Raw genomic sequence first — 57671 nt, forward strand, 5'->3', positions numbered from 1 at the left:
CGATCATACTAGGCTTTTAAATGTTTATTATAAATTATAGTGTTTACTTTGAGGTAGTATAATTTTTTGTTCATAAGTTATATAGGTTTTATTATTTTTTTGATAATGCAATTATGGAAAAGTTACCAAAAATAAAGTCACCAGAAGATTACACTCCTTCAGAAGATGAAGAATATATGAGCGTAAAACAACTGGAATACTTCAGCTTAAAGTTACAATCAATACTCGCTGAGTTGGAGAAACAAGAACTAGAAGAGAATAGTATTGATACATACTATTCTGATGGAGATAGTGGAAACGAGGAATTAATCAAGCGTCGAAAAGATAGAAAAGAAAAAATTAAGGAGGCGTTAGAAAAAATAAAATTAGGCACTTATGGTTACTGCGATGGAACAGGAGAAGAAATAGGAGTCGAAAGACTTAAAGCTAATCCGCTTGCTATATATTGTATTGAAGAGCAAGAGAGAGTAGAAAAAGAAAAGAACGTGTACAACATTAACGATTAATTTACACATAAGTGGTGAGCCATTGGACTTCAAGAGGAGCAAGAGGCGCTAAAGTATGTTATGCTATAAAGAAAGTGGAAAATTGGACATTCTCAACTCGACTCCTGCAGATTAAAAATTAAGTTGAATTAAAAATTGGGCTTGACGCAGTTTTTTCCCACAGTTTAAGAAATTAAAAATTTAACAATTAGAATTATAATTACAGACCACAGCAAAAAATAGACTTTTCCATTTGATTTATTTTTAATTTGGATGTTTTCTAATTTTTTATCAGCTATTAGGTTCAATTTTTCTATAAGGCTAAATATTCCTTGGATTGTTTTTATGGGATAAGAACTTCTAATTTTTTCCCTATACCCTATTTTATTTTCATGTTGACTGCTTATCCACGCTTCAACTACTTTCCACATATTGATTTCTGGGTAGATCTTTCTACATGTCCCTTCTAGTAAAATCATAGTTTTCTGCAGCAATAACAATTGTGTTTGAACTTTCATATCAAAATCACCCGTTATTTTTAATAGCTGAGCAAGTAAACTAGCAAATGAAATTTTCTGTATAGGCTGCCCAATAATGGGTTCACCTATTGCCCTGCAAGCTGTGACAAAATTTCTATGCTGTGATGAAACGTAACCAGCTTTAAAGTGCATTTTTGCAACGTGATCATAATCCCGATTTAAAAAGCCTTTGAGTATCTCTATAACGTAATAGCATGTCTCACGATCTATTCTACCCATGATTCCACAATCCAGGGCAATAATATTGTTATTACTATCAACCATTAGATTTCCAGGATGCATATCAGCATGAAAAAAACAATCCCTGTATACTTGATTGCAAAATGATTCTATAAGATTGATAGCTATTTGCTTGCGATTATTCAGTTTTTCAACTTCGTATATTGGCGTTGCTTCTATCCATTCTAATGTTAAAACCTTTTTCGAAATTCTATTCCAATCTACTTCAGGTACGTAAAAACCTCTGTCATTTTTTGTGTTTTCCTTTAGTTCTGAAGAGTGAGCAGCTTCAAAACGTAGATCTAACTCTAATCGGCAAATTTCAGCAAAAGTTTTGACTAATTCAATCGGCTTCAGCCTTTTTGATTGTTCGCTAAATTTTTCTGCAATTTCCGCAAGCCAAGAAAGCATCTTTATATCCCTTGAGAATGTTTTCTCAATATTTGGCCTTAAAACCTTCACAGCAACTTCTTTACCCTCAGTTGTAACCGCTCTATGCACCTGAGAAATCGATGCTGCTGCAATTGGCTTTTCAGAAAAGCTTGAAAAAATGTCGCTCAATTTACAATTAAACTCACTTTCTATAGTTTTAACTGCTATTTTATGTGAAAACGATGGCAATCTATCACATATCAATAATAAGTTATTTGTTATATCCTCATTTAAAACATCAGTACGTGATGAGATAGACTGCCCAAACTTAATGAACACCGGACCTAATTTTTCAAGAGCACGCTTTAGTTTATGGCCTTGTATCTTATTTATTGATTTCTTTGATGGTGGAAGTAAATAAGGTAATATATTGTAACGCGTCAGCACTGTAGTTATGTGCAGAAGACGCAAAATATTTTGAATCATTTCGCTGCGTAACTGCTAAAGATTTCATTTAGGGTTTTATTCTTCATAATCTCACCAGGCTTACCTTGGCAGTAGACAGTATTATTTATACAAATTATGTAATCTGAGCATGGTAGAGCAGAGTTAAGATCATGAGAAGTCATAAGAATCGACACTAATCGGTTTTTTGCTATTTTGCTTATAATATCATAGAACTTAGCCCGTGCGTTAATATCCATTGCACTAACTGGTTCATCTAGAATGATCAGGTCAGGCTCTGCAATTAAACAACGTGCAAGCAGTAGTAGTTGTGTTTGCCCTGCAGAAATTTCTAACACTTGATTCTTCAAAATGTTACCGATACCAACCAACTCTATCGCTTCTGTAATAATGGATTGATTTTTCTTTGGTCTTTTCAAGGAACTATTTAAAAGGAAATATTCAACTGTTATTGGCATCAAATTACTAACACTAAAATTTTGCGGCATATAGCCAATTTTTATGTTGTCAGCAAATACGATACTACCAGTACAGCTTTTATTTATGCCAGCAATTGCTTTCACTAAAGAGGTTTTACCTCCACCATTTGGACCAAGTATTGTAATTACGTCTCCTCTTTCCATGAACATATTGATATTGTCAAGGATTCTTTTACCATCATATGTGAGAGCAAGATTTTCTATTTTTAGAACATGATTATTGACATTATTTAACTTATTGACAAAATTTAACTTCTTCTCAACGTTTATATGAGACATTTACTGACTTTTTTTCTATTACTTTCATTTACACTATACTATAATATTGCTTTTTCATCCAATTTAAAAGTTGTAGCTACAATCAAACCTATCCACTCACTTGTGGCTTCTGTTACAGAAGGGATTTTAGAACCGGAATTGCTTGGCTATGCAACATCTGCGCATAATTATATATTAAAGCCATCTGATGCGAGTAATTTGGAATCAAGTGATGTCATATTTTACACTGACGATAACTTAGAGACGTTTGTTCAAACTTTCGCTAAAAATAATAAAGAACTAGTGCAATTGTCAAAGGCAATCAACCTACTTCCTGCTCGGCCACATTCATTTTCTAGAAAAATCACTAATATTCAAGATGAAAAAGACCTACACATTTGGCTGAGTCCCGAAAATGCAAAGAGCATGATACTTTTTATAAGTGCAACATTGTCTAACATAGATAAAGAAAATTCTCATCGATACAACTCTAATGCAACAAAAGCTATAAAAAAAATAGACCAAGAAGTAAAAGAAATCATGAAAGAACTGAATGATTTTAAAAATCAAAAATACATCGTCACTCATGATGCTTATCAATATTTTGAAAAATATTTTGGTTTAAATCACCCAAGCGCCATTCTTTCTATAGAAGAGGATTCTTACATAGGTATGAAGAGTTTAATGAAGCTAAAAAAGATAATGAAGGAAGAAAACGTTAAATGTATATTTGCTCATTCACAGGAAGATAGCATAAAGCCTAATGCCCTTTCTAATAACGCAAAAATGGTAGTTCTTGATCCTATTGGATCAGACATAGAGCCTGGAAAAGATGCATATCTAGCTATAATCAATAGCATTGCACAAAATTTTAAGTCTTGTTTTGTTGAGTAATAAGCTCCCTTTTAGCTTACCGTTTTATTGTTCTGCAATTTAAATTACCATTTGTCCTTTACATATTATGCAGGTTTAGAATTATGCTTTATTCTTACGTTTATGTCTTGGCCCAATGCAATCAATAAGTTAAGCAAGTATTCTAAGGAGAACCCTTCGACTCTTGATCTATTGATTTGAGATACTTTAGGCTGATCAATCTTTAGAGCGTTTGCTGCTTTTTTCTGTGTTGTGTACTGCTTACTTATTAATTGTGCAATGATCTTTATTAATTTCAGTTTTGTATCTTTTACATCCCCCAACTCTACTATTATAGGATAACTTAATTGTAAATTTTGCATAATAATAAAATTCCTTATAAAAAAATTACTTTAGTTTTTCTTCTTTAAATAACACATGCCTTCTGACTACTGGGTCATACTTCCTAAACTCCAGTTTTCTGGTGAGCTTTTTTGGATTACGCTTTTTTACATAAAAATAGCCAGTTGATTTTTCTTCACCAGTTTTTGTTGTCTTGATTGCAGTGCTGACTAACTTAACAAGCAAAGAAGCATTTTTTTTCGTCATACTTATAATGATATAATAAATTCTATGCGAGTTTATTACGCAAAACACTAAAAGTCAACCGAATAATGCAGATCGTAAAATTCTTGACAATCAACAGTGCATTAAGTAGCATAAAGTTAACTTCAGAATAAAAAGCAAACGGTAAATAAGTGGCAAATAGTGGCAAAAGGTTATTGTTGATAGAAAATTCCACCTGTTCTAATGAGGTAAGAGTTGCCTTGTCAGTTAATAATAAGGTTGTAGAATTTGAACAAGAATTCAAGGAAAAAAAACAATTAAGAGGTAATATATATGTTGCTTATATAAAGCGTATAGAGCCTTCTTTGCAAGCCGTATTTATTGAATATGGAAAAAATAAGCAAGGTTTTTTGTCTTTTTCTGAGATATCTCTAGATTACTTCAATATTCCAGAAAAAGAAAAGGAAACTATCTTTGAGAGCTACTCAAATGACGATTGTACAGAAGAAGCCCCAGCAAATATTTCTTCAGATTCTGCAGCTAGTAAGAATGTCAACGAGTCAGGTAGTGGTTTTGTAAGAGAGGTACCTTTATATAAAAAATACAAATTACAAGATGTTATTTCAGTAAATCAAAAAATATTGGTTCAGCTAACTAAAGAGGAACGAGGCAATAAAGGAGCTTCATTTACAACATACATAACTTTAGTGGGTAGATACTGTGTTTTCATGCCAAATTCCATGAGCAAAGGTGGAGTGTCCCGCAGAATTGAAGATGCTAATGTCAGAAAGCAGTTAAAGGATATACTAAATTTAATAAACCTGCCAAAAAGATCAGGTTTAATAGTAAGAACTGTTGGTTCAGGAAAAAGTAAGAAAGAAATTGAGCAGGATTACGATTACTTATCCTCATTATGGCAGAACATTCAGAAAAATGCCTTCTCTGTAAACGCTCCATCATTAATTTACAACGAAGCAGATGTAATTATGAGATCTGTTCGTGATTTTTGTAGCGATGGTATAGAAGTTATAGTGTCTGGAAAGGAAGCTTTTGAAGCAGTTAGGCAATATGCTAACAATGCACTAAAAGGTAGTAAATTGCGCTATAGATTGTATAGAGGTTATGTTCCGATCTTTACTTACTATGGAATTGAAGATCAAATTTCTGAGTTATATAGCAATAGAGTAGAATTGCCATCTGGTGGGTCTTTGATAATAACTTTAACTGAGGCGTTTGTTTCAATAGACGTAAATTCAGGAAAGATGACAGGAGAAGATAGCATAGAAGAAACAGCTTATAGAACCAACATGGAAGCAGTACCTGAAATATCAAGACAGGTGAATCTTAGGGGCCTATCAGGATTAATAGTAGTCGATTTTATTGATATGTTGAAATATCAGTATTGCAGAGCTGTTGAGTCTGCTATAAGGCAAGCGTTTAAAGATGATAAAGCTAAGGTTCAATTTAGCTACATAAATGACTTTGGTTTAATGGTATTTTCAAGACAAAGAATCAAACCAAACATACAAGAAATTAATACTACAGAGTGTTTACACTGCAAAGGTACTGGAAGAGTAAAATCAAACGAAGTAATTGTTGCATCGATACTAAGGGACTTACAACATATTGCTAATAAGAATCGAAATAAGTCTTTTGATTTAGTAGCGCACAGTGCAGTTATAGCGCATATTTTTAATAATAAACGGAATACAGTTTCTACAATCGAAAAAGAGTTTAATATTACATTGAACGTCAGTATTGATAACAGTTTAGATGTAAATACATTTGTTTTAAAACAAGGAGATGATGTTAATTTAAACGATTATAAGCCATTACAGAACTCTGGATACCAAATTGGGGATAGCAGCAATGAAGAAGCTGATAATTCAAATAAACTACGAGGCAATTTTTGGCTGACTAAGTGGCTTTCGCGCCTTTTAAGTTCTAATAACTAATTAGAACTCCTAAATTGGGCTTGTAATTAATAAGTCCTATACTTATATATTCTTATATCAGATAATATTTACAATGGGGTACTCATTATGGGAAGAGCAATAGGTATAGATCTCGGAACAACAAATTCTTGTGTTGCAATAATGCAGGGCAAAGACACAAAGGTAATAGAGAATAAAGAAGGAGCAAGAACTACTCCATCTATAGTTGCATTTACTTCATCAGGAGAAAAATTGATTGGTGCTCCAGCAAAAAGGCAAGCAACCACCAATGCAAGTAATACCTTTTTTGCTACTAAGAGATTAATAGGCCGTCAATACGGTGATTCTGAAATGAAAAATCTAAACGTGCCGTATAAAGTGTTTGCAGCAAAAAATGGTGATGCATGGGTTAAAACCACTGATAATAAAGAATACTCTCCTAGCCAAATTGGTGCATTTATACTACAAAACATGAAAGAAGCAGCAGAAGCTTATCTTGGAGAGGAAGTAAAAGATGCTGTGATAACAGTGCCAGCATACTTCAACGACTCTCAACGTCAAGCAACAAAAGATGCAGGAAAAATCGCCGGATTAAATGTACTCAGAATAGTAAATGAACCGACTGCCGCAGCGCTTGCTTATGGTCTTGATAAGAAACATGGGCACACAATAGTGGTGTATGACCTTGGTGGTGGTACATTTGATGTCTCAATACTTGAAATAGGTGAAGGGGTTTTTGAAGTAAAGGCTACAAATGGTGACACTCATCTTGGAGGTGAAGACTTTGATAACGCAATAGTGAGTTATTTACTAGATGAATTCAAGAAAAGTAATGGCATTGATTTGAAAAATGATCCAATGGCTATGCAAAGAATCAAAGAAGCTGCTGAAAAAGCGAAAATTGAATTATCAAGTGCAATGGAAACGGAAATAAATCTACCGTTTATTACAGCTGATGCAAGTGGTCCAAAACACTTAAATATGAAATTAACGAGAGCAAAACTTGAAAGCTTAGTGAATGATTTAATCGAAAGAACTATGGCTCCTTGTAAAAAAGCTCTTGAGGATGCTGGTTTGTCTGCTAGTCAAATTGGCGAAGTGGTTCTCGTTGGTGGCATGACTCGTATGCCAAAAGTCATAGAGAAAGTTAAAGAATTCTTTGGCAAAGATCCACATAGAGGAGTGAATCCTGATGAAGTTGTAGCAATTGGAGCTGCAATACAGGCGGGAATCATTCAAGGTGATGTAAGAGATGTGTTACTACTTGATGTGACTCCACTTTCTCTTGGTATTGAAACTCTAGGAGGAGTGTTTACTCCACTTATTGAGCGTAATACTACTATTCCCACTAAAAAATCTCAAGTGTTTTCAACTGCAGAAGATAACCAAACAGCTGTTACAATTAAGGTGCATCAGGGTGAAAGAAAACTGGCAGTTGATAACAAGCTACTTGGTCAGTTTAGTTTGGAAGGGATACCTCCTGCTCCTCGTGGAGTTCCTCAGATCGAAGTAACATTTGACATAGATGCAAATGGAATAGCACACGTTTCTGCAAAAGATAAAGCTACTGGAAAAGAGCAAAAAATACGCATTCAATCTTCAGGTGGTCTATCTGATGATGAAATAAATCGCATGGTAAAAGAAGCTGAAGAAAAAGCACAAGAAGATGAAAAGCGTAAGAAATTTATTGAAGTGAAGAATCAGGCGGATAGTTTAGTTCATTCTACAGAAAAGTCTCTGACAGAGTATGGTGATAAAGTGTCATCTGAAGATAAATCTGCTATTGGAAATGCATTGAATGAGCTAAAAGAAGCGAGTAAATCTGATAACATTGATGACGCTGATTCAATCCAGCAGAAAGTTACCAACCTTTCTCAAATCTCTATGAAGCTTGGGGAAGCTATGTATAATGCCTCACAACAAAATAGTGCTGGAAATGGCTTTTCATCAGAAGGGAATCCAAATGATAAAGAAGAAAAAGTAGTAGATTCTGATTATCAAGACATAGATAATAAAGAAGAGAATAAGTAATTGTGATCACTTTTCCTGTCATCCGAGTAGCTGACACTGGGATGACAAGGGAGCGTATTGTTGCTTAAAGAAACCATTATGGACATTATTAAGGCAATAGAAGAAAAGATACGCGATTCGATAGATGTAATTGATATCAACATTATCGATGAATCAGCAAAGCATGCTGATCATTATTTTGCTTCATCTTCAACACTACCTTCACATATCAAGCTAATATTAATATCTGACAGCTTTATCGGAATGAACACTCTCAAAAGGCATAAATTGATCTATGAATTATTAAAGAGTAAGATAGAGCTAATACATGCAATTTCTCTTCACTTGTATACGCAAAATGAGTACAATTTAAAAAATAAAGAATAAAAATGTGAAGGAAGAGTCTTTATTAGTTAAAGCAGGAAGAAAATTTAATGACTATAAAGGTTCTATGAACCCGCCAGTTTATCATTCTTCTACCATATTATTTCCTACTTACAAAGACTACTTAAATGCTGCAAATGGAGAAAGTATATACGATGTAATCAACGATGGTGTTGCAAGAGATTACAGCTATAGTAATGTTGGTACTCCCACTGTTCATTATCTTTCAAATGCGCTTGCTGAAGTTGAGGGTAGGGGACAAGCATTAATCTATCCTTCCGGATTGTTTGCACTTACTTTTGCTATTTTGACTTTCACTAAAGCGGGTTCGCATGTCTTGATACAAGATAATAGTTATTACCGACTTAAGAGATTTGCCGAAAATGAGCTACCAAAAAGAGGAATAGAAGTAACTTTTTATGATCCAACACAGGATATAACTGATTTAATTCAGAGTAATACTTCATTGATAATGATTGAGACTCCTGGTTCTGTAACGTTTGAGATTTCGAATATAGAGCATATAGTAAAAGTTGCTAAAGAACGTGGAATCGTAACCGTTTGCGACAATTCATGGGCCACTCCTTTGTTATTTAAGCCGCTTGATTATGGAATTGATGTTGCACTATATGCAGTGACAAAGTATCTAGCCGGTCACTCAGATTTAGTTATGGGAGCTATTATTGCTGAAGGTGAAATTTTTAAATTGCTTTATGAGAGCTATAAAAATTATGGAGTAACCATTCAATCGCACGACTGCTACCTTGCACATAGGGGACTTAGAACATTGTACACACGTATGAAAAGGCACCAAAATACAGCAATGGAAGTGGCAAAGTGGCTAGAAAAACATTCAAAAATCAAAAAAGTTTTGTATCCAGCACTTCCCTCCCATCCTCAACACGAATTATGGAAAAGTTACTTCAAAGGAGCAAGCGGCACATTCAGTATAGCACTAGATAGAGAATATTCATGTGAAGAACTAAGCTGCATGGTTGATCACATGAAAATTTTTGGTATCGGTGCTTCTTGGGGAGGGTGCGACAGTTTGATATTACCAATAGATCGTAGATCTATGTCAAGATCCGTAATGAGTTCAGACTATGGTGGAAGTTTTATACGGATATTTTGTGGACTGGAAGATCCTGAAGATTTAATCTCTGATTTAAATGCTGCACTAGCAAGGTTGCCATGTTCGAATATCAAAGCTGGCAGAGTAAAGCATGAAACTGAGAGAATTACTGCATAGTATCATTGATGTTGACTTTGATATTGAAGTCAAGGGTGTTACATGTAATCCCAAGAAAATCAAGGAAGGTTATCTTTTTGTTTGTGTGTCAGAAAGGGATAGGATTTACATAGATCAGATATTATCTTGTGGAGCTAAAGCGATAATTGCAAGTGATTGCATAACAGAAGCTGCAAGCCTTGGTATCATTCCAGCGCGTGATGCTGGAATCTGTATCTTCCACCCAAACCCTCAAGAAATATACAGCGAAATAGTCAGCAGGTTTTATCAATTCAAACAGCCCAAATATGTTGCTGCTGTAACTGGTACAAATGGTAAAACTTCAGTAGTAGAATTTTGCCGCCAGATCTGGCAAAACTCTGGCTATAATGCGGCGTCTATTGGAACACTTGGAACATGCATCAATAATGGCAGAAAAGATAATAGCAACAGTCTTACCACTCCAGGTGCAGATGACCTTTACGCAACATTGCGTGGTATAAATGTAGAACACTTAGTGTTGGAATCATCAAGTCATGGAATTGATCAATACAGAATCCATGGATTAAAGTTGAGTGCTGCAGCTTTTACTAATTTCTCGCAAGATCATTTAGATTACCATAAAAATCTTGGTGGATATTTAGAAACTAAAAAAAGGTTATTTTACGAAGTATTACCAGAAGGAAAAACAGCGATTTTAAATGCGGATATAGATGAATACTACGCGTTGCTTAAGATAGCTGAAAAACGCAGCAACAAAATTATCACCTATGGAAAAACAGGCTCTGATATTACTTTATTAGAGCAAACACCAACCCCTAATGGTCAACATCTTACAATTAAAATTGGCGATGAAATTTATGACATGTTTTTTCCAGTTTTAGGAAAATTTCAGGCATATAATCTGCTATGTGCAATGGGTATAGTTACCTCGTCTGGACTGAATTACAGAGAAATATCTATAGGTAAACTCGTTTCTCCACCAGGAAGAATGGAAAAAGTGAAACCTTTTGCATTCGTGGATTACGCTCATACTCCAAGTGCGCTTAAACAAGCCCTGTTGTCTTTAAAATGGCACTTTAATAAAAAAATAGTCCTGATTTTTGGTTGTGGTGGAAATCGTGATCGAACAAAACGTGCAGAAATGGGTAAAATAGCACAAATGTATGCAGACAAAGTGATAATCACAGATGATAATCCGCGTGATGAGAATCCGGCAGAAATTCGTCGTGGTATTTTACTACATTGCCCTGATGCACTGGAGATAGGAAATAGAAGAGAAGCTATAGAGAAAGGCATAGATATTGCCTATAACGAGGGTATGATTCTGCTAGTTGCAGGAAAGGGGCACGAAAGATTTCAAATCATAGGGAATCAAACCTTTGAGTTCAGTGATGTTGAGGTTATTAAAAATCATGCCTTAACATACTGATTTTCACAATCATTCACTGTTCTTGCAAGTGATAGCACTCTCACTTCTCTTGCACCGGAGTTTAAAATTTCTTGAGAGCAAGATCTTACAGTCGCTCCGGTTGTTACCACATCGTCAACTAATATCACGATTTTATTTTTGATAATTTCTTTATTGCTTGTTTTAAAAGCCTTCTTTAAGTTTTTTTCACGCTGTTTAAGTGAAAGACCAGCTTGAGGCGCAGTATGGCGAAGACGTTTTATTGCAAATGGCGTATAGGATAAATTGGACAACTTACTCAACTCTTTTGCAAGCAGTGCTGCTTGATTATATTTACGTTTAAACAAGCGCATTTTATGTAACGGTATAGGAATTATGACCTCTGCGTTCTGAAACGTGTCCTGATTAGCTTGGTGTATCCACTTTGCATAGATTTTTACGTAATTCAAATTATCAAAAAATTTGAAATTTATAATCATGTTTTTACTATGTTGATCATAAGCAAAAACTGATCTTATTACTTTAAACGGTGGAGGATTGATGATGCACTTACCACACGTATAAATATTGTCTGAGATTACTACACCACAAACATTGCAGTAATGCTTAGTTAGAAAATTGATTTTTTTGTTGCATTCACTACACAGATTAAGATTTTCATCAATGATACACTCGCAACTTACGCATACGTTTGGAAATATGAGATTTGTAGCTTTTTTTAGTAAGAGAAGGTTCACAATTCATTAAATATATTATAAAATTTATATAGTATAGCTAAAGTAACTTAGGTTTACACCCTTTCACTTTTTATTTCATTTCAATATAGTTCAAACTGCTGAGTGTTATAAAAGCAGAACTTATAACTCAGTTTGTGGTATACCATTGACTAAAGTAGTCTTTGAATTATCCTTAGATAAAAATTGATGTTTTTCTGGCTTCTGTACTTCACTCAACTTACTTTGCACTTTGTCACAAGCCCACACAAGTGGCGTTATGATTGACGCGGCAGCCCAAATGATAGCAGCGCAAGCATAACTTACAATCTTGTTAAATACTCTAGCTACTGCATTAGCACAATCTTGCCCCATTTCTAAAAATATGTTTGAATAATTAACGAATGATTTTGTATCCGTTTTAAAACAATAGTCCCCTGTTATTTTTGACAATAACTTGACTGGAAAGTATGACAAACATGCCACTATCAAAAATAAAGGTTGCAATATTATGTTGGCTGCTAAAACAGCACCCAGTGTACACAATGAATACACTCCCTCTGCTCTGTGGCCCACGTATTCACATTTATCATTATCTTGATAATACTTGTTATAATTGTCTTTACTCTCAACGCCACAAATTACATCTTTCACAGGTCCTAGCACATTATCAACGTAACGTACAGATTTATAGAAACTATTCTCTGGAACTGGTGTGTGATTTTTTACTTCCTTAGCAGGCACAATTCCATATTTAGCATACCTTTTAAAATATTGATATACTGACATTCTCATCTCCAAATCATAAATATGCAACGTAGCCTAATATAATTAAGAAATAGTTTATAATAAATACGTTTTAAGATACCTGCCTGTAACACTTTCTGGAATTTTTGCCACTTCTTCTGGAGTTCCAGTAGCAATCACTTCTCCGCCTTTTATTCCGCCCTCTGGTCCGATGTCTATTATATAATCTGCAGTTTTTATAACGTGCAAATTGTGCTCGATAACTATAACAGTGTTTCCCAGATCGACTAATCTATGGAGTATTTTTAGTAAGTTATTTATATCTTCAAAGTGTAATCCAGTTGTTGGCTCATCAAGAATATACAATGTTCTTCCAGTAAATCGTTTTGATAGCTCTTTGGACAGCTTTATTCGTTGTGCTTCACCCCCAGACAACGTTGTTGACGACTGTCCGAGTTTTATATAGCCAAGCCCCACTTCCTGCAAAGAAACCAACTTTTCTTTTACCATTGGAAGGTTTTCAAAAAAAACACAAGCTTGATCTATCGTCATATCAAGCACATCAGAGATTGATTTTTCTTTATAAGTAACTTCCAATGTTTCCCGATTATACCTTCGCCCTTTACATTGCTCACACTTCACATAAACGTCCGGTAGAAAATGCATCTCTATCTTTAAGTGCCCATCACCTTTACAAGCCTCACACCTTCCCCCTCTGGTATTAAATGAAAACCGGCCTATATTATATCCCCTTGCTTTTGACTCCGAAAGACCTGCAAACCAATTTCTTATATGAGTGAACATACCAACATATGTTGCTGGATTTGACGCCGGAGTTCTACCAATTGGCGACTGATCAACTTCTATAATTTTATCTATATATTCAAGACCTTCTATTCTATCACACCGACCATACCGTGCAGACGAATGATATATCTTATGTGCTGAATATTTATATAACGTTTCTATGACTAAACTTGATTTTCCCCCTCCTGATATTCCAGTAACACAAATAAGATTCCCTATAGGAAATTTAACGTTCACATTTTTTAAGTTATTTTCACATGCATTTATTACTTTTATGAACTGAGTTGCTTGCTTTCTTCTCCTTGGAATTAAAATTTTTTTCTCTCCACTCAAATATTGCCCTGTTATGCTCCCTGAATTTCTTTGCACCTGGTCTGGTGTTCCTTCTGCAACAACTTTTCCACCATTTACGCCAGCTCCAGGACCAATATCAATCGCATAATCAGCAGCCATTATTGTATCTTCATCATGCTCAACAACGATTACAGTGTTACCCATGTCTCTCAAGTTTTTCAGTGTAGCAATTAACCGATCATTATCGCATTGATGAAGGCCTATCGAGGGTTCATCAAGCACGTACAGCACTCCTGTTAAACCAGAGCCAATTTGTGAAGCAAGTCTGATCCTCTGACTCTCGCCGCCAGAGAGAGTGCTAGATTCTCGATCAAGCGTTAGGTAATTCAACCCTACATTCTTTAAAAATGCTAGCCTCTTGATTATTTCATTTAATATTTTACTTGAGATTTGCTTCTGTTGTTCTGTGAGCTTGTCTGGCAAATTTTCAAACCACTTAAGGGATTCATCGATGCTGAGCCCTGATATTTCACCTATATGTTTGCTATCAATTTTTACTGTAAGCGCTTCTTTTTTCAATCTATAGCCAGTGCATTCCTTACAGTGAGTGACAGAGCAATATCGCTCAACAAGCGTTTCATCATAATCCATCTGATGTTCTAGGATACTGACCAAACCTTGAAATTTATCAGAGCCAAAGAGTATCATATCTTTTACTTCTTGATCTATGTTCTTCCACGGAACATCAAGGCTAAATTTACAATTTTCAACCAGTGATAGAATTGCACTTTTTAGAAATCCATAACTTGTGTGCATTTGGCGTGCTGCCTGCCCTACTGGCTTTAAAGCACCCTCAGATATTGAAAGAGTTTCATCTGGCACTATCAGTTTTACATCAACAGCCAGCTTTTTACCAAGCCCATTACATGAACCGCATGCACCGTAAGGGCTGTTAAAAGAAAATAATCTTGGTTCTATTTCCTCAAGAGTGAAACCAGACTCGGGGCATGCAAAATTCTCTGAAAAAGTCAGAATTTGGCCATTGTTATACTCAGAATTATGGTTGTCAGGTAGGTTTACTGCTTCTACATACATTAGACCATTACCAAGTTTTAGTGCGGATTCTATACTACTTGGCAGTCGATTTCCTATATCGCCCAATATTGATATTCTATCTGCAATCACAAAAATGTCGTGTTTCTTGTTCTTATCGAGTTTAGGCAAGTCATCTACATTGTACACTTCACCATCTATTTTGAACCTTACGTAACCTTGTCTTTTAATTTCCAATATCTCTTTGAGATGTTCTCCCTTTCTACCACGCACAACAGGGGCAAGTATATATATTTTAGTTTCTAAAGGTAACGCAATTATAGTATCTACAATTTGAGACACCGTTTGTTTTGTTATTGGCAATTGAGTTGCAGGTGAATAAGGAACTCCTATTCGTGCATATACTAAGCGCAAGTAATCGTAAATTTCGGTAACAGTTCCAACTGTTGACCTTGGATTTTTTGAGATCGATTTCTGGTTGATAGATATTGCAGGAGAGAGACCTGTAATCGACTCAACATCTGGTTTATCCTGAATGTTGAGAAATTGACGCGCGTAAGCTGATAGGCTTTCAACGTACCGGCGTTGGCCTTCCGCATAAATTGTATCAAAAGCGAGGCTAGACTTGCCAGAACCACTTAGCCCAGTTATAACAACTAGCTTATTTTTCGGTATATTGACATCTACACCTTGCAGATTATGTTCCCTTGCGCCCTTAACTCTGATGAAATTGTCCATACATCACGTATTTTTAACAATCATAACCTCAAGATACATAAACTTACAGTAACTTTCTACTGATTTTTTAACTATTACGGAGAATAAGGTGGCTATAGCTAGTGCAAACCGTTAACTGTACGAACATTTTAATATGATACGATGTTACATAGTAAACGATATCATTTCAGCGCCACTTTTCTTGTCATTCCAGTGTCAAGCACAGTCGTCTAAGTGAGGAAAGTCACCTCTCCCCACTCGACTTCAAAACCGGACTTGTGGTAGAGTGGGCAGCCAGCGAGTTACTTGTTAAGTACTTTTCCAACAGCCCCTCTCCGAACCTTACTATTACCCACAAGTATAGAATTCATGAGCAAGTCTTCATCCTTCTGCTAAATCAAAGAGACGTTTCCATCCCTTCCACAGAGCTATAGCTAAGTCATTTTTGCGGGCTAAAAACCCTCCTAATTTGGCCACCCACCTCACGATTTCTCTTAGAACCTGTACATGATCTCAAGAAAGGAATAAACTAAGAGATAATGTATATAAGTTAGGATATATGAGGGGTTTATACCCAAGTGATATAAGTCGGGAAAGATTTGAGATTATGTTACCAGATCTAGAGTCCTGTAGAAAAAAAACAAAACCAAGAAAACTTGATTTGTATGATGTATTTTGTGGAGTGTTATACGTTCTGAAAAGCGGTTGTCAGTGGAGAATGCTACCAAAAGAGTTTCCAAAATGGCGCAATTGTTACGACTATTTTAAGAAGTGGAGTGAAAAACCAGATGCAGATAAAGAAAGTGTTCTGGAGCTGGTGTTAAAAAAAAATAGTTGGCGTGGTCCGACAAAACAATGGTCGGAAAGAAAAAACCAGCTTCTGCATAATTGATGCACAGAGTGTAAAAAATGCAGATACTGCTGAAGAAAAAGGCTATGATGCAGGCAAAAAGATTTCAGGAATAAAACGCCATATTGCAGTAGATACGCAAGCATGCAATTTATATAACAACAGCAGAGATAACTGACCGTAGCAGTGCTGTGAGAATGGTCGAAAATGCAAAAGAAAACCTCTCGGGAGTTAAAAATGTACTGGTTGATGCAGGCTATACTGGAGAGAATTTTGCAACTCAAATAAAAACGATTATTGGTGCAACCGTTGAAGTGATAAAAAGAAATGAATTACATTCCTTTGTTGTATTGCCCAAAAGATGGGTTGTGGAGCGATCTTTTGCTTGGTTAGAAAAATGTAGAAGATTGTGGAAAAATTGTGAGCGAAAACTCAATACTAGCCTACAAATGGTCGTTCTGGCTTTCACTGCCTTACTTCTGAAAAGATTATGAACAGGCTCTTACAACTATTTTCTATACTCTTAAAAATGACTGGGTTTTTAAAGATTTCACAAAATTTGAATTTTTTATTGGACAACAATCATAGGAGAAAAAGTAGAGAGAAAGTTAAGACGATTTTGAAGTAAAATAAAACGTTTTTTCAAAGAGGTGTAATATGACAAATAGAAGAGAATATACAACAGAGTTTAAATTGGAAGCTATAAAACTAGTAAAAGAACCATCAGCAAAAATAGCAAGGGATCTGGGTATAAGTGGCGATTTGTTAAGCAAGAAAATATAATGAAAAAATGTCTGGAGCAGTCAGGCAAAGGAAAATTGGCTCCTTATGACAAAGAAAGGTTTGATTTGAAGAAAGAACTAGCAAGAGTAACGAGAGAGAGACATTTTAAAAAAAGCCCTGGCCAACCAAAAAGAGTAAAATATTCTTTTATAAAAGAACATAGAAACTGCTATAAAATACAGGAATTATGCAGGTTTTTAGATGTATCTGCTTGTGGTTATTATAAATGGGTTGCTAAGGAAAAAAACAATAAAGAATTAGCAAGAGAAGAGCTTCTAGGAGATATTCAAAAAAGCATCACAACACAGCCCTAAAATCCATAAAAGCTTTAGGCAAAAATTATAACATCAAAACAGTGCAAAATGTTATGCAGGAAAATGGCATTATAGCCAAACTTAGACGAAGATTTAAAACTAAAAAACAACCAAATAATATGGTTGTTGCTCCTAATATATTAGATCAAAATTTTATCACTGAGCAACCAAATAAAGTATGGGATTACTTATATAAAAACCAAGGAAGGTTGTTGGCAGCAATAATTCTCACGCATGGTAGTTAATGAGTCATACAATGGCTAAACAACTAGTTGTAGATGCTTTGTTGATGGCTGTTAATAAGCGCAAACCCGCTAAAGATCTACTGTTACATAGCGATCAAGGGTCACAATATACTTCAAAAAATTATCAATATCTATTGGATACAAAAAGTGTCATATCTAGCATGAGTCACAAAGGTTGTTGTTACGATAATGCCGTTGCGGAGGGCTTTTTTAGTTCACTTAAGAGGGAGTTACTTATTGATACTTCGCAACACTCTGCACAACAAACCAGAACTGCCATATTTGAGTATATAGAAATTTTTTATAATAAACAACGACGTCATTCTACTATTAACTATTGCATTCCTGAACTTTTTGATTCATCATTTTCATGACAAAATTCTCTTAACTTTCTCTCTACTTTTTCTGGGTAGGGCCACAGTCACGCGCTGACCATTTGTTGTACTTAACAAAAGCAAATGTTCGTATAGTTGTGGGCTTGACCATAAAATGATTCTTAAGAAAGCAAATGCAATTTTTTGCAGGTTTCACGCGTGATAAAAATTAACAGTTTTATTTTTAGCCAAATCAATTGAATCAAGCTACAAAATCTGCTAAAGTTAACTTTATGAAAGCACCCTTAGCTCAGTTGGATTAGAGCATTTGACTACGGATCAAAAGGTCGGGCGTTCAAGTCGCTCAGGGTGCACCACATTTTATGGGAAACAGAAGTCACACTTGAAATTAATATATGCAATACCTATCTTTAAAGGTTAAACACTAAACTATTATATATGAGCAAAAAAGACTACTATGATCTGTTGGAAGTAGGCAGAAATGCCAGTATTGATGAGATAAAAAAAGCGTATAAAAAATTAGCGTTAAAATATCATCCTGATAGAAATCCTGGCAATCAAGAAGCAGAGGAAAAATTTAAAGAAGTAACAGCTGCATATGAAGTTCTATCTGACTCTGAGAAAAGGGCAGGCTATGATCGTTATGGCCACGAAGGTGCTTCTGGTGGATTTCAAGGCTTCAGCTCTGCAGGAGATTTTAGCGACATATTCAATGACTTCTTTGGTGGAGGATTCGGTGGTGGTGCAAGTAGATCGAGAGCAAAAAGAAGTACAACAGGAGTATCTGGAGCAGACCTACGTTATGATCTTGAAATTACCTTGGAAGATGCATTTAAAGGAATACAAGCGCCTATACATTATGTGACAAATGTAAAATGTGATACATGCCAAGGCACAGGTGGCGAAGGAGCAATTAAACCAGTTCAGTGCCACACATGCCAGGGAAGCGGTAGGATTAGAACTCAACAAGGCTTTTTTACCATCGAAAGAACATGTACTACATGCTATGGGGAAGGAGAAATAATACGAAATAAATGTAAGAAATGTGGTGGAAGTGGACGTAGAAGAGATGAAGTAAATATATCCGTTTCAATTCCAAAAGGCATAGAAGAAGGAGCTAAGGTAAGGGTAAGTGGTAAAGGAGAAGCTGGAGCAAGAGGTGGAAAAAGTGGAGATTTATACGTATACGTGAAAATAGTTCCCCATAAAATCTTTACTCGAAATAAAGCAGATTTACACTGTAAAGTGCCTATAAGGATGACACTAGCAGTGCTTGGTGGTGAAATCGATGTACAATCAATTGATGGAGCTAAAATAAAAGTAAAAGTTCCAGAGAGCACTCAAACTGGTACCAAGTTACGTTGTAAGGAGAAGGGTATGCAATATATGAACTCACATGTTCGTGGTGATTTGTATGTACAGGTAATAGTTGAGACTTTAAATCCAAAGAATTTAACTAAAAAGCAAATTGAGCTATTAAAAGCGCTTGAAGAAGAGGAAAATGCAAGTGTACAACAGCAATCTGAAGGGTTTTTTAGTAAAGTAAAAAAAAAATAAGAAATCTGCTAAATGACATGAAGGGGTAACTGTTTACGGGTTTTCATTTAATCCTGCAATTCTTTGATCTTATTAATGGAAAACTTAACAATAGTGTTATTATTAGCCAACAGAGACTTCTCAGTTCCTTAAAACTATGTAAAAGCAATAAATTTCTTTATTTAAGGTCGAAGTTTTGCTATTCTCAGGTTTTAATAATTTAAATTTAATGAATATAAACAAAAATGAGTTTTTATTTCTTCCTCTTGGAGGAGTAGGAAGAATCGGGATGAATGTTAGCCTATATCATTACCAAGGCAAGTGGATTATGATCGACCTTGGTATCGGTTTTGCAGATGAAACTATGCCAGGTGTTGAGCTGCTCATTGCTGATGTGGATTTTATTGCTCAAAGAAAAAAAGATTTACTTGGAATAATAATTACACATGCACATGAGGACCACTGCGGTGCAGTGCCCCACTTGTGGGAAGAATTGCAGTGCCCCATATATACAACAAAGTTTACGGTTAATTTTCTCAAGGAGAAACTAAAGGAGTTTCGATTGGAAGGTGTGGTACCTGTGAAAGAGGTAGACATAAATGGCAGCATAAATTTGGGTCCTTTTACCGTTGAGTTTATAAATGTAACTCATTCAATTCCTGAGGCAAATTCAATATTAATTAGCACTGAAATGGGTAGTGCACTTCATACTGGAGACTGGAAATTCGATCCAAAACCTGTTGTTGGATTAACTTCCAATATGGAGCGTTTAAAAGAAATTGGCGATAAAGGTAATCTGCTTGCAGCAATTTGCGATTCAACCAATATATTAAGCAAGCATCACCCTGAGTCAGAAGGTGAAATTTATAATAATATTTATAACATAATAAAGCGGTCTAAAAAATTAGTTGCTGTTTCGCTATTTGCTTCAAATGTGGCACGAATTGAAACGATAAGCCAAGCTGCAAAAGTACTAAATAGAAAAGTAGTTTTACTTGGTAGATCTTTATGGAGAATAGTGAAAGTTGCGCAAGATAGTGGTTATTTAACTGATTCTCCTGAGTTTCTAGAAGCAAAGGAAGCAGTAAATTTTCCAAGGGAAAAACTGGTGCTACTTTGCACAGGTTGTCAAGGTGAGCCACTGGCAGCTACCGCAAGACTTGCTGCTAAGAGTCATCAAGCATTTAAAATGCAGCAAGGTGATACCATGATTTTTTCGTCAAAAATCATTCCTGGAAATGAAACTCGTGCGCACAACATGCTCAATGCCTTTATTGAGATGGGGGTAGAAGTTGTTACTGAAAAAACAGAGCATGTTCATGCTTCTGGGCATCCAACAAGAGAAGAGCTAAAGGAAATGTATTCTTTAATAAAACCGAAGATGTCTATTCCAGTTCACGGCGAATATATTCACACGCATGCACATGTAAAATTTGCTAAAGAGTGCGGTGTGGCAAAAGCAATAATGATTGCACCAGGTGATATTGTTAATTTGGAGAACGGAGAAAAAGTTGATTCAATCGATGTTGACTACTTTGGTATTGATGGTATGTTGCTACGTCATCCGGAGTGCAGTGTTATAAAAATGCGTAAGAAAATGAGAGATGCTGGAGCTATTGTAGTGACAGCAGTTGTAAACAAGAAAAATAAATTGCTTGCTAAACCAAAAGTATTTGCACCTGGTGTTTTCGAAGCGCCAGAAGATGCAGCTATTATGCAAAGGATCATAGAGAAGGTTGAGTCAGCGTTTAGTTTACAGCCGACAAAAAAAATAAGAAATAAGATTGAAAGTTCAATATTTAGTATCTTAAAGGAATATTTACTAAAAAGACCTATAATTGAAGTCCAGATAGAACAGGTATAGAAATATACCTCTTTTATTAACCATTATTTGAGTAAGAAGTTAACAATGTATTCTTTGATGTTATTTCAGCATGCAATGCTGGAATCCATAAAAAAAATCAGTGTCAAGCACACAACTGTATGAACGTTGTGATTTTAGAGCAATCCCTGCCGGTAGGGGTGTCATCCATAAGTGTTGAAAGTAACACAAAAAAGACATAAAGAACTATTATTGCAAGAAAATGGAGGCAATAATGGATCAAATAGAAAGAGTACTAAATTTAATAAAAGATGAGGATTTAGAAAGGCTAGGAAAATTAAGTGAAGTAGATAAATGTAATACTAAATTGTTGGGCAAGATTATATTTAAAGGTCTAATGAAGTTAATATTAATGGGGCAAAAAACAAGCCTAAGAGCGCTAGAAATGGTAATAAACAGGTGTATAATGGATAAGAATAGCGATAAAAGTACAGTAACATACAGTGGTTTGTCAAAAAGGTTAAAAGTTATAAATCCAGAATATTTTAAGGGAGTATATATTGATTTGATGAGCAAGATTAAAAAGCTATTACCCCAAAAAACATCAAATAACTTACATAAGTTTGATTCGACGATCATAAATTTATCGGGATATCTCATAAAAGATGGGCTAAAAATAGGCGGTAAAAGTAACGACAGTCAAGTTAAAGTGAGTGTAGGATTAAAGGATCAATTGCCGACAAGTATAAGATTTTGTAAAGGACAAGAAGAAAGTAGTGAAGATATAGCATTAGTGAGAGCAATTAATGAAGCTAAAGTTGAAAAAGAGGATATTTTATTATTTGATAGAGGAATCAGAAAAGTTGGAACTTTTGCCGAATTTGATGAAAAGGAGTACAAATTTATCACAAGAGTTAAAGTAGGAAGAAAACATGATGTTATAAGCAGGAACAAAGTTATAAGAGAACAAAAATCGGATGGATCAGAGATTTTAGAAGATATAATAGTTAATCTTTATCGTGCACGAGGTAAAGTGGCAGAAAAGCATGATCTACGGCTAATAAAAATCAGAAATAAAATTGGAGATGAAATATGGTTTTTGACAAACTTGTTTGAAATGCCAGCTTATGAAGTAACAGAGCTATATAGGCGCAGATGGGATATAGAAGTGTTCTTTAAATTTATAAAGCAAAATCTTGGATATAAGCACTTTTTAAGCCATACTATGAATGGCATGAAGGTGTATATTTACATGATCGGCTTTGTTATTTCTTGTTTATAAAATCAAAAATAATCTACATGGGTTCAAAATAGCATTACTGCAATTCACATTGGATCTAAATGACTCTTTTATACGTTCGATTGTTTTACTGTCGGGAGGTAATTTACATGCCGTTGATCATCTCATATCACGTTATTTTTGATACTTTCAACACTTATGGGGTGTCATCCCAGTGCTCCGACACACAGCTGTACGAACATTTGTTCGCAGAGGCAGTGTGTTAGCCGATTTTACCTCAAACACAAAGGTGTCATTCCAGTGCTTGACACTGGGATGGCTTTGTTGCATAGCACCTTAAGCAGTGATGGTTTACGACAAATTTATGTAATGATTTCAAATTTAGCCATACCAATATCAGTGAATTTGTTGAGCAAATAGCACTTAATTAGTAATTCTTTTTCACGATTTACTTCAGATTTATTCCTAAAGCTAAATCCAAATACTTGCTTCAACCTTGAGAAAAATCCTTCTATGTAAGATCTCTTTCCATAAATTGCTTCCTTTTTCCACTCTTTTACACCATCTTGTCCATATAATTTTATTAACCTAATAGCAGCATTTCTGTCAGACATATAATCTATTTTTGAATGTTCTGCTGCATCCTTTTTTGGTAGAACTTTTGTCTTTATATCGTATTTCTTACACAATTTATAAAGTTTGTGCCTATCGTATGCCCTATCTGCATATAATGCTTTTATTTTGTGCTGAAAATTAACTTCTTCAAGCAAATCGCAAGCTCCATAGTGGTCAGAGTAGACGCCATTACTGTATCTTGCAGCTATAGCTTTTTTACTATTCACACTTAACATAACATGTAACTTTCTTACTTGCTCGTAGCTTCGGTACTTTCTATCTGCACTGTTTTCCTTACTGTGGCCAGGAGTGTTACTGTAAATGCTGATACTTGTGCTATCTATGATAATTTCAATATTTTCCATGTTGCTTTTATCAACCCTGCAATCATTTATCTTAATATTAAGTTTTTTAAACCTTCTTGATGCTTGTGAATAGCTGATAACTGCCAAATTTTTTCCTATTTGTTGCAGATATCCTTTTATAAACCCCACCGTTTGTCTTAAACCAATTCTAAAAAGATTGACAATTATATGCACCAAAATTACGACTTTATCACTGTAAATATAGTTGCCGCCCTGCATTTTTGGACTATTTTCATACCAATTTTCGATAGCTTCATCGATGTAACGAAAAATATTTCCCCTTTTTTCAAGGAATTTGTTATATTCGTTTTGGTTACTGACTTTCATTTTCTGTGGCATATTTTTTCTTCAACAGTTAAATGGTTATTTATAATGAATTTTGTCAGTAGCCACCAGATTTTTTCGGTTGCTATGCAACAAAGCCCACTGGAATCCAGCAAAATTGATTGTAAACAAGCACACTATACAACATTGTCGATGAAATTGCCAGAAAACTGGATTCCAGTGTCAAGCACTGGGATGACATCAGAGGTTAATGTCACCTACTGTAACACGAGAAGTTCGAACAGTTGTGTATCAGCTACTTTCATGACGTCGTTTGTTGTGCAGTTTACCTTCAAAAGTAAACGTTTGCTGGGATGATAGAGAGCAAAGCAGGAAGTCTAATGAAGTTATTCGTTCAGCTGGTGTTATTTATTCCTTATTTTACAAAAGCTGCTTTATATGTTGATATAAAAAAAAGCAGTGTTGGTAACATTGGTCTTGTTGTATCTAAATGTACATGTAAAACAGCGCTGGAAAGCGAATTAAGCGAAAATATTGCAAAGGTAATAGGAACAAATTTATCTAATTGTGGCTTATTTAATGTAAAACGTGACGTAGAAACTGAATCTAAATCTTGGAAAAGCGATACTGTAGTCACAGTAAGTTTAAGCGAAGTATCTGGTAGTGCATTAGAGCTATCATTTCGTTTGTTTGACACTTTTACAAGAAGAGAATTACTTACTCAGTCAGTTGTTTTTCCAGCAAAAGACTGGAGAAAAATTGGTCACCTTGTTTCGGATGTGATACATGATAGATTGATTGGTGAGAAAGGGCACTTCAACACAAAAATCACGTATATCGCTGAAGAAAAAGATAGCAATTACAAATCTGTGCGTAAAATTGCTGTGATGAATCAAGATGGAAGTAATATAAAATACTTAACAAATGGCGATAGATTTGTGTCAACACCGAGATTCTCACCAAATGGAGAGGGTATTGTTTATATCTCATATGCAAATGGTAAAAGTTATATAATATTAAAAAATTTAAAAGATAACACTGAATCAATGATCAGCGCATTTGAAGGAGTTGTTTCTGCACCAAGATTTTCTCCTGATGGTAAATCTCTTTTAATTTCCCACTCATTGGGTGGTAAAACGAATATATTATCTTTAGATTTAAGTAGTAAACGAACAAAAAAAATTACTAAAGGCTCAGCTATAAGCACTTCTCCCTCTTTTTCTCCAGATCAAAAGTATATGGTTTTTAGTTCTGATATAAGTGGAAGTCAGCAACTGTACGTTATCGATTTTACTAACAAAAGTAAAAAACCTAAAAGAATTAGTTTTGGAAGTGGAAGATATGCTACGCCTGTTTGGTCGCCAAAAGGAGATCTGATAGCTTTTACAAAGATTCAGTCGGAAAAATTTTACATAGGAGTTATGAAGCCAGATGGCAAAGAAGAACGTCTGCTTTCAGAGGGGCATAAAATTGAATCTCCGGCATGGCTACCAAATGGCAGAGAAATCATTTTTACAAGAACAGAATCACCAAGCAACTCTAAACTATATTTAGTAGACTTAGTAAAGAAAAATCAAAAAATCGTTTCCACTCCTACAAATGCTTCTTTACCGGATTGGTCTTATTATTGAACTACTGAGCTGCACACTGCTGATTAACTGTATTACCATGGCATTGATTTATCGCCACATCAACAAGATATCCCGCTACGCCACCTACTATAGCACCAGCGATTCCTGACAACACAACAGTTGCAATTACTCCAATAGCAACAATTTTAGGTATAATTCCCATTGCAGCTAGTGTGGCTCCTATAGCACCAAACAATAATGCTGACTTATAATTATCCAGCTCCTCCCTGAAGATTGTTTTTGTGGAGAATTATGTTTTGTATTACCTGCTATATGTGGCTGAGCACTTTGCACTCCTGATCTTAAAGTTGGTTGGAAATGATTATTAGTGTGTTGTGGAGAAATTCCTAAAGATTGTTTTTGTGGAGAATTATGTTTTGTATTACCTATTATAGGTGGCTGAACACCTTGTTTTGGATGTGAATTGTTATTAATTACATTTTCTTTGTGTTCAGTGAATAGTTTTTCAAGCTTACTTTTCCCTTTGGATCGGGCCAACCTTAATGTAACGGAGAATGCTAGAGTGCTCTGTACAGTTTCAGAGTCAGCGCCTGGCTTTAATAGTAATTCTGCAATTTTAATATCATGATCGGTTTCTGCACAATTGCTTTCAACAATGGATTCTAACATCTTATTTTTGAAAAAATTACATGTATATGGTAAGAATGTTTCTATTGTACTCTGACTATATTCTGTAATATGAGCGGTAATTATCAGGCCTGTTGAATTATCAACTTTAGCACCATGTGCAAAAAGCGCTTTAGCAATATCATTTTTGCCTGTTTTTAAAGCATATTCTAAAGCCTCACAAAGTGGTGCGAAATCGCCTTTTTTGTATACGTTAGGGTCTGCCCCATGCCTTAAAAGCACATTTACAACATCAAGGTTGCCTAGTATGCACGCATCACGCAAAGGGGTACCACACTGCCCCTTAATATTAACATCTATTATGCTAATTATCGAGCATGGATCGGCAATGCTGTTATGAACTGGTGTTGAGTTATTAGCCCTGTATTTTAATAAAACTTCTTCAAGAAGCTCTATCCAACCGGATTCAGGATCATTGCAAGCGTTTTTTACAATGTAGTGCAATATTGAATTTTCAGTATATATATCAGCAATTTGGGTTTGTACATTGATGTTCTGAACTTTTTTTAACAAAGTTTTTGTTTGGGCTAGATCTTGTGTTTCAAGAGCATAAAATAAATCTTTTTCCTCTTTACTCAAATGCGAACCGTAGCAATTTTTGCGAAATTCTTTACAACGGTTTTCTGAGAATTTATCAGCCCAGTCATAATTAGGTTGGTTGCTGATGAATTCTTCGCTGATCTCGCTTGTTAATATTCCATGTGCTACTGATATTTCTTGAAACTTTTCTGTTGCTGTCTTTTGCTCTTCTTGGCTTTTATCTGACCATTTATCGGGATGCCATTCCAATGCAAGTTTGCGATATGCCTTGTTAATCTCTTCTATACTTGCGCCTTCTGATAATCCTAGAACTTTAAATGCCTCTTTACATGTTTTTGGAATCATACTCACCCCCTTAACCAAATTAATTGAACCTAATGTATTATCAGTTTAGCAAGTCCACTCAAGAAAGTAAAGTAAAACTAGAGACAGATTTCTTACTTTACCAAGAAGGATATCATGCAAGCCCTATGATGTCATAGAAGTAGCTGACACATAACTGTACGAACATTTGTTTGCAAAGGCAGTATGTTAAGTGTTATAGCCGGTTTTGCCTCAAACACAAAGCCATTCCAGTGTCAGCTACTTAGATGACAAAAAAAGTGAACAAAATTTCCTGATTTATTTATACCTACACTTTGGAACCTTACAGATATTGAGCAAATCCAATAATATCCTTGATTTCTTTTATATTATGGGTTGCAATTTCTGCTGCTTTCTTTGTGCCTTTTTTTAATATTTCATGTAAATGGAATTGGTCTTTTAAAAGATCATTCATCCCCTCACGTATGGGTGATATAACACTGATAATTAAATCAGCTAACTCTTTTTTGAAGTGTTTCATGTCATGTTTGTTCACTTCTTCACACACTTTTTCCACATTTAAATTACTAAGCACTGAATAAATGTTTATCAAATTGCTTATTTCTGGTCGGCACTCTAAAGTAGCAAAATCAAAGCCTAGAATTGAATCTGTTTTTGCTTTTTCTATTTTTTTAACAATTAAGTCATCTGTATCATCAAGGTTAATGCACGAATGTTCTGAAGGGTCAGATTTACTCATCTTGCTTGTACCATCTCTTAAGCTCATTATCCTTGATGTGCAATCCAAAGTTAAGATTTCAGGTACGATGAAATAATCCAGTTTATAATGATTGTTAAAAGCTGATGCAATATCACGTGCAAGCTCCAAATGCTGTTTTTGATCATCACCAACAGGAACGTATTTAGTTTGATACAACAATATATCTGCAGCCATAAGTACTGGATAACTATATAATCCAAGAGAGGCTTTTTGTTTATCGCTGCCAGCTTTATCTTTAAATTGAGTCATGCGATTAAGCCAACCAATTGGTGTATAGCACCCAAGCAGCCAGCCCAGTTCTGCATGACTACTAACTGTGGACTGATTAAAAATAATGGACTTTTCTGGATCTATTCCACATGCAATATAAGCTGCTGCTGTTTTGAAAATATTACTTTTTAATTCACTTGCGGGAAGCTTATTTGCTGTGATTGCATGTAGGTCGACAATACAAAAAAGAGATTTGTATTTATCCTGTAAGTCTATCCACTGTTTGATTGCACCAAGATAATTACCTAAATGTAGTACGCCACTTGGCTGGATACCTGAAAAGACAATACTTGTCATTACACATGTACCTTATGCGTTTTGCTAATCGTTTCCACAATCAGCAAGAAATAATAACCATTGCAGGGCGGAGCAACCTATTTTTGATAGTATAACCAGTTTGTAATACTTCTATAATAGTGCCAGGCTCTTTTTCATCGTCCTCTCTTTCCACAACGGCTTGGTGTAAATTACTGTCAAAAAGCTCACCAAGTGGGTCTACTTCTTCTATTTCATGTTTTTTTAGATCATTTATAATTTTTTGATGCGCTACTTTGATTCCTTCATGAACAGGATCACCGTCTTTCAAAATTTCTATTACTTTTTTTAAATTGTCGCACGAGTCGATCATATCACGTGCAAACTTTGTGACTGCGTAGTCACTTGCATCGCTAATTTGCTTTTGCATTATACGTTTGACGTTTTCATTATCTGCAACAGCGCGGCGTAAATGATCTTCAAGCTGAGCTGCACGTTCTTTTAATGTATTGAGATCTTCATTTAAATCATCAGTTTGCTTATGGTTATCACTTTGTTGGTCGTCACCTTTCTGCCCACTTACCATATCGGTAAACTTCTTCTTTTTCTCTTTACTGCTGTCTGACATATTATTACCCTTAAGAATCTAATAAATATATAGCAATTAATCTGAAAATATCAAGCGCTAGCTACATTCGTCTTTCTATGCTCGCATTTAAAAAGTCAATTAAAGTAGTTTTATAAAAAGAATCAGAAAAAGTACTAATATTATTTTGCGCCATATTAATGTAGTGTCTAGCTTTTTCCATAGAAAGCTGAATGGCATTATGGTGATTAATATAGTGTAATGCTTGGTCAAAATTGTCTCTAGCTGAAGAAAAGCATTTTTCCCAGAATTTTTGCTCTGCTGGACTGCACTTTTCGTATGCTATAATAGCAGGTAAGGTGACTTTACCTTCGAAAAAGTCTTTTCCGACTTGTTTTCCAGAAGTGCCTTGATTAGCAGTATAATCGAGCATATCATCAACTATTTGAAATGCCATACCAAAATTAAAACCAAAATTCTTTAGCCTCTCTGTTTCGTCATTTGTTGCACCAGATACTGTAGATGCAGCTTCACAGCATGCAGAAAATAAAGATGCTGTCTTTTCTCCAATGATATCAAAATAATTTCCCCTGACTGTGTGGGGGTCAAAACGTGTTGTCATCTGCTTTATTTCACCCTTCACAAGTAAATGCGATGCTTTAGATAAAATAGAGAGAATATTTAAATTTCCACACTCTATAAGCCATCTAAATGCTAGAGTCAACAATAGATCACCAACTAAAATGCTTGATTTATTTCCCCAAATCTTATTCGCTGTTTTAACTCCATGGCGTGCCTCACTTTCATCGAGCACATCATCATGAAGTAAAGTAGCATTGTGTATAAACTCTACCGATGCAGCAACGTTGATCCTATCCTCCCCAGAATAGTTTAGCATTTTACATATAATAAAAACTAGTTTAGGCCTTATTTTTTTTCCACCTGAACTAACAAGATGAGATATAATATCAGTAGCAAGCTTAGCACCTTCATCATTGACATTTTTGAAGATAAAGTCCTTCATAGCTGATAAATCAGAAGATACGACATCTTCTAATTTATCGCTGTTTGTTAAATCAGTATTTAGCATTTTAAAGAGACTTATGCTTCTTGTCCCTGTGCTTTCTCGTTCTCTGCTTTCTTCTTTTCTGTTTTCTTTGGTTCTGTTTCTAAAGTTACTATGCCTTTTTTAATGAACCATAGTACTCTTTCAGTTGCTTGCGCGCCTACGCTTAGCCAATGTTTTAATCTATCAGCCTTCACCACAACACGATTTTTATTGTCTTTTGGTAACATTGGATCATATTGTCCTATTTTCTCAATAAAACGCCCATCTCTTGGTGCTCGTGAATCAGCTACAACTATCCTATAAAAAGGGCGTTTCTTTGCGCCAAACCTTGCCAACCTTATTTTAACTGCCATGTTAACCTTTATTCATATATTAGTCACAATTTTATACAATGAGCCGTTTTAAGTCAAATGAATTATACAACTTTTGCACCTTATAATATAATTACCAATAATGTAGGGTGTCATTCCAGCACCGGGCACTGGAATCTAGTTTGCATCATGCAGCCACTTAGTAAGTTTCTGGGTCCAAGTTCGGAGCACTGGATGCGTTTGAGGTAAAACAGGTTCTTATAAGGATTTAATTCTTATCTGGCTATATATCATCAAGTATAGCGTGATTAACTTCGACTTTATACTTTGATTCCAGATAGCTAATTAATTGCTCTTTTAGCGATATCATCACACGTTTTCCGGTGTCAAGCGTGTTTAATTTACCATTTGATGAATGCATTTCTTTTAGAACACCTATTATAATTTCATTATTGTATTGAATAGGGTCTGTCACTGAACCAGTTGTTTTCATATTGAAAATCTCTTCTACAAAAGAAAAGGGGTAGTTTTGTTGATCCACTTCATTGCGGTGCATCTGCTGACCTTTAACTAATTCCACACCTTGAATTTCTTCCAAATCTGTTTTTTCTCTTAGTTGAACTGCAACCTCTTGCCCAATTTTAAACATTCTTTCTTTTATAAACTCACTACACCAAAGCTCTACCGCTAATGCCCTGCCTTCTTCAAAACTTTGCAATTTGGGTGGAACGATATCAATGATTTTTACACTAACAACAGCGTCCCCAACGCCCTTAAAATAACCTTTCTGCTCCTTTTCTCGCGAAAAAATGAAAGAAATCAAATCACTAGAATCTCCTGCATTATTACCGTTTTGATCTTTTCCATTCGCATCTACTGGACCAATAGTTTGTATAGGTAAATTATATTCACTCAATATTTCTTCAATTATTGAACCATTGTATATCTTATAGTTCACTTGGTTTATGAAATCATTGACTCTTTCAAAAGACTTTTGGTTAGTTAAAACTGACTTTATATCTTTTTTTAAATCAACTAAGTCTTCATCAGAGATTTGATGCGCACCTTCCACTTTTATTATGTGCCAACCAAAACTGCTTGCTAAAACTTCACTTACTTCACCTACTTTGAGAGCAAATACCTTTTCCCTCACATCTTCTGGTAAAAAATCCTTAGTTATATTATTTACTCTAGTTTCCTCAAGTTCTGCTTTGCCAAACTCTTCTACTATCTGTTCAAAGCTTGTTTTACCCTCCTCAAATGCTCTTCTTGCTGTCTCAGCTTCTTCTTTGGTAGAAAATATTACATTGAATATATCTCTTTGATCTTTTAGTTCCTGTTGTTCTATTATACCATCAACTTCTTCATCTGAGATCTTGATTTGATCTTCAAAATACTTTTGGCCTAAGGAAATATATTGCGCAGTTCGATACTCAGGATAATAAAAATGGGATTTATTTCTTTCGTACAAATCAAGTAAGGCTTGATCATCTGGTTCAGGAATGTTTGTAACTGCATCTTCAGTTATTTTAACAATATCCACTACTCTAGTTTGGTAGCGACTTTTGTATATCTGCTCATCAACTCTCTCGCCAAAAGTTACCGGATAATTATCTTTAAATAACGAAGTCACGAACATCATTGCAGGCAGAACTTTCTCTAGCTTTGCTATATACTCTTTCTCTGTCATATGCAGGTCATTTAGCGTTTCATGGAATTTATTTTTGTCAAATTCGCCTTTATCATTTTGAAAGTATTTGGTGTTTTTAATATGGTTTTTTATAGACTCTTCTCCAACTGTCAACCCCAGCTCACTAATTAGGTTAAACAATAGTTTTTGCTCTATAAGTGCGTTAAGCAAATCATATTTCAGCTTTTTTACTTGTTCTCTACTCGCATCAGATCCAGAAATTTGCTTTTCATAATTTTGATATAGTGATTTATACTCATCTGACGTTATAACTTCTTTTCCAACCCTAGCTACCTCTTCTTTTTCATCATCACCTGATAAAAGGTTGCCAATTCCCATGAAGATTAACAAGCAAGCTAAAAGGACAACGGTTACTTTAGTGAAAAAATTTTTAACATTCATTTTAAACTCAGTTAATTAATGGTTAATTATAGAATAGTGATAATTTAATGCTTGTAAACCTGTTGCTTTATTAGCTAATATATATAATATTACAATATATTAACTTAAAATTTAACTCTCTAATCTTAAATAGAAACATATATTTAACTGAGTTATACTATACCTTAAGAAGGGGAAATATTTTGTTTGAAATATGTTTAAAGGTAAGCGCATTTAATTAACTTCAGAGGTAGGAAGTGACAAACAAAAAGTTATTGAATGACAAAATTAATGCTTTTTTAGTTTTAATAGTTTATATTTTAGCTCTGTATAACAGTAAGGGATACTTTAAATGGGAGATGCTTTTTTGATGTCAATGGAATCTTCTAAGGGCAATAACGATAGAAATAAACAGTTTCTAATGCAAATAGCTGCTTGGTTAGTAGACAACACTGGTTTAACTTTTAATCAAATAGCACAATGCTGCAGGTTGGCCCTTGAAGAAGTACAAGACATAGCTGATGAGGAAATAGAAGTTGAAAAATATAACCCTATTATTTCTGGGATAATTACTGAAAAAGAAATCGATGATTGCAAAAAAAATCCAAATCGTGTGCCAAATTTGATTATAAAAAATATAAAAAAAAGGAGTAAGGCGATTGGTAACATTCTTGGCTTTGCTTCTACGGCAAGGCGTAGAGATAAACCTGATGCGATTTATTATCTAGTAAAAAAATTTCCTATCTTGGACAATAACGTTATAGCTAAATTAATTAGTACAACAAATTACACAGTTGAGCAGATAAGAGATGGATCTCATCATAACATGCAAAATATAAAACCCCAAGATCCTGTACTACTTGGCTTATGTAGCCAAGAAAATTTAGAAGCAGAAGTGGAAAAAGCAAAAGTAGAAGAAGAGAAGCAAGAAAGGTTAAAAAATATAAAGAATAGCTATTGAAAATCCTCAAATTTTTGTGCTTTGTTAACATTAAATTAACTTGACTTGCTAGTGTTTATTAGTATAATATAAGTAAAGTACGGGGTTTAATGATAATTAAGCTTAATACGCACTAAAACTAGCTCAGCCTAATTTATTATCTTGTAGTCACATTTTAGGTTAGTAAGCATCAATTAAAATTTTTGGAGGATTATGACAACAATCAATGAAGATGTTTTAGCAAAAGGAAAAGTTACAGCTCAACCTGAAACAAGTGAACGAGTTCACAATAACGATACAGTAAACCAGATAGCTAATGAAGGTACTGAAAAAAACAGAAAAACATTAGATCTGAGCGAATTAAAAGAGAAAACAGCAGAAGAATTGTTGGAGTTAGCTGAAGAAAGAAAAATTTTAACTAACGGTAAAAACAATGGTAGAATGCTAAAGCAGGAAATAATATTCAGCTTAATGAAGAAAATGAGTGAAGAAGGAGGCATAACCACAGGGAGTGGAATAGTGGAAATATTGCCTGATGGTTTTGGTTTCTTACGTTCAGCAAGTGCAAATTATGCCCCAAGTACCGATGATGTTTATATTTCTAACGGGCAAATAAAGAAGTTTAATTTACGTACAGGGGATATGGCATATGGAGAAATAAGGCCACCTGGTGATAAAGAAAGATATTTTACTTTAACTAAGGTTCAAAGTATAAACTCTACTGAAGTAAGTGAATTAAGAAAGTACGTCCATTTTGATAATTTGCTTCCTCTTTATCCTGAGGAAAGCATAGTACTTGAGTGTAATAATGGTGATGATAAAAAAGGCTTAAGCATGCGTGCTATAGATATAGTAGCTCCTCTTGGAAAAGGGCAAAGAGCGTTAGTAGTTGCTCCACCTCGCACAGGAAAAACTGTATTGCTTCAGCAAATGGCTAACTCTATAGCTATAAATCACCCTGAAGTAGAATTAATAGTGTTACTTATAGATGAAAGACCTGAAGAAGTAACAGATATGATACGTTCTGTAAAAGGTGAGGTAGTAAGTTCTACGTTCGATGAGCCTGCTTACCGTCACGTACAGCTTGCTGAAATAGTAATAGAAAAAGCTAAAAGAATGGTTGAGCATAAAAAAGATGTGGTAATTCTACTTGACAATATTACTAGACTTGCACGTGCCTATAATGCTGTTATTCCTTCGTCTGGGAAAGTTCTAACTGGTGGTGTGGATTCAAACGCACTGCAGAGACCAAAGCGTTTTTTTGGAGCGGCTCGTAATATTGAAAATGGTGGTTCTTTGACAATCATCGCTACAGCCCTTATAGAAACTGGTTCAAAAATGGATGAAGTGATTTTTGAAGAGTTTAAAGGTACAGGAAACGCTGAGATCATACTTGATAGAAAACTTTCTGATAAACGTATATTTCCAGCTATTGATATTACAAAATCCGGAACAAGGAAGGAAGAGCTATTAGTTGATAAGGCTATACTAAATAAAATATGGGTGTTGCGTAGAATACTTAATCCTATGGGATCTGTTGAAGCAATGGAATTTTTACGTGATAAACTACTTTTAACAAAGAGCAACGCTGACTTTTTTAACTCCATGAATCACTAAAAGTAAGCCAGTTATGATGGATATGCTGAGTAAAAAGTAAAACGCTCTTATAGTTAAAATAATTGTATCCGTTCAGGCAATGGCGAACTTAGGGAGCGTTCATACGCATCAAGTTAAGAAGCAAAGGTAAGAAAATTCAATGAACTTAAGGTGGATATTCTATTTTTTCTATATCTGTCTTTCACAGAAAATTATGACCAGTCTGTGGTAAGTTTTTTCAGGAAAATTCTCAAATTATTAATTTTGCTGCTTAACGCTAAAAACAAGTAACCGTTCACGGATTGTGAAAATGAATAAAGAACTAAGCAGTCGTAACTTGTATCCGTTCAGCGGAGTGGCAAAATAAGGTAGACAAGGTAGTCTAAAAAGACAATCATAGAGCGAAAGTGAGGTAACATGTTTTAGAACTTTGCAAAAATTTACAGCAAAAAATAGAAAGGTTAGAAGCAAAAATAGAAAGATTGGAAAAAGAGAATGAAAGTTTAAAAGCAGAAAGTAAGGCATTGAAGATAGAAAACGCTGAGTTAAGAGAAAGACTCGGTTTAAGCTCAAAAAATTCATCAATACCAAGTTCCAAAGAGTTGTATAAAATAAAAAAGAATAAGCCGAAAAGCGAAAGGAATATTGGCGGTCAGGTTGGTCATAAAGGAAGTTTTCGCGCCAAAATGGATGCAGATGAGGTGATAAAAGTAGAGTTGTCATCTACTTGTGAATGCGGAGGAGAGATTGCAATATGCAAGGAACCGTACATTCATCAAAAAGTTGATCTTCCGGAAATCAAGCCTTATGTAGTAGAATATCAATGGCCGTTGCCGGAGATGCGGGAAAAGAAGAAGCAGTAAGTTACCAGAAGGTGTTACGTCAGATACATTTGGACCAAGAGTTAAGTCAATAATTGCAGCGTTCAGCGGGTTTTACAAAAATTCAAAACGCGAAATAGCGAGTGTCGTAAATGATATCTTCAATTTGAACATAAGCGTCGGTAGCATATCAAATAGTGAACATAGAGTTGCTTCAAAATGCAAAAAAATGTATGAGCAGATCGAACAAGAAGTAAGTACAAGCAAAGTTCTTCATATCGACGAAACCAGCCATTACAATAAGGGTAAGCTTGGTTGGTGCTGGATGTTTGCAAGCAATACGGCAAGTTTTGTAAAGTTCAAGGGGAATGAAAGTTTTAAAAAATAGTGTATGCTGCAATCGCAATAGTTTGGTAGTAACTGACAGGTATGCGGCATACAACTACTTTGCTGATGAAAAAAGGCAAATTTGTTGGGCACACTTATCAAGGGATTTTGAAACATAGTTGGAACATTGAGGTCAAAATTCTCGGCTGTTATTTGAGAGATGTTGCTGCTGAGTTGTTTGCACTAAAAAAAGCTTTACTAAAAAATGAGATAGATGTTTTTAGATTTGCCAGACGTGCCAGAAAATTGCGAAAACGTACACGGTATTACTTGAAGCCACTTACCTGAAGCAATTGGAGCTTCTCGAGTTGCGAAAAATATTATGAAATCTGAAAGAATGATGTGGAAATTTTTAGATGACCCAGAAAACATTCCACTGACAAATAACCACGCTGAACGGCAAATTCGGCATTATGTCGTTTATCGCAAAAATTCATATTTTACCCAATCGAAGCGGGGAAATGCATTCCTTGAACGGATAATTTCGTTATACTTAACATGGAAACAAAGGGCCTTTCCACAATCTCCTATCTACCGTTTCTTAAACCACTCTGCTGAACGGATACAATCGCGGTATTACAAAAAACGCCAAACTTTTTTCTGCTTTTATGCAAGAAGTCTAGTCCATATATTCTTCCCACTTTTCCGTAACTTTTCTTACTATTTCCTCACTCATCTCAATTTTCTTTCCCCACTCTCGTTTGGTTTCAGGCGGGATTTTATTTGTCGCATCAAATCCCATTTTACCTCCAAGGCCACTTTCAGGGGAAGCAAAGTCTAAATAATCAATAGGTGCATTTTCTATCATGATTGTATCACGCACAGGGTCCATTCTCGTTGATATTGCCCACATCACTTCCTTCCAATCACGTACATTTATATCATCATCAACAACGATAATAAACTTCGTGTATAAAAACTGCTTGAGAAAAGAAAGTATGCCCATAACAATTCTTTTTGCGTGTCCTGGATAAGACTTTTTTATCGATACCACCGCTATTCTATATGAACAACCTTCTGGTGGTAGATAAAAATCCACTATCTCTGGAAATTGATTGATAAGAATGGGCACAAAAATTTCATTGAGTGCTTCACCAAGAATTGATGGTTCATCAGGTGGCTTGCCAGTGAAAGTGCTGAGATAAATTGGATTTTTGCGCATAGTAATTGCAGTAATATTAAATTCTGGAAATTGCTCAACAGAATTATAGTAGCCAGTGTGGTCTCCGTATGACCCTTCGTCTTGATATCTATCCAAACTCACATAGCCTTCCAGAACGATTTCCGCGTGAGCTGGCACTTGAAGCGGAATAGTCTTACAATTTACAAGCTCAAGCGGCTTCTTTCGCAGTAGTCCAGCAAATTGGTATTCTGACAATGTTTCTGGCACCGGGGTTACTGCAGCAATAATCGTTGCAGGATCACTACCGATCACAGCAGCAGCAGGAAATTTCATATTTTGTTCCTTCTCTTTCCATCGTTTATGGTGACCTGCACCACCACGATGTGCAAGCCAGCGCATTAGAGTCGTTTTTTTATCTATGACCTGCATACGATATATTCCAAGATTGAAATTATCTTGTTTGTCTTTCGTGGGTCCTTTTGTTACCACAATCGGCCAGGTGATAAGTGGTGCAGGTTCATTTGGCCAGCATGTTTGAATGGGCAGTAGACTTAGGTCCACTTCATCTCCGGTTAGCACTACCTCTTGACATGGAGCCTTGCTCACAACTTTACTTCGCATCGATAACACGACTTTCAACAGAGGAAACATTTTTATAGCATCCTTAAAGTTTTTTGGCGGCTCAGGTGATTGCAAAAATGCGAGAAGTTTACCAAGATCTCTTAGTTCACCAGGGTTTATGTTCAACCCCGATGCAATCCTCTTAATAGTACCGAATAAATTCACCAAAACAGGAATCGCACTTTTGCCATTTTCTGTGACAACATTTTCAAAAATGATAGCTGGTCCTTTGTTTGACAAAACTCTGCGATGAATTTCTGTCATTTCAAGAACTGTTGAAACTTCCTCCTTAATCCTAATCAGATCCTTTTTTTCTTCTAAGGCTTTAATGAAGTCGCGTAAGTTGTTGTACATATTCCAGTTTTTAAAATTTTAAGTTTACATTTAGTTTTCAAGCACTTTATTAAAATTTGATCTATGCACTGCTTTTCTGTCTAACAAGCTTTCAGTTAATTTGAGATCAAATCTTCATATTGCTTACTAAGTTTGTATTTCCTTCCTCTATTGGAAAAATCTACAATCTCGATAAACCCCATTTCCACCCACTTTTTACAAAGTTGCGCACTAGTACGAGGCTTAAAATTAAATAGTTCGCCAACCTGACTAGCTGTAATAGCGGAAAACTCCTGGAAGAGCTCAAGAGCTTTGCGTTGTTTAGGATCAAGCTTACGTATAAGATCAGTCTGATCAGTGTGGTATTCTTCTTCATTTATACGTTGTAAAACGTTCTCAAATGAATTTGCCATACCTTCTACGAAATACTCCACCCACTTAGTGATATCTGCTTCAGCTCGTCCCATGTAATAGTTGTGCGATGTTATTGCTTCATAATAAGCCCCTAGATTTTTAGCATAATATTCTTCCAATGAGTAAAGCCCTTTTAGGTCATATCCACCAAGGTGTAAAATTAATGTAGTCAACAATCTTGCAGTACGACCATTACCGTCATAGTACGGATGAATTGTTACAAATTGATAATGAGCAATACCTGCAATAACTGGGCAAGGCACTTGCTCACTGTCACGAATCCAACCAATCATATTGCTCATGAGCTTTGGTACATCCTTTACTTCAGGTGGCATATAAATTATTGCACGTGTACGGCTATCACGAATAACGTTTTGACCATCACGATAAGAGGTTGGCTTCACTTTAGATTTTCCACTTGCCATATGAAGCGTTTGAATGGCTTTCTCAGTAATAGGGATCGTTCTCGCTGCCCATTGTTCAACTTGGGTTAAAGCTGCATAATATCCTTTAACCTCATTTTCATCTCTCCTATATTTTGGAAAGTGGCTTTTACCACTTAAAACCTCTTCAATCTGTTTAGGCTCAAGTCGATTTCCTTCGATCATAGTAGAATAGTGTGTGGTATAAAGCCGTGCAGTTTCACGAAGAGACGAAAGCATCGGTACAGTGAGCGGCAAATGTAACACTTTTTCTTTTGCTGCTTCAATCCTCATAAGGCAATTAGCAATTTTAGAAGTAATCGTATAATTTGGCATCGGCATGATATCTGCATTACATTACTTTTATATTATGCTGATAAAATGCAGATAATGCAACATTTACACAACGCCGACCATAAACTGCAATAAATTCGGCTGATCGAGAAAGAAGTTTGTCTTGTAGAATAGCTATTTCTTTTTCTCTACCAATTATTGGCTCGTTCATATGTTTATTCCGCGGAGTTTGTTGAAATTATACACAGCGGAAACAACTTAAATCTATGCTCCGCGCGCTTTTGCTGTTTGCATCTTAAACTTTCTGATTAGTTTTGCACTTAGTTTTTTTTGTTAAAGTTTGCATTTGAGACAAAACCGGCTATAAAATACACTTGATACAAATGTTTTTATGTATTAACATTAGATGCTTCTTTTAATATACAGATAAATGTGTACTAAAAGTTTTATATTGTAGGTTTTTAAATAAATTGTATGTCTAGGGTATCGTTTTTATTGATTTTAATAATAGCAATAGCAAGCTTGCCGATAATAAATAATTGGCTTTCAAATCGCAGCCAAATGCTAAACGATGATTATATAGGTGAGAGATTAGATGATTATATCAGTAGAAATTTTGATAAGATCGTAAGAACTCTCAAAGAGGAGTCGATTAAAAGTAGTTACGCTGCTCGAGATAATGTGACCAAAAGTAAAATTTCACAATACAAGAATCAAATATTTGACCTTACTTATCCTTACTCCGGAAATGAAAATAGTAGTGTTGTAGCTGCAGGCTTCTTTGACTATTCTTGTGGATATTGCAAAGCTATGAAGAATGATATAAAGCAGTTAATTAACGACGGTAAAATTAAGTATATCTTTAGGGATGCTCCAATACTTGGTAACGCCTCTTTAAAGGTAGCAAAAAGTGCTTTAGCTGTTTACTTTATTGATAAAGAAAAATATTTCGACTTTCACTATTCTGCTTTAAGTCACAAAGGAGGATTTTCAGACGAAAGCATATTGGATATAGTGAAAAGCATAGGGATTGATGAGGACGATTTTAATAATTCCATGAAAAATAATGCAGACAAAATTGAGCAAATGATAAACGACAGTAAGCTCCTAGTAAGAGATTTGGGAGTAGGTGGTACACCTTTTTTAATAATGGGGGATAGTCTGTTTATAGGAGCAACTGATTTAAATATACTACGCAAAAAAGTAGATGAATTAAGTCATAAACAAGGCTAGTTGCAATTTGCCATAAAATTTTATTTTTTTTGCTTGACAACTCAAATGAACCTGAGTATAGTAATTGTGGGTATGACAGCAGTTTAACTCAGTGGTCTCATCCACTTTCCATAGCGTCATTTACTATGTGAAACACTTTCAAATTACAACATTTTCTTCAACCAAACTATTTTACTTTCACAGGAGGACATATGTCATTCACAGAAATTAGATTTCCAGAAAATATATCTTATGGTTCCGCTGGAGGACCGGAATTTTCCACTGACGTTGTAACAACTCATAACGGTTGTGAACAGCGCAACATCAATTGGTCTCATGCACGTACTAGATACAACATAGCTTACGGGGTCAGATCAAACGAGCAGCTGTTAGAATTAATAACATTTTTTCATGCACGAAAAGGTAAAGCAATAGGGTTTCGTTTTAAGGATTGGTCGGATTTTATAGCCATTAATCAAGAGATTGGTATAGGAGATAACAAAAAAACGACTTTTCAGCTAATCAAAACTTATGTAAGTGGGGAAGATAAGCATATACGTATGATCAAAAAGCCAGTACATGGGACAGTAAAGATTTATTCAAATGGTAAAGAAGAGAGTGAATATTCAGTAAATTATTCAACGGGAGAAATAACATTTATGAAGCCACCAGTAAAAGATGCGATAATCACTGCGAGCTTCGAATTTGATGTGCCCGTGCGCTTTGATACAGATTACTTAAACGCTTCTATTGATGACTATGGAAGCAATAGCTGGAACAACATTCCACTAGTGGAAGTGAAATTTTAGTTATAAGCGAGCATAGATCTACATCATACTACAACAACTGTATTATAATTCGAAAGCAGCTTGCTCAGCCCTATGCCCTCAAATATGAAGATGTCATTCCAGTCTGGAATCCAGGAATTTTGATTGGACGCTAAGTTGGAGAACATAGAAAGTAGCTTGCTTTATGCTAAAATAAGCATTTTTGATAAAACTGTATGGAAAACTGGATCCCAGTGGGCTTTGTTGCATCGCTACTTATGAAAGGCTAACTATAGTTAGGATTATAAGCAACCTATTGAAAATCTTGTTTTTTTGCAATCAATCTGATCAAATTTAAGAATAGTAATTTATTATTTATATTAATAAATTTAATTCTATTGAAAATAGCTAAAGCATTGAAATTCTTGAATTTTAGCCGGATTAGTGAGTGGTAGTGAAATTTCTTTTACTCAAATTTAGGTATTTGCTGACCGTTCTTGTTATAAATACCAGAATAATAAGCTACTGATATTCTCTATCTTTTTTATCTTTAATCCATCATAGCTAGCGATGCAACAAAGCCCGCTGGAATCCAGTTTTTATCTTGACTCAAAGCTAAGTTTTCTGGACCCAAGTAGTCAAGGCACTGGGATGACACCCTTCTTGGTGGAGATTGCTCTTAAATAACAATGCTCGTACAGTTGTGATTAAGCTAATGCATTGTCAATTCTTTTAGAATTATCCTCAACATTATTTATTACTTGTTCAGCATTAACTTCATCAAAATTAGGAGAAGGCCATTTTGTTTGTACATAAAACACATCATGTATAGCGTTTGCAACCAGAAAAACTGCAGCAAGGGCAAGTGCTGCCACTCCCGCATAACATACGAAAGAGGCATCACATGAAGAGTAAATCGCAAAAGCAACATAACTTGTTAGAACTGCAAGAGCTAACTGACAAAATACACTGGATTTATTGATTCTCCCATACTCGACTAATAATTTTTTAACTTCACTATTCCATAAGAATGATTCATTAATTTCTGTATTAGGATCTGCACCATTTTTTAAGCAAAGCTCTACAATTTTAATATTTCTAAGTGATACAGCATGAGATAATAGATTTGTCCCTGCATAAGGTTGGTTTATATAATCACCAAACTGTCCATCCTTGCTACTCTTGAACTTAGAAAAAAGCTTCTTTAAGTATTCTACATCTTTGTTCAAGATAGCAAAACTTAAAGAAGAACTCAAATCATCAGCAGAGTTAATTTCATTTAAATCCTTCATCAATCTCTTGTTTGTTGTATATATCCATCTATTAAACTTTTCGTTCGATATTTCTCCAAGCTCTTCACCTGTCATATTGGTTGTTTTTTCAAATTCCTCGTCTGTCATCACTATTATATCTTCGTATTTTATCTTTGAGATCTCTTCCAAATTGAGTGAAGTAAGATACTTATACGCATTATTTATCTGCTTAAACATTTCTTCATATTTTTTTCTTACCGCTTTTTCTTTGTTTTGATTTTTATCTGGATGAAACTTAAGCCCTAGTTCTTTATATTTTATTGTTATTTGCCTTTTACTAGGATTAGCGCTATCACTAAGACCTAATATTTCTAAAGCTTCCTTTCTATTCACAATAAATCCCCTACTGAAATATCTTAAGTTAAGTATAACCCAAAATTTCAAAAAGCAAAGCTTTTTATGTCAAATTGTGCCTGTTGCACAATTCCATCACTGCACGAACATTGTGATTTGATAGACTGGGAAAGGGTGTCATCCCAGCACCCTGACTACTTGGATCCAGCTGAGTTGGTGAGTATAAAAGTATAGCTTCTACGTCATACCGCCGCGGTATCTCATCCGCTAACAAGCAGCGGGATGACGAAGTTATTGTCATGCCGCTGCGAACCGTCATACCGCCGCGGTATCTCTTAGCCGCTAACAAGTAGCGGGATGACGAGGTTATCGTCATGCCACCGCGAACTGTCATACTGCCGCAGACCGTCATACCGCGATTCATTCGCGGTATCTTTTAGCATAGATCCCGCTAACAAGCAGCGGGATGACGAGCTTATTGTCATGCCACCGCGAACCGTCATACCGCCACGGTATCTCAGCCGCTAACACGTAGGGGAATGACGAATTACTTAACCATCATCTACACCGTCATACCGCCGCGGTATCTCTTAGCCGCTAACAAGTAGCGGGATGACGAGGTTATCGTCATGCCACCGCGAACCGTCATACCGCCACGGTATCTCAGCCGCTAACACGTAGGGGAATGACGAATTACTTAACCATCATCTACACCGTCATACCGCCGCGGTATCTCTTAGCCGCTAACAAGTAGCGGGATGACGAGGTTATCGTCATGCCACCGCGAACCGTCATACTGCCGCAGACCGTCATACCGCGATTCATTCGCGGTATCTTTTAGCATAGATCCCGCTAACAAGCAGCGGGATGAAAGCAATCCTACGTCATACCGCCGCGGTATCTCTAGATCCCGCTAACACGTAGCGGGATGACGGTTGTCGTTTAGCTATAAATGTTAAGAAATTTACCAAATGAAAAAAAAGGCAAAAGAAGCCCCGTGGTTGGCTAGTTACTTACATTATACTTTCAAGTATGGCGTTTTTTTATTCTAAACGCTTAATAACTGCGACTCAGCTGCTTTTAAGCCGCAACTAATCTAAATTATAAACGTTAAGAAATTTACTAAACAGAAAAAAAGGCAAAAGAAACCCTAAGGTAGCTAGTTACTCACTATCCATTTTTTAAGTTGGCGTTTTTTAATGTTTTAAATGCTTTATAAGCGTATTTCAGCTTGTATAGGTAAAAACCCAGAAATTTTTAAAGACATAAGGTGCACATAGTGCAAAAAATTAAACATGAGACGCCAAATACGTTGAGTTTTTTTGTCATTTAATCTGTACAGAGAAGATAAATAAATAGCTTCAGTTTTCATGATAAGGGGGCTGGCAAAGGGTGTCAAGCAAGTTTTTTCGTTTAATCCGTTTCTATGAGCTACTTGGATGACGAGGAAGGAGCACTTACATATTTATGGCAACCTCATTACCTACGCTCAAACAGTTTTTCAATATCACTTAGTTTCATTTCTATATAAGTTGGCCTTCCGTGGTTGCATTGTCCGGAATATGGGGTTTTTTCCATTTGCCTCAGCAACTCATTCATCTCCTCTAATCTCATTTTCCTGCCTGCTCTAATTGATCCATGACAAGCGATAGTGGCCAATATTTTGTTCACTTTATCTTCTACTGGCAATGTATCTTCTATTTCCGTTAATCTACCCACTATATTAATTAGCATCTCTTTCACATCTATTGCTCCCAAAATTGCAGGGATTTCTTTTACTATCACTTTATTCTCTGATTTGATTTCAATATCAAAACCCATTTCAAATAACTTATCTTTATAGATTTCAATCATCTCCATTCCAGCTTGATTTTTGATTTCAACCGTTTCAGGAAGAAGTAGTTTTTGTCTTTTTATACTTGATTTTTGTTTTAGGCATTCATATACTAGTCTTTCGTGGGCTGCATGCTGATCGACTATAATCAATTTGTCCCTTACCTCGGCAATAATGTAAGTATTATAGACCTGACAGCGTGCAAACCCGAGTGGGTGGCTCTCTATCAAATCAACTTGCTCTAACACCTTTTTTTCTAGAACCATAGCCTCCGCTTGTGCTGGGAATTTCTGTATGCCGGTATAATCAAACGATTTTGACTGTTCTGATAAGCCTTTTGCTTTTTCATTTGGAGAGGCAAATTCTTTTATTAGTTGATTTTCAAAAGGACTTGGCCTCCTTTCGTAAAATTCTTTTTGAACATTAGACTTATCAAAAGGATCTGATAATGAACCTTTCACAAAACCCTCTATCGTATTAGTAGTTTTCTGGTCACTAGCTGGAATAACATCAAAGGTGCCTATCCTTCTTGACAACGCTTTAATTAATCCTCTTGTCACTATCTCATATATGAGCTTCTTATTCTGAAACCTTACTTCTGATTTATTTGGATGCACATTTACATCTACTTGATCATAAGGTATCTCTAAATGTAACGCTGCAAAAGGATACCTATCGCTTGGAATAAAATCATGATATGCATACCTAACCGCACCAATAAGTAAATTATCTTTAATTGGCCTTCCATTAACAAACGTATAGATCTGAGTTGACTTACCACGATTGACGGTCGGCTTACAGATGTGTCCCGTAAGTTTAATGCCGTCTTCTTCTTCATTGACCTCCAAAGAATTGCCCTGAAATTCTTCTTCTACTTCACACAATCTATGAAATAACGAAGTCTGCTTAGCGTATTTTAAGAGCTTTTTATTACCTGAAGTGAGAGTAAACCCTATATGATAGTTAATCATTGCTAGGTTATTTACAATATCAACAATGCTTTGAGTTTCTGCTCTTTCGGTTTTTAGAAATTTTAGTCTATTTGGGGTAGCGAAAAACAAATCTCGTACTTCAATATGTGTCCCTTGTGATAAAGAGTAAGGAATTAGCTCCCCTATTTTCTCTCCACCCTCATAACTTATAGACCATGCTTCACTTGCTTCTCTTGCCTTAGACGATAATTTTATCCTACTTACTGCTGCAATTGAAGGTAGAGCTTCTCCTCTAAAGCCAAGATGCTTGATTTCTATCAACTCACTATCGCTCAATTTTGAAGTAGCATGGCGCATAAACGCAAGTTCTAAATCGTTTTTTTCTACTCCGTTACCATCATCTGTCACAATAATAAGGTTACGCCCACCACTTTCTATTTTGATCTCTATTTCTAAACTTCCAGCATCTATTGCATTTTCCACTAATTCCTTTACTACACTTGCTGGCCTTTCTATCACCTCCCCCGCTGCTATACGGTTTATGGTTTTTGTGTCTAAAAGAATTATTGCCATAGATTTATTATGAAACTGGTTTTTCTTTTACTTCTTTGGTCTGTTTCTCTCTCCACTTTTTTAACCTACCTGCAATTTCACTGTTGGAAATTGACAATATAGATACGGCGGTAATGGCAGCATTATATGCTCCATTTTCTCCTATAGACATGGTTGCAACTGGAACACCCTTTGGCATTTGAACTATAGAGAGTAGACTGTCCAGCCCATTTAATTGTTTACTATGCACAGGAACGCCGATAACTGGTAAACAAGTTAGTGACGCAACCATACCAGGTAAATGAGCTGCACCCCCTGCACCAGCTATAATAACCTTAAAACCTTCTTCTTGCGCAGACTTGGCAAAATTGAAGAGCCTTTCTGGTGTTCTATGTGCAGATATTATGAATATGTCATGTGAAGCTTCTAATGCTTTTAACATATCAACGGTATGGATCATAGTGGTGTAATCTGACTCACTCCCCATAATAACAGCAACATCTTTTTTTATTTTTGTCATATTCAACACAATTTTACTTACTAACTAAATAATGTTCCAGCTAAAAAGCAACAAATATTTAAGTTATATTATAAATAGAATATATAGAATTCTCGTTAAAATGGAAATTTTAAAAATTTAAATAAATATCTATATTAAGATATAGAGTATAAACTTCTTATGTAAGATAAATTTATAAAATAATTATTTTTGTATTTCAAGCTTTGTAATTTTAGCTTGTTCTTTCTGTAAATGACTTTTTCAGATAGGCTGATAGTAAAATGATAATTTAAAGTTACTAGAAATTTGATTGAAATATTAATATACAATCAACTTAAAGTTTTAAATATTGATATCATATAATTATTGACAAGTTATATGATATTAATATCTTGGTATATTAAATATTATGTTATAATGTTTAATAAAGTTAATTGATATGTGAGTGTAAAAATTATGGAAATAATATCGTTAAATAACTTAGACAGTGCAGGAATAAAAACAAAGTTGCTTTATATAATAAATAAAATTATAGAAAAAAATGCTTGGACTCAGGCTTTTGCAGCTGAGAAACTTGGTATTGATCAGCCAAAGGTATCGCAAATTAAAAATGGTAAAATAGATGGTTTTTCTTTAGAGCGATTGTTAGGATTTCTAAAAAAACTTGATCATGAAATAACAATCACGATGACAGAAAGCCAAGAAATAAAATCTGAGGCAGAAAAAGTAAAACATGAAGTTGAATCGCAATAGATACAAAGTTGACAACTTGTTTTTTGTGATATAGTATAAAACTTATTAAGGTAGTATCTTATGGCTGAGTCTATTGTAGAAAAGTGTACAGAACAGGTAAGTAACCGTTTCAAATTGGTTCTATTGGCAAGTCAAAGAACACATGATTTAAATACAGGGGCAAGTAATCCAGTTCAAACAGCTCAGTTTAAAGACCATAAGAACACCATAGTTTCCTTACATGAAATAGCAGAAAAACAGGTGGATACTCATGACCTATTTAACCTTTTGGTAGGTAGATGCAAGGAGTACATGAAAGGAAATATGAATAATGTTTACAGCAGTAATACAAGTAAGCTAGCGAATTTATTAAATTTTTCTGATAACACAGATCTTGATGTAAGTCAAGAAAGCCAAGATTATGAAGTGGATGGTGAAATAAATGATCAAGATGGCGATGAAGAAGTATCCGTTTAGAAATCTACTGAAGTTACATAGTCTTTAAATGATTCACATTGCTATCTATACACTGTTGTTCTGTATGAGTGTAATGTTGTGTCGCATAGTCTCTAAGTCAAGTGATGTGTACAATAAGGTTTTAGCGTTCAATAATTTCTCAACGCAAGTAGTTGTACTCATAACAGCAATATCAATCATTCTGAATAATTTTTTTTTAATTGATATAGCATTGTTGTATGCTAGCGTTAGCTTTATATCAACTATAGCACTAATGAGATTAATGTTGTTTTAATAATTTATGATAGGATCCGTTCTTATATTTTTAGGCATTTGTTTAGTAATTATTTCAAGTGTGGGAGTAATTAGATTTCCTGATTTCTATACTAGGTTACATGCAGCAGGTATTACAGATTCTAGCGGTGCAACGTTATTGTTAATTGGTTTTGCTTTGCAGAATGGATTTTCAATCAATACTGTTAAAATAATATTATTAATTCTTATAATATGGGTAGCTAGCTCAACTAATGGCTATATTTTAGCGCGCACTTATTATAAAGTTAAGAAAAAAACTGTTAAAGAAGGTTAAGGTGTTAGAAATATTAAATGTAGTGCTACTTTTGTTGTTACTAACAGTTACGGTTTTTATAGTCTTCTCGCGACATTTAGTCGTAAGTGCTGTTCTAATGTGTGTATTTAGTTCACTTATTGCGCTTATATACTTAATTATGAATGCACCTGATGTTGCAATTACTGAAGCTTCTGTTGGTGCGGGGCTCAGTACGGTTTTTACGTTTGCAGCACTCTCCTTGATAAAGAATCATAAAGTAAATCTATCTCATAACCCTATAACGCTTTTTTTTATGTTATTTCTGGCTGTATGTTTGTCATATTTTATGATTCAATTGCCAGATTTTGGCAGCCACAATGCTCCGATCCACTTGCATGTTGCTCCTTATTATGTGGAAAATACCGAAAAAGCTACCGGTATTCCTAATATAGTGACAGCTGTTTTGGCAAGCTTTCGTGGTTATGACACGTTTGGAGAAACTATAGTAGTTTTTACTGCTGCGCTTTGTATAACGTTGATATTAAAAGAAGAAAAAGAAAATGATTAAAGATCCGATATTAAATGCAGTAACATTTTTGATGATACCTTTTATCATTTTATTTGGTTTATACATACAATTTCACGGTGATTACACTCCGGGTGGAGGTTTTCAAGCAGGAATAATTATTGCCTCCGGGATAATATTATATTCAATGCTATTTGGTGTATCTACAACTCTAAAAGCAATACCTTATTCTGTGATTAGATTGACTAACGTGTTAGGTATTTTAATTTATGGAGGAACGGGCGTTGCAACAACTTTACTTGGCCAAAGTTTTTTATCTTACGATATCTTGTCAGCCAATAATAGAACCGGTCAAAAATTGGGTATTTTTTTTGTGGAATTAGGTGTAGCATTTACTGTCTGCTCCTCTATGTTAATTATATATATAAATTTTGCTCGTAGGAAAAAACAATGACTTTATATAATTATACAATTATTATTATATTAATGGTGCTAGGTTTATATATTATTATAAACGATAAAAATTTAATCAAGAAAATGATAGGAGTAAGTGTCTTCCAAGCATCTGTTTTGTTGTTTTACATATCTCTAGGGTATATAAAAAGTTCCTTGCCTCCTATATTGGTTTCAAATTTTTATTCATATAGCAATCCTATACCCCATGTTTTAATGCTTACTGCTATAGTGGTTGGAATTGCAACATTTTCAGTTGGATTGTCCATAGCAGTAAAAATAGAAGAAAAGTATGGAACAATTGATCAAGACAAGTGTACATAAATTAACAGTATCTTAAACTATATGAAGTAACAAATAGCCACAAGTTAAAAGTAAAATTATAGACTTGCTCGTTGTAAGTTTGTTTGTTAATAAGGAATGAAATTATAAACTATAAAGGTAATGATGTCAACTATTAATGATGCAGAAGATAAGAAAAAAATTATCAGAGATCTTGTAACTAAAAGTATAAAAAAAGGTGGTTTTGTCACCTTTGATGATATAAATGATAAATTATCAGATGAAAATTTTTCGTCTGACTTTATAGATGATGCTATATCTTTATTGCAGGACTCCGGAATTAATGTGCTTGAAAGTAGCGAAGATGAAGAAGATGTTCCTTCCAACAGTGATGATAGTAAACTTGATGATGATGACACATCGCCAAATGTTACTGCAACTTTAGTACAAAATGATGATCCAGTAAGGATTTATTTACAAGACATGAGCTCTGTAAAGCTTTTGTCAAGGGCAGATGAAATCGAGATAGCAAAAAAAATTGAATCTGAAAAGCATAACATGTTACGTGCAATAATTGAAACATCAGTAACATTAAAGGTGATAAAAGTATGGCGTGATGATTTAAGTAGTGGAGCTCTCTTACTGAGAGAAATTATAGATCTGGATGCAATTTATAACTCTGATTTTAATGTGGTACCCAAAGAAGAGAGTGAAGAAAGTGCTGAAGATGTTGAGGATTCTGAGGATGTTTCTGAAGATGCTGAGTATTGTAGTGATGATGAGAAAGATAGTAAAAAAAGTGATGATGAGAAAGACGGTGATAATGAAGATATAAGTTCAGTCAATTTAAATGTTTCTATTCTTGAAATGGAAAGTGACTTATTGCCAAAGGTCATAGTTGCATTGGATGAGATAATTACTTTAACAAATGAAGCGTTGATATTAAGAAAAAATTCTAAAAATTTCTCTAATGAGCTAGAAATTTTGTATAATCAAATATGGTCTATGGCATTACAAATTAAGTTAAGTGATGCTGCTGTTGCCAGAATTACACAAGAACTTTATAAGATAAATAGATCCATCACGCTTGATGAGGCTAATCTTATTGCTGAGGCTAGAAAATACGATATCAATAGAGAAAGTTTCTATAAAGTTTATGATGACGTGCTTTTAAAGCACGAGTTGAAAGAGATAAGTCTTTTAAAGATCAATGAAAATCAGTCCTCTTTTACAGGTGAATCAAAAAACAAATTTTTAAGGTTTATAGACGATAACTCTGAACATATAGCTAGTACTTTGAACGGTATTAAGCAGCATATACAGGAAGATAACGTGCAAGAATTTAAGGAGCTAATCAGGAGAATACAAAAACACGAACGAGAAGTCTCTGAAGCAAAGCAAGAAATGATTAAGGCTAACTTAAGGCTAGTAGTTTCCATTGCTAAGAAGTATTCAAAAAGAGGTCTTGATCTGCTTGATTTGATACAAGAAGGCAATATTGGTCTTATGAAGGCCGTGGATAAGTTTGATTACAAACGTGGATATAAATTTTCAACTTATGGCACTTGGTGGGTAAGACAATCGATCACTAGGGCAATACCTGAGCAGTCTAAAGTAGTTAGAATACCAGTTCATATGGTGGAAATTATCAGTAAAATCAACAGAACATTAAGAAAGATGACTCATGAGATGGGGAGAGAGCCGACGTTAGAGGAATTGAGTGTAGAACTGACAATGCCACTGGAAAGAATACGCAAAGTTATGAAAATAGCAAGGGATCCAGTAAGTCTTGAAGCTCCAACAGGAAAAGATGATAGTAGTACCTTCGGTGATTGTATAGAAGATAAGCGAGTCTCCAGACCAGAGGATGCTGCAATACTTGCTGACTTGCGTGGCATTACAACCAATGTTCTTGCAACTTTAACACCAAAGGAAGAAAGAATTCTAAGAATGCGTTTTGGCCTTGGTAAAGATGGGAAGGAGCATACCTTAGAAGAAGTAGGAAAAATTTTTAATGTAACACGTGAGAGAATCAGGCAAATAGAGGCAAAAGCACTGCGCAAGTTGAAACATCCAAGCCGCGCTAGAAAACTTAGAGGGTTCTTTTAAGTATACGTGTCAAGTTAAGAAGAAGCTGATTTTGCCCGGAAAAAGTGGAGAAAAAGTCAGAGCGTTTTTAAAATAAAACGTTTTTTCAAAAAGGTATGATATGAAGGAAATACACAATAAAGTTTAAAATGGGGGTTGTAAAAAAGTTGCACCGCTATTTTTCTTTTTTTATGAATCTAATGAAACAACATGCTAATCTACGGTAAATATTATGACAAATAAAAATGAAGATTTTAATTCAAAGTATAGAAATTTTTATGTTCTGGGTGATAGTTTATCCGATAATGGTGCAATCATTGGAATTTTAAATAATTTATCCTTTGCAAAAAGCGTAAAGTTTGGTGACCCTTTTTATCAAGGAGGATCTTTTAGCGATGGCCCTACTGCTGTTGAATATGTAGCAAAATATTTAGATTTAGACGAATTTAAACCTGGGTGGAGTTATTCATTTTTTGGTAGATGCCACGAACAGCAAGGTCAAAACTATGCAGTTTCATGTGCAACAGCATCTGAAATTTTTGACCCTATTTTTTCTTATTTCTTCAATAAATTTCGTTTAGCTAACCAGCTAGATGCGGTAATTAAACATCATCCAGATATAGGTAAAGAAGATTTATTTTGCATCATAATCGGCGGAAATGATGTTATGATTGCCACTGCTTATGACGATACTAAAGCGGAAGAAGTATTGGAACAAGCAGTGAGTGAAATATGTAATGCACTTAAGGTTCTAAATGAACATGGTGTTAAGCATGTAGTTGTTGCAAACGCACCTGAAGTTGGCTTAATACCAGCTTTTAATAGAGATGAAGAAGCAAGGGAACTAGCTACAAAGCTCATAGAGAGTTTCAATGCAAAATTGGCTAATGGCTTAGATTATATGAAGAAAAGTACAGATCTTGAAATAAAAGCATTTGATCTTAACTCTAAAATGAAAAGTATGCTTGGCGAATACAAGAGCAAAGGTTTAAATTGTCAAGATGCATGCACATCGAACATTGCAGACCAAATTGGGAGATTTAAAGAAAATATAAAAATACTCTTAAAGTTGATATTTAAAGGGGAACTTGACGTTCACTATAACCCTGAGTGTAGCAAAGAAACACTAAAGGATTACTTCTTTTTTGATTATTTCCATCCAACTGCAGAACTTCATCATGAAGTTGGTAATGAAATGTATGAGTTGATTTGACACAGTTTTTTTGAACATATCCTTTTAAATAGTAACCGTTCACTCAATGGCGTCAACTTAAGAACTTTCATTAGCAAACTCTCCTAAAGACATGATGGCGTTTGGGCTTATCTACCTTATTGCGGCTGTCCTGGTCGGATTTTAACTTTAGCGCGTATACTTGCTCTATCAAAAAGGGCTTGAAAGTTTTTTGGCGCAATAAGTACCTGATAGAGTTTCTGCCTCATTACACCAAATAAAACTGAAAAATTTATCAGCAATTTTATCTGGATTCCAAGGCCCTTGTGATATGAAGCGACAATATATTACACATGACTAAGTTTGCCCAAAATTCTTGTAATACAGCCTCTAAATTTACGCCAGAAAAATTCTCTAACTCTGCACCTATTTTGAGTCGTTTATAGCACTCTTCTATATGCCACCTTAACACATAAGCTTTGCTCCAAAGTCTCGGTCAAAAACTCTGTTTCCCCATTGGCTAATGTAAGCACTATTACTCTTACTTTTTGGCTTTTCGTTTTATTTTCTAGCACAAAATCTAATTCACCAGATGAACCATAGCTTGCTATAATTTCTTTTTTGCAAGCGAAAAATAAAGTCTACTTTCAATTCATAATGCTGCTGAATAAATTTTAATGAAGACGGTCGTAGATAAATAATTTGATTTAATGAACGCATTTGAGTAACGACTTCAGGTTTCTGCTAACGTTTGCTCAATAGGCTGTTTGGATGCTTAAATTCTTTAAGACCTGTATTTATATCTTGCTTTAGAAAAAGCTTGCTTTGAGGGTGGAACTTAATGAGCTCACATTCTATTTCCTAAACTTTTCTTAATTAACTTTAAAATCATAGAAAATACTGTCGTAAAAGGAAGTTTTCTTGTTCGTGTAAAACTCAACACAATGGATTCTCTGAAAAGCTTTCGAGTATATTATATTTTTAATTTGTAGAATAAGATTTTTTCCTTTTTGCATGTTTCACCTAAAAAGGACATATTTTAGACTTCTTTGTTGAAATAAAACAGAAACAAAAGTGCTGTTTATTGCAGCTTTTGGGTAATTTAATGGTAAAAAATTTAGAGAGAAGTTTTATACACAATCACTGATATTTTCCCTTAAGTTGACGCCATTGGCTGAACGGATACATCCGAGTAGCACATCCTTTACTTTGTGGGTATACTTTTTTTTGACATGTAGTTATATCTTTTTTAATACAAAGCATATATACTTATGCATTATATATTTTTTTGTATGAGGAGTTATATGAAAATAAAGAGATTGTGCGTTTTGGCTGTGTTGCTTACTTCATCTTTAGCAGGTGCAGCTAGTAATAGTGCAAGTAAGTCAGAAGATCAGTACTATGCAGGTTTAAACTTTGGTGCCGGATGGGGTGGCGGCTTAAAAATAAAACCTAGCGTTGTTTTTGGTTATCATTATGACAAAAACTCTAAGTTTGAACTTGAGGTTCTCACTGACATAAGTGATATAGCTGATAAAGAAAAAAGGAAAATAGGGGCTAGCTTATTGGCAAATTATCGTTATTATCCTGACCTTGATATTGATCCCGTTAAGCTATATGTCAGTGGAGGCTTAGGAGGATACCTACAAGTAATGCCTTTTAGCTTTGGTGAAGGTGAGGTAGTAGATAAAATACTGGGTTCTATTTCCTACAAACTGAAGGTTGGTGTTGATTATGAAATTACTCCACAGATAGTTGGTGCAGTTGGTATTACTGCAGGTGGACAACTAAGCGGTATAAAAGCATTACAAATACCAGATGCAACTCTGGAGGTAGGAATACGTTATAATTTTTAATGCTGCTAAATTGTAATTTAGTTCATAAAGGTAGAGACAATGTTGAGGATGAAATAAACATCATTAAAAAAATCTGGAAATATATGAGATACTTTTCGAATATGGTTTTGAACGCTAACTATAGATTAGAAAAATAACAAGAAGAAGGGTAAACTCCAGTATTTGTAACCGTTCACGGATTGTGAGAATGAATAAAGAACTAGGTCCAAAGCGTGATGGTATGGATTTAGTATAAATAATACAGGATGCTTGTGTCCACTGGTTACATATAAATTCATAAGGTTTTGAGAGTTTTGAGTCTTTTTGCATAATATAACAAAGTTGTAAAGGTGATCTTTAAGTTGCTTATGTGATTGGTATACCTAAGCACTCCGTTCAACAAGCTAGAACTGCCATATTTGAATACATAGAAATTTTTACAATAAATAGCGTAGGCATTCTGCTATTAATTATTGCATTCCTGAACATTTTGATTCATCGTTCTTTTTGTAAAAAATTTTCTTAACTTTCTCTCTACTTTTTCTCCTATGATTGTTGTCCAATAAAAAATTCAAATTTTGTGAAATCTTTAAAAACCCAATCATTTTTAAGAGTATAGAAAATAGTTGTAAGAAATTTCCTGGCAGTAGCAATAATAGCCTTAGCAGAACCACGCTTTTTTTTTACATAAGCTGTTCAGATAAGCGTATAGCAACTCAAGTACACTGCACTAAAGAATATCACGTTTGTTCCGATCGTGCACTGTTGATTAGATTGAGAAACTCGTGGCACAATTCCAAAATATGCAGTAAGTTTCTCAGGCCTATGAAAATCATTAATGTCTCCAATTGTTGCAATAAAAATAGCTGCAGAAATTGGGCCAATTCCTTTTATGCTGATAAGGTTCAGGAAGCTGTTTGGCAAAAGCTATAATTTCCCTCTCAAGTTTTTTAAGATTTCCCGAATAGCTTCCAAATGATAGCTAATTACTTCAATTTCAACCTTTTCTAAAGGATCCCAAGTATACTTTCCAATAGCACCCACCTTAGTTGTAAGTGCTTCCTTTTTAATTTTTATCCCATGGTAATTAAAAAGACCATGCATTTTATTGATTAAAGATACCCGTAACTGGTCTCTTGTTTGAAGAAGAGAAGCTAACTGCTTGCATTGTTTGCTTTGCTTCAGGCAACATACCTTTGCTTAGAAAAAAAGCAATAGCTCGCGCATCTTGCTTGTCCGTTTTGTTCACAGAGCAACGAACAACTTCAAACTGTCCAGGAGACCACGCTCTTAACATAAGGTGACACTGCGTCATAAAAAAAACAGCTATTGCCTGTTAGCTATTTCATCTGTTTCTTGAAGATTTCTGATAAAATTATTTAAGTCTTTTAAGCGAAACGTTTGAATATACTCCGATTTTCCTTCTTGCAAGTAACAAACAGTAAAACTATTAGTATAATGCCTATGTGACGCATATTTTTCCTCCAATTGCACATTTCAATATATCAGAGTACTGGTTGGTCCAAACTCCTATACGAGGTCATCACATTTTGTGAGCCTCACCGGTGGCAGAATCTGAGTAACGAGGTCTTCTTTCATATACTTTATACAAGAACACTCAGAAAAAGTGCCAACCTGCCACCTATCCACTCTGAAAAGTGATTATCTTCTCTTGCTTCCAACCAAGCAATACCTAATTCATACCTTCTGGGTAAGGTCAGTAGGTGGTAAAATATAAACATTTTATAAAGTGAAAAATGGACTTTTCAGGCCACTGCTGACTCAATACCCAGTCAATATCCTTTCTACCAGTTCTTTTACTGTCGGTACATAGCCATTCTCATAAAACGGATCTTGCTTGAATTTATATACATTATGTCCGGAAAACATGAGTTCATTTTCAATATCGCTGTCATGTATAATGTTTTGCAGTGTCTTTTGTATACAAAAACTCCGTGGATCTGGTTTTTGCCCTGTTGAATGGTCGCCATGATCTTTCCAATTGCTAAACAGGCAATGGCTCAAACATCCCATGCAATTGATTTGATCTTGTCTTATCTCTGCAAATTTGTCTGGCGTCACAAAAATAACAGTTGAATCTGGGGTTTTCATTGCTTCTGTGTACCCTGCTTTAGTCCATGTATTTGCCAGTTCTTTGTCTTTTGCAGTAAGGTAAATCTTCCTACCTCTGCTACCCATTGCAAATTCACTATTGAATTCCTTGCTGGCATTTTCTGAAAACTTTATTTGACGTGAATTCCGTTCCTGCAACTCACGTATGAAGTTATTTTCTACTGCAGATGAGTAAAACCCTGTTGGACTGAATTTATTTAAAAATACGTCACCTTCTTCTAAAGTGAGTAGCTTCTTTTTCCACTCTGCAGAAATTGGGCTTTCTTTCGTCAAAAGTGGACGAGTGCCAAACTGAAAAGCTATTGGTCCAATTTGCAAATTATCAAACCAATGCTCCCAATCTTTCAAATGCCACACTCCTCCTGCCATAACAATTGGTGTTTCTGAAAGACCGATCTCGTTCATAAAAGATCTAAGCTCTGCAACTCTTTTAAATGGAGCCTGTGGTAGCTCTGGGTCTTCACTGTTACTCAGTCCATTGTGACCACCAGCAAGCCATGGATCCTCATAAACTACTCCACCTAGCCAATAAGAAGATATTTTTTGGTAAGCACGTTTCCATAATGCTTTAAAAGCGCGTACCGATGAGATAATAGGGTAATAATAAACCTGATATTTAGCTGCAATTTCTCCAAGCCTATAAGGCATACCAGCACCGCAGGTAATACCATGAACTAAGCCTTTTGCTCTTTCCAATATGCC

54 protein-coding genes, 1 tRNA gene and 8 pseudogenes (2 of these 63 cut by a window edge) are annotated in these 57671 nt (G+C 35.0%); 32 read left to right on the plus strand and 31 right to left on the minus strand.

Annotated features, from left to right (window positions below):
• Positions 1-7, minus strand: partial view of a heme exporter protein CcmB gene (locus tag ACJZL1_RS05730; protein WP_419247160.1) — the 5' end (the start) only. Its footprint begins 641 nt before the window's first position; only the first 7 of its 648 coding nucleotides appear in the window; the start codon lies at positions 5-7; the stop codon falls past the left edge of the window.
• 106 nt (positions 8-113) lie between these two features.
• On the opposite strand from ACJZL1_RS05730, the gene ACJZL1_RS05735 reads away from it, so the two are divergent.
• The gene (locus ACJZL1_RS05735; protein WP_064124828.1) at positions 114-506 is read left to right on the plus strand and encodes a TraR/DksA family transcriptional regulator; all 393 of its coding nucleotides are present in this window, start codon (positions 114-116) and stop codon (positions 504-506) included.
• A 164-nt stretch (positions 507-670) separates the two neighbouring features.
• Here ACJZL1_RS05735 and ubiB read toward each other — a convergent pair whose 3' ends face one another.
• Both ubiB and ACJZL1_RS05745 read right to left on the minus strand, forming a co-directional pair.
• On the minus strand, positions 671-2101 hold the full coding sequence (ubiB, locus tag ACJZL1_RS05740; RefSeq protein ID WP_353285332.1) for a 2-polyprenylphenol 6-hydroxylase: 1431 nt from the start codon (positions 2099-2101) through the stop codon (positions 671-673).
• On the minus strand, positions 2098-2838 hold the full coding sequence (locus ACJZL1_RS05745; RefSeq protein WP_265026426.1) for a metal ABC transporter ATP-binding protein: 741 nt from the start codon (positions 2836-2838) through the stop codon (positions 2098-2100). The genes ubiB and ACJZL1_RS05745 overlap by 4 nt, the downstream gene beginning before the upstream one ends.
• Between ACJZL1_RS05745 and ACJZL1_RS05750 the strand changes: the two genes are divergently transcribed.
• Positions 2830-3711 (plus strand): zinc ABC transporter substrate-binding protein, encoded by an 882-nt coding sequence (locus ACJZL1_RS05750; RefSeq protein ID WP_265034603.1) that lies wholly within the window; start codon positions 2830-2832, stop codon positions 3709-3711. The genes ACJZL1_RS05745 and ACJZL1_RS05750 overlap by 9 nt on opposite strands.
• 65 nt (positions 3712-3776) lie before the next feature.
• Here the strand turns inward: ACJZL1_RS05750 and ACJZL1_RS05755 are convergent, their stop codons facing one another.
• Together ACJZL1_RS05755 and rpmG are read right to left on the minus strand one after the other, a co-directional pair.
• The gene (locus tag ACJZL1_RS05755; protein WP_265026428.1) at positions 3777-4052 is read right to left on the minus strand and encodes a helix-turn-helix domain-containing protein; all 276 of its coding nucleotides are present in this window, start codon (positions 4050-4052) and stop codon (positions 3777-3779) included.
• A gap of 25 nt (positions 4053-4077) precedes the next feature.
• Positions 4078-4278: a 50S ribosomal protein L33 gene (rpmG, locus tag ACJZL1_RS05760; protein WP_265026429.1), complete on the minus strand. Its 201-nt coding sequence runs from the start codon at positions 4276-4278 to the stop codon at positions 4078-4080.
• A gap of 149 nt (positions 4279-4427) precedes the next feature.
• Between rpmG and ACJZL1_RS05765 the strand changes: the two genes are divergently transcribed.
• The 5 genes from ACJZL1_RS05765 (at position 4428) to ACJZL1_RS05785 (ending at position 11224) form a co-directional block, all read left to right on the plus strand.
• A complete protein-coding gene (locus ACJZL1_RS05765; RefSeq protein ID WP_265034605.1) occupies positions 4428-6191 on the plus strand; it encodes an Rne/Rng family ribonuclease in 1764 nt (587 codons plus the stop codon).
• Between the two features lie 87 nt (positions 6192-6278).
• Complete coding sequence (gene dnaK, locus ACJZL1_RS05770) at positions 6279-8201, plus strand: molecular chaperone DnaK (RefSeq protein ID WP_265026431.1); 1923 nt, start codon at positions 6279-6281, stop codon at positions 8199-8201.
• 78 nt (positions 8202-8279) lie between these two features.
• A complete protein-coding gene (locus ACJZL1_RS05775) occupies positions 8280-8567 on the plus strand; it encodes a BolA family protein (RefSeq protein ID WP_265026432.1) in 288 nt (95 codons plus the stop codon).
• Between the two features lie 4 nt (positions 8568-8571).
• Positions 8572-9813, plus strand: coding sequence for a cystathionine beta-lyase (gene metC, locus ACJZL1_RS05780; RefSeq protein WP_265026433.1), 1242 nt, complete (start codon positions 8572-8574; stop codon positions 9811-9813).
• A complete protein-coding gene (locus tag ACJZL1_RS05785) occupies positions 9788-11224 on the plus strand; it encodes a Mur ligase family protein (RefSeq protein WP_419247161.1) in 1437 nt (478 codons plus the stop codon). Before metC ends, ACJZL1_RS05785 begins: the two co-directional genes overlap by 26 nt.
• Here ACJZL1_RS05785 and ACJZL1_RS05790 read toward each other — a convergent pair.
• The 3 genes from ACJZL1_RS05790 to uvrA all read right to left on the minus strand — a co-directional run bounded on the left by ACJZL1_RS05790 (position 11206) and on the right by uvrA (position 15555).
• On the minus strand, positions 11206-11940 hold the full coding sequence (locus ACJZL1_RS05790) for a ComF family protein (RefSeq protein ID WP_265026435.1): 735 nt from the start codon (positions 11938-11940) through the stop codon (positions 11206-11208). The two genes, ACJZL1_RS05785 and ACJZL1_RS05790, sit on opposite strands and share 19 nt — an antisense overlap.
• A gap of 120 nt (positions 11941-12060) precedes the next feature.
• Positions 12061-12705 carry a hypothetical protein gene (locus ACJZL1_RS05795; RefSeq protein WP_265026436.1) on the minus strand — a complete coding sequence of 215 codons (645 nt, stop codon included), beginning with the start codon at positions 12703-12705 and terminating at the stop codon, positions 12061-12063.
• A gap of 54 nt (positions 12706-12759) precedes the next feature.
• A complete protein-coding gene (gene uvrA / locus ACJZL1_RS05800; protein ID WP_419247162.1) occupies positions 12760-15555 on the minus strand; it encodes an excinuclease ABC subunit UvrA in 2796 nt (931 codons plus the stop codon).
• A 538-nt stretch (positions 15556-16093) separates the two neighbouring features.
• Between uvrA and ACJZL1_RS05805 the strand changes: the two are divergent.
• The 7 genes and pseudogenes from ACJZL1_RS05805 to ACJZL1_RS05835 all read left to right on the plus strand — a co-directional run bounded on the left by ACJZL1_RS05805 (position 16094) and on the right by ACJZL1_RS05835 (position 22999).
• Positions 16094-16878, plus strand: a pseudogene (locus ACJZL1_RS05805) (IS5 family transposase).
• A gap of 163 nt (positions 16879-17041) precedes the next feature.
• Positions 17042-18100, plus strand: a pseudogene (locus tag ACJZL1_RS05810) (IS3 family transposase).
• 239 nt (positions 18101-18339) lie between these two features.
• Positions 18340-18417 (plus strand) — tRNA-Arg (locus ACJZL1_RS05815).
• Positions 18418-18499: 82 nt separating this feature from the next.
• Positions 18500-19618, plus strand: a complete 1119-nt coding sequence (gene dnaJ, locus ACJZL1_RS05820; protein ID WP_265034614.1) for a molecular chaperone DnaJ — start codon at positions 18500-18502, stop codon at positions 19616-19618.
• Between the two features lie 208 nt (positions 19619-19826).
• Positions 19827-21461: a ribonuclease J gene (locus ACJZL1_RS05825; RefSeq protein WP_265034615.1), complete on the plus strand. Its 1635-nt coding sequence runs from the start codon at positions 19827-19829 to the stop codon at positions 21459-21461.
• 220 nt (positions 21462-21681) lie between these two features.
• Positions 21682-22701: an IS4 family transposase gene (locus ACJZL1_RS05830; RefSeq protein ID WP_265026211.1), complete on the plus strand. Its 1020-nt coding sequence runs from the start codon at positions 21682-21684 to the stop codon at positions 22699-22701.
• Between the two features lie 172 nt (positions 22702-22873).
• Positions 22874-22999 carry a hypothetical protein gene (locus ACJZL1_RS05835; protein WP_419247163.1) on the plus strand — a complete coding sequence of 42 codons (126 nt, stop codon included), beginning with the start codon at positions 22874-22876 and terminating at the stop codon, positions 22997-22999.
• A gap of 22 nt (positions 23000-23021) precedes the next feature.
• Here ACJZL1_RS05835 and ACJZL1_RS05840 read toward each other — a convergent pair whose 3' ends face one another.
• Positions 23022-23978 carry an IS5 family transposase gene (locus ACJZL1_RS05840; protein WP_264735368.1) on the minus strand — a complete coding sequence of 319 codons (957 nt, stop codon included), beginning with the start codon at positions 23976-23978 and terminating at the stop codon, positions 23022-23024.
• A gap of 326 nt (positions 23979-24304) precedes the next feature.
• On the opposite strand from ACJZL1_RS05840, the gene ACJZL1_RS05845 reads away from it, so the two are divergent.
• The gene (locus ACJZL1_RS05845; protein ID WP_419247528.1) at positions 24305-25555 is read left to right on the plus strand and encodes a protein TolB; all 1251 of its coding nucleotides are present in this window, start codon (positions 24305-24307) and stop codon (positions 25553-25555) included.
• Between the two features lies 1 nt (position 25556).
• Here ACJZL1_RS05845 and ACJZL1_RS05850 read toward each other — a convergent pair whose 3' ends face one another.
• From ACJZL1_RS05850 to ACJZL1_RS05880, 7 genes are all read right to left on the minus strand, one after another.
• A complete protein-coding gene (locus ACJZL1_RS05850) occupies positions 25557-25751 on the minus strand; it encodes a hypothetical protein (protein WP_419247164.1) in 195 nt (64 codons plus the stop codon).
• Entirely contained in the window at positions 25736-27088 is a 1353-nt protein-coding gene (locus ACJZL1_RS05855; protein ID WP_419247165.1) for a DnaJ domain-containing protein, read from the minus strand. Before ACJZL1_RS05855 ends, ACJZL1_RS05850 begins: the two co-directional genes overlap by 16 nt.
• A 301-nt stretch (positions 27089-27389) precedes the next feature.
• Positions 27390-28394, minus strand: a complete 1005-nt coding sequence (trpS, locus tag ACJZL1_RS05860) for a tryptophan--tRNA ligase (protein ID WP_265026451.1) — start codon at positions 28392-28394, stop codon at positions 27390-27392.
• Positions 28395-28434: 40 nt separating this feature from the next.
• Positions 28435-28980: a nucleotide exchange factor GrpE gene (locus tag ACJZL1_RS05865; protein ID WP_320157462.1), complete on the minus strand. Its 546-nt coding sequence runs from the start codon at positions 28978-28980 to the stop codon at positions 28435-28437.
• Between the two features lie 61 nt (positions 28981-29041).
• Complete coding sequence (locus tag ACJZL1_RS05870) at positions 29042-30028, minus strand: polyprenyl synthetase family protein (RefSeq protein WP_419247166.1); 987 nt, start codon at positions 30026-30028, stop codon at positions 29042-29044.
• An 11-nt stretch (positions 30029-30039) separates the two neighbouring features.
• A complete protein-coding gene (gene rpsP / locus ACJZL1_RS05875; RefSeq protein ID WP_341818795.1) occupies positions 30040-30360 on the minus strand; it encodes a 30S ribosomal protein S16 in 321 nt (106 codons plus the stop codon).
• A 241-nt stretch (positions 30361-30601) separates the two neighbouring features.
• Positions 30602-32410 (minus strand): SurA N-terminal domain-containing protein, encoded by a 1809-nt coding sequence (locus ACJZL1_RS05880; protein ID WP_419247167.1) that lies wholly within the window; start codon positions 32408-32410, stop codon positions 30602-30604.
• 331 nt (positions 32411-32741) lie between these two features.
• On the opposite strand from ACJZL1_RS05880, the gene ACJZL1_RS05885 reads away from it, so the two are divergent.
• Together ACJZL1_RS05885 and rho are read left to right on the plus strand one after the other, a co-directional pair.
• Complete coding sequence (locus ACJZL1_RS05885) at positions 32742-33350, plus strand: cell cycle transcriptional regulator TrcR (RefSeq protein WP_265026455.1); 609 nt, start codon at positions 32742-32744, stop codon at positions 33348-33350.
• Between the two features lie 192 nt (positions 33351-33542).
• Positions 33543-34946 (plus strand): transcription termination factor Rho, encoded by a 1404-nt coding sequence (gene rho / locus ACJZL1_RS05890; protein WP_265034621.1) that lies wholly within the window; start codon positions 33543-33545, stop codon positions 34944-34946.
• A 113-nt stretch (positions 34947-35059) separates the two neighbouring features.
• On the opposite strand, the pseudogene ACJZL1_RS05895 reads toward rho, so the two are convergent.
• Positions 35060-35212: pseudogene (locus ACJZL1_RS05895) on the minus strand (IS4 family transposase); the annotation flags it as partial.
• Positions 35213-35377: 165 nt separating this feature from the next.
• Here ACJZL1_RS05895 and tnpC point away from each other — a divergent pair.
• Positions 35378-36678, plus strand: a pseudogene (tnpC, locus tag ACJZL1_RS05900) (IS66 family transposase).
• 74 nt (positions 36679-36752) lie between these two features.
• Here the strand turns inward: tnpC and ACJZL1_RS05905 are convergent.
• From ACJZL1_RS05905 to ACJZL1_RS05915, 3 genes are all read right to left on the minus strand, one after another.
• Entirely contained in the window at positions 36753-38231 is a 1479-nt protein-coding gene (locus tag ACJZL1_RS05905; RefSeq protein WP_419247168.1) for a UbiD family decarboxylase, read from the minus strand.
• Positions 38232-38326: 95 nt separating this feature from the next.
• Positions 38327-39340: a Fic family protein gene (locus ACJZL1_RS05910; RefSeq protein WP_419247169.1), complete on the minus strand. Its 1014-nt coding sequence runs from the start codon at positions 39338-39340 to the stop codon at positions 38327-38329.
• A 58-nt stretch (positions 39341-39398) separates the two neighbouring features.
• Positions 39399-39551, minus strand: a complete 153-nt coding sequence (locus tag ACJZL1_RS05915; RefSeq protein WP_419247170.1) for a hypothetical protein — start codon at positions 39549-39551, stop codon at positions 39399-39401.
• A gap of 263 nt (positions 39552-39814) precedes the next feature.
• On the opposite strand from ACJZL1_RS05915, the gene ACJZL1_RS05920 reads away from it, so the two are divergent.
• From ACJZL1_RS05920 to ACJZL1_RS05930, 3 genes are all read left to right on the plus strand, one after another.
• Positions 39815-40573, plus strand: a complete 759-nt coding sequence (locus ACJZL1_RS05920; protein WP_419247171.1) for a DsbA family protein — start codon at positions 39815-39817, stop codon at positions 40571-40573.
• Positions 40574-40764: 191 nt separating this feature from the next.
• On the plus strand, positions 40765-41361 hold the full coding sequence (locus tag ACJZL1_RS05925; RefSeq protein WP_419247172.1) for a TIGR02217 family protein: 597 nt from the start codon (positions 40765-40767) through the stop codon (positions 41359-41361).
• 181 nt (positions 41362-41542) lie between these two features.
• A complete protein-coding gene (locus tag ACJZL1_RS05930; RefSeq protein ID WP_419247173.1) occupies positions 41543-41677 on the plus strand; it encodes a hypothetical protein in 135 nt (44 codons plus the stop codon).
• A 349-nt stretch (positions 41678-42026) separates the two neighbouring features.
• Here the strand turns inward: ACJZL1_RS05930 and ACJZL1_RS05935 are convergent, their stop codons facing one another.
• From ACJZL1_RS05935 to purE, 6 genes are all read right to left on the minus strand, one after another.
• Positions 42027-42965 (minus strand): J domain-containing protein, encoded by a 939-nt coding sequence (locus ACJZL1_RS05935; protein ID WP_419247174.1) that lies wholly within the window; start codon positions 42963-42965, stop codon positions 42027-42029.
• Between the two features lie 64 nt (positions 42966-43029).
• Positions 43030-43320: a hypothetical protein gene (locus ACJZL1_RS05940; RefSeq protein WP_419247175.1), complete on the minus strand. Its 291-nt coding sequence runs from the start codon at positions 43318-43320 to the stop codon at positions 43030-43032.
• Complete coding sequence (locus ACJZL1_RS05945; RefSeq protein WP_419247176.1) at positions 43262-43429, minus strand: hypothetical protein; 168 nt, start codon at positions 43427-43429, stop codon at positions 43262-43264. The genes ACJZL1_RS05940 and ACJZL1_RS05945 overlap by 59 nt, the downstream gene beginning before the upstream one ends.
• Positions 43430-43662: 233 nt before the next feature.
• A complete protein-coding gene (locus tag ACJZL1_RS05950) occupies positions 43663-43785 on the minus strand; it encodes a hypothetical protein (protein ID WP_419247177.1) in 123 nt (40 codons plus the stop codon).
• Positions 43786-44405: 620 nt separating this feature from the next.
• Complete coding sequence (mutL, locus tag ACJZL1_RS05955; protein WP_419247178.1) at positions 44406-46265, minus strand: DNA mismatch repair endonuclease MutL; 1860 nt, start codon at positions 46263-46265, stop codon at positions 44406-44408.
• 7 nt (positions 46266-46272) lie between these two features.
• Entirely contained in the window at positions 46273-46764 is a 492-nt protein-coding gene (purE, locus tag ACJZL1_RS05960; RefSeq protein ID WP_265026107.1) for a 5-(carboxyamino)imidazole ribonucleotide mutase, read from the minus strand.
• A 435-nt stretch (positions 46765-47199) separates the two neighbouring features.
• On the opposite strand from purE, the gene ACJZL1_RS05965 reads away from it, so the two are divergent.
• The 9 genes from ACJZL1_RS05965 (at position 47200) to ACJZL1_RS06005 (ending at position 53043) form a co-directional block, all read left to right on the plus strand.
• A complete protein-coding gene (locus ACJZL1_RS05965) occupies positions 47200-47496 on the plus strand; it encodes a helix-turn-helix domain-containing protein (RefSeq protein ID WP_010081926.1) in 297 nt (98 codons plus the stop codon).
• 60 nt (positions 47497-47556) lie between these two features.
• On the plus strand, positions 47557-47952 hold the full coding sequence (gene rpoZ / locus ACJZL1_RS05970) for a DNA-directed RNA polymerase subunit omega (RefSeq protein WP_265034658.1): 396 nt from the start codon (positions 47557-47559) through the stop codon (positions 47950-47952).
• Positions 47953-47980: 28 nt separating this feature from the next.
• Positions 47981-48226, plus strand: coding sequence for a monovalent cation/H+ antiporter complex subunit F (locus tag ACJZL1_RS05975; RefSeq protein ID WP_320109922.1), 246 nt, complete (start codon positions 47981-47983; stop codon positions 48224-48226).
• Between the two features lie 6 nt (positions 48227-48232).
• Positions 48233-48520, plus strand: coding sequence for a monovalent cation/H(+) antiporter subunit G (gene mnhG, locus ACJZL1_RS05980; RefSeq protein ID WP_265026105.1), 288 nt, complete (start codon positions 48233-48235; stop codon positions 48518-48520).
• A gap of 1 nt (position 48521) precedes the next feature.
• Positions 48522-49049 carry a DUF4040 domain-containing protein gene (locus tag ACJZL1_RS05985; RefSeq protein WP_250294918.1) on the plus strand — a complete coding sequence of 176 codons (528 nt, stop codon included), beginning with the start codon at positions 48522-48524 and terminating at the stop codon, positions 49047-49049.
• Positions 49042-49461: a Na(+)/H(+) antiporter subunit B gene (locus ACJZL1_RS05990; protein WP_265026104.1), complete on the plus strand. Its 420-nt coding sequence runs from the start codon at positions 49042-49044 to the stop codon at positions 49459-49461. The genes ACJZL1_RS05985 and ACJZL1_RS05990 overlap by 8 nt, the downstream gene beginning before the upstream one ends.
• Positions 49458-49784: a cation:proton antiporter subunit C gene (locus ACJZL1_RS05995; RefSeq protein WP_265026103.1), complete on the plus strand. Its 327-nt coding sequence runs from the start codon at positions 49458-49460 to the stop codon at positions 49782-49784. The genes ACJZL1_RS05990 and ACJZL1_RS05995 overlap by 4 nt, the downstream gene beginning before the upstream one ends.
• A gap of 123 nt (positions 49785-49907) precedes the next feature.
• On the plus strand, positions 49908-51851 hold the full coding sequence (gene rpoD, locus ACJZL1_RS06000) for an RNA polymerase sigma factor RpoD (RefSeq protein WP_419247179.1): 1944 nt from the start codon (positions 49908-49910) through the stop codon (positions 51849-51851).
• A gap of 211 nt (positions 51852-52062) precedes the next feature.
• Positions 52063-53043, plus strand: coding sequence for an SGNH/GDSL hydrolase family protein (locus tag ACJZL1_RS06005; RefSeq protein WP_419247180.1), 981 nt, complete (start codon positions 52063-52065; stop codon positions 53041-53043).
• Positions 53044-53113: 70 nt separating this feature from the next.
• Here ACJZL1_RS06005 and ACJZL1_RS06010 read toward each other — a convergent pair.
• Positions 53114-54017 (minus strand): annotated as a pseudogene (locus ACJZL1_RS06010) (transposase).
• Between the two features lie 288 nt (positions 54018-54305).
• Between ACJZL1_RS06010 and ACJZL1_RS06015 the strand changes: the two are divergent.
• Together ACJZL1_RS06015 and ACJZL1_RS06020 are read left to right on the plus strand one after the other, a co-directional pair.
• The gene (locus ACJZL1_RS06015; protein ID WP_265034655.1) at positions 54306-54857 is read left to right on the plus strand and encodes an outer membrane beta-barrel protein; all 552 of its coding nucleotides are present in this window, start codon (positions 54306-54308) and stop codon (positions 54855-54857) included.
• Between the two features lie 367 nt (positions 54858-55224).
• Positions 55225-55349 (plus strand): annotated as a pseudogene (locus ACJZL1_RS06020) (IS3 family transposase); the annotation flags it as partial.
• 33 nt (positions 55350-55382) lie between these two features.
• On the opposite strand, the pseudogene ACJZL1_RS06025 reads toward ACJZL1_RS06020, so the two are convergent.
• The 4 genes and pseudogenes from ACJZL1_RS06025 to ACJZL1_RS06040 all read right to left on the minus strand — a co-directional run.
• A pseudogene (locus ACJZL1_RS06025) lies at positions 55383-55526 on the minus strand (IS110 family transposase); the annotation flags it as partial.
• Between the two features lie 69 nt (positions 55527-55595).
• A pseudogene (locus ACJZL1_RS06030) lies at positions 55596-56324 on the minus strand (transposase); the annotation flags it as partial.
• Between the two features lie 116 nt (positions 56325-56440).
• On the minus strand, positions 56441-56578 hold the full coding sequence (locus ACJZL1_RS06035) for a hypothetical protein (protein WP_265026099.1): 138 nt from the start codon (positions 56576-56578) through the stop codon (positions 56441-56443).
• Between the two features lie 40 nt (positions 56579-56618).
• Positions 56619-57671, minus strand: the 3' portion of a protein-coding gene (locus tag ACJZL1_RS06040) for an NAD(P)H-dependent flavin oxidoreductase (protein WP_419247181.1). Its footprint extends 351 nt past the window's final position; 1053 of the gene's 1404 nt are visible here — the last part of the coding sequence; the start codon falls outside the window, past its right edge; its stop codon occupies positions 56619-56621.

This window comes from Wolbachia endosymbiont of Rhagoletis indifferens, from assembly GCF_048537595.1.
Classification (GTDB): Bacteria; Pseudomonadota; Alphaproteobacteria; order Rickettsiales; family Anaplasmataceae; genus Wolbachia.

Coding starts and splice junctions, on each gene's coding strand:
- ACJZL1_RS05735 (WP_064124828.1), top strand. CDS start 114: ATGGAAAAGTTACCAAAAATAAAGTCACCAGAAGATTACACTCCTTCA.
- ubiB (WP_353285332.1), bottom strand. CDS start 2,101: ATGATTCAAAATATTTTGCGTCTTCTGCACATAACTACAGTGCTGACG.
- ACJZL1_RS05750 (WP_265034603.1), top strand. CDS start 2,830: ATGAGACATTTACTGACTTTTTTTCTATTACTTTCATTTACACTATAC.
- ACJZL1_RS05745 (WP_265026426.1), bottom strand. CDS start 2,838: ATGTCTCATATAAACGTTGAGAAGAAGTTAAATTTTGTCAATAAGTTA.
- ACJZL1_RS05755 (WP_265026428.1), bottom strand. CDS start 4,052: ATGCAAAATTTACAATTAAGTTATCCTATAATAGTAGAGTTGGGGGAT.
- rpmG (WP_265026429.1), bottom strand. CDS start 4,278: ATGACGAAAAAAAATGCTTCTTTGCTTGTTAAGTTAGTCAGCACTGCA.
- dnaK (WP_265026431.1), top strand. CDS start 6,279: ATGGGAAGAGCAATAGGTATAGATCTCGGAACAACAAATTCTTGTGTT.
- ACJZL1_RS05775 (WP_265026432.1), top strand. CDS start 8,280: ATGGACATTATTAAGGCAATAGAAGAAAAGATACGCGATTCGATAGAT.
- ACJZL1_RS05785 (WP_419247161.1), top strand. CDS start 9,788: ATGAAACTGAGAGAATTACTGCATAGTATCATTGATGTTGACTTTGAT.
- ACJZL1_RS05795 (WP_265026436.1), bottom strand. CDS start 12,705: ATGTCAGTATATCAATATTTTAAAAGGTATGCTAAATATGGAATTGTG.
- uvrA (WP_419247162.1), bottom strand. CDS start 15,555: ATGGACAATTTCATCAGAGTTAAGGGCGCAAGGGAACATAATCTGCAA.
- dnaJ (WP_265034614.1), top strand. CDS start 18,500: ATGAGCAAAAAAGACTACTATGATCTGTTGGAAGTAGGCAGAAATGCC.
- ACJZL1_RS05825 (WP_265034615.1), top strand. CDS start 19,827: ATGAATATAAACAAAAATGAGTTTTTATTTCTTCCTCTTGGAGGAGTA.
- ACJZL1_RS05830 (WP_265026211.1), top strand. CDS start 21,682: ATGGAGGCAATAATGGATCAAATAGAAAGAGTACTAAATTTAATAAAA.
- ACJZL1_RS05840 (WP_264735368.1), bottom strand. CDS start 23,978: ATGCCACAGAAAATGAAAGTCAGTAACCAAAACGAATATAACAAATTC.
- ACJZL1_RS05845 (WP_419247528.1), top strand. CDS start 24,305: ATGAAGTTATTCGTTCAGCTGGTGTTATTTATTCCTTATTTTACAAAA.
- ACJZL1_RS05855 (WP_419247165.1), bottom strand. CDS start 27,088: ATGATTCCAAAAACATGTAAAGAGGCATTTAAAGTTCTAGGATTATCA.
- trpS (WP_265026451.1), bottom strand. CDS start 28,394: ATGACAAGTATTGTCTTTTCAGGTATCCAGCCAAGTGGCGTACTACAT.
- ACJZL1_RS05865 (WP_320157462.1), bottom strand. CDS start 28,980: ATGTCAGACAGCAGTAAAGAGAAAAAGAAGAAGTTTACCGATATGGTA.
- ACJZL1_RS05870 (WP_419247166.1), bottom strand. CDS start 30,028: ATGCTAAATACTGATTTAACAAACAGCGATAAATTAGAAGATGTCGTA.
- rpsP (WP_341818795.1), bottom strand. CDS start 30,360: ATGGCAGTTAAAATAAGGTTGGCAAGGTTTGGCGCAAAGAAACGCCCT.
- ACJZL1_RS05880 (WP_419247167.1), bottom strand. CDS start 32,410: ATGAATGTTAAAAATTTTTTCACTAAAGTAACCGTTGTCCTTTTAGCT.
- ACJZL1_RS05885 (WP_265026455.1), top strand. CDS start 32,742: ATGGGAGATGCTTTTTTGATGTCAATGGAATCTTCTAAGGGCAATAAC.
- rho (WP_265034621.1), top strand. CDS start 33,543: ATGACAACAATCAATGAAGATGTTTTAGCAAAAGGAAAAGTTACAGCT.
- ACJZL1_RS05905 (WP_419247168.1), bottom strand. CDS start 38,231: ATGTACAACAACTTACGCGACTTCATTAAAGCCTTAGAAGAAAAAAAG.
- ACJZL1_RS05910 (WP_419247169.1), bottom strand. CDS start 39,340: ATGAGGATTGAAGCAGCAAAAGAAAAAGTGTTACATTTGCCGCTCACT.
- ACJZL1_RS05915 (WP_419247170.1), bottom strand. CDS start 39,551: ATGAACGAGCCAATAATTGGTAGAGAAAAAGAAATAGCTATTCTACAA.
- ACJZL1_RS05920 (WP_419247171.1), top strand. CDS start 39,815: ATGTCTAGGGTATCGTTTTTATTGATTTTAATAATAGCAATAGCAAGC.
- ACJZL1_RS05925 (WP_419247172.1), top strand. CDS start 40,765: ATGTCATTCACAGAAATTAGATTTCCAGAAAATATATCTTATGGTTCC.
- ACJZL1_RS05940 (WP_419247175.1), bottom strand. CDS start 43,320: ATGACAGTTCGCGGTGGCATGACGATAACCTCGTCATCCCGCTACTTG.
- ACJZL1_RS05945 (WP_419247176.1), bottom strand. CDS start 43,429: ATGACGGTTCGCGGTGGCATGACAATAAGCTCGTCATCCCGCTGCTTG.
- mutL (WP_419247178.1), bottom strand. CDS start 46,265: ATGGCAATAATTCTTTTAGACACAAAAACCATAAACCGTATAGCAGCG.
- purE (WP_265026107.1), bottom strand. CDS start 46,764: ATGACAAAAATAAAAAAAGATGTTGCTGTTATTATGGGGAGTGAGTCA.
- ACJZL1_RS05965 (WP_010081926.1), top strand. CDS start 47,200: ATGGAAATAATATCGTTAAATAACTTAGACAGTGCAGGAATAAAAACA.
- rpoZ (WP_265034658.1), top strand. CDS start 47,557: ATGGCTGAGTCTATTGTAGAAAAGTGTACAGAACAGGTAAGTAACCGT.
- ACJZL1_RS05975 (WP_320109922.1), top strand. CDS start 47,981: ATGATTCACATTGCTATCTATACACTGTTGTTCTGTATGAGTGTAATG.
- mnhG (WP_265026105.1), top strand. CDS start 48,233: ATGATAGGATCCGTTCTTATATTTTTAGGCATTTGTTTAGTAATTATT.
- ACJZL1_RS05990 (WP_265026104.1), top strand. CDS start 49,042: ATGATTAAAGATCCGATATTAAATGCAGTAACATTTTTGATGATACCT.
- ACJZL1_RS05995 (WP_265026103.1), top strand. CDS start 49,458: ATGACTTTATATAATTATACAATTATTATTATATTAATGGTGCTAGGT.
- rpoD (WP_419247179.1), top strand. CDS start 49,908: ATGTCAACTATTAATGATGCAGAAGATAAGAAAAAAATTATCAGAGAT.
- ACJZL1_RS06005 (WP_419247180.1), top strand. CDS start 52,063: ATGACAAATAAAAATGAAGATTTTAATTCAAAGTATAGAAATTTTTAT.
- ACJZL1_RS06015 (WP_265034655.1), top strand. CDS start 54,306: ATGAAAATAAAGAGATTGTGCGTTTTGGCTGTGTTGCTTACTTCATCT.
- ACJZL1_RS06035 (WP_265026099.1), bottom strand. CDS start 56,578: ATGTTTATATTTTACCACCTACTGACCTTACCCAGAAGGTATGAATTA.